The following is a 51724-nucleotide window of genomic DNA, read 5'->3' on the forward strand; positions in this document are numbered from 1 at the left end:
TTGGGCAATTATCTACTTTTTTGCTTTGGGAATTATCTCGGTTATTTTAGGTCAAGATGTTAGTTGGGATTTACGCAATTATCATTTTTATAATCCCTATATGTTATTGACAGGAAGGTTTAAGTATGATGTCCTACCCGCACAGATACAAACTTTTTTTAATCCCCTAGTTGATGTTCCCTTTTTCGTCGCTATTTATTATCTGAAATTGCCTCCGATTGTCGTGGGTTTTTTAATGGGAGGTTTCCATGGATTAAATCAGTGGTTAGTTCACCTAATCACCTATCATTCCCTCGATAAAGTTTCCGAAAGATACAAGATAACCTTAAGCATAGCGGCAGCGATTACCAGTATTTTTGGGGCAGCCTATATCTCGGAGTTAGGAACCAGTATTGGTGATAATACCACCAGTGTTTTCGTTCTGGGAGGATTATTTTTTATAGTTAGTAGTTTCGGGAAAAATCTGCCAATTACCTCTAAAAATATTCTTTTAGCTGGACTCTTATTAGGATTGGCAACGGGGTTAAAATTAACCAATGCTTTATATAGTATCAGCTTTTTGATAGCCATTAATTTTTTACCCAATTCTTGGTCAGAAAAGTTACGCAATTTAATTCTATCAATTATCTCAATGGCCGTGGGGGTTAGTCTCACTGCTGGTTATTGGATAATCTTAATGTGGACAAAGTTTGCTAATCCTCTTTTTCCCTTCTATAATAAAATTTTTCAATCTCCTTATATCGAAACCGACTACAATTTTAAAGGGATACAATATTTGCCTAAAGATATCTGGCAATGGTTGTTTTATCCTGTTTATTTTATCCAGAGACAAACTCTTGTCTCTGAGGTTCCTTTCCAAGATAGCCGATTAGCCATCACCTATTTATTGATAATTTTACTAATAGTAGTGATTATTTTTCGTGCTATTTATAAGCGCCATCTATCTTCTGAATCTGACTTAACATACAGTGCAGTTTTAGGGTTTTTACTGCCTTTTTCTCTGACCGCTTACTCTATTTGGTTAGTGGGATTTTCTATCTATCGTTATCTGATGCCATTAGAATTAATCACTCCCACTTTAATTATTTTGATTGTTGCCTATCTTTATCCTCGAAAGAAACCATTATTAATCATAAATCTGCTAATATTTTCCCTAATTGTCACTACGGTTAAACCGATGGATTGGTGGAGAATGGGATGGTCAGATAATTATTTTGGTATCGATAGTCAAGCATTAAAACCCTACGAAAATTCCACGATTGTTATCTGGGGAGATGAAGGAACATCTTTTATCGTTCCTTATTTTCCCGCTTCGACTCGTTTTGTGAGACTCAAAGGCAATACTGGAGTCAGTGAGGGAACTTTAATGCGAAAAAATGCCGAGACATTTATTGCTAATACTCCCCCAGAATCTCTCTACATTCTCCAGACAGACTTTAATAAAAAATCTCCTGATATAGTGGAGGATTTAGCCAAGGAAAATCTCGTTATTGACTTCCAAAGTTGTCAACCCTTTCCCACCAAAATCGAAAATTTTAATCTCTGTCGTCTTCAGAAGAAGTAATTCTCACGGGAAAGCTATTCTCTAACCATTGTTAATTACCAGTGACTCCTACCTTTTATCAGTAATGATTTATCTATTGACGGTTAACTACAATTGCGGGGAATTAATTAAGCGTTTAATTGCTTCCCTCAACGATAACTTATCCGCTACTCTCATCATTGTTAACAATTCCCCTGAAGATAAAAATATCCAATCTTTAGCAGCGGAAAGGGTCAAGATTATTGAAGCGGGGGAAAATTTAGGATTTGGGAAAGGATGTAATCTAGGACTTGATTGGATTTATCAACAAGACAGAGAAGCTATCGTTTGGTTAGTTAATCCCGACGCTTACTTATTACCGGACTCTCTGGAGAAAGCAAGCAAATTTTTTCAGCAATATCCCGAAGTTGCCATCGCTGGTACAGAAATTTACGAACCGGATGGTAAAATCTGGTTTGGTTGGGGAAAATTCAATGCCAAAATCGGCACAATTAACGTGGTAGAGGAATCCTTAGACTATGGAGATAAACCCTATCTTATTCCTGACTGGGTGACGGGATGCAGTTTATTAATTAACTTCTCTAATTTTTCCACTTGTCCCCATTTTGATCCCGATTACTTTCTCTACTACGAAGACTTTGATTTTTCCCGAAGATACGCAAACCAAAGCTATTTAGTTGTTGTTACCAATCAGATTAAAATCATTCATGAACCATCTTCTATTACCCGTCGCTATGGTTATCTAAGACTAACTCATAATATCTATAGTTATCTTCTCAGTCTCGAAAAACATACGACTTTAACTATTCTTGTTTATCGCTTGCTGCGGATGAGTTTTATGTCTTTACTGATCCTTCCCATTAAACCCAAATTCTCCCTAGCTAAGTTAGAAGGAATTCAACTCTATTGTCAAAGAATTATCACTAAACTGCGTCTAGGTTGAAACCCTTATTTTTGCCGCTTCAGGCAGCAGGTATTATTCTTACTAAATCCTGTGTAAAAGCTATAGGAGAGCGGGGAGCGGGGAGTAGTGGTGATGGTGAGCTATCTTGCTGATTTAGTCTGACAGGTCTAATGACCCGAAAAATAAGGAAGAGTGAGCGATTCATGTTAATTTTTATCTCAAATGTTGGGGTGAAGACCGGAAGTGCTTAGCGCGACGGGATGAAACCCCGACCAATATAAAAGAGCGAAGCACGACTAAAATCTTGACAATCTCTGCTGTATAGGTTAACTTAAAATAAGTTGTTTGAGGTCGATAAACAATGATTATCTTAGAAATGAAAGCAGTGGTCAAACCAAGTCAGTCTTCTGCCATAAGTAGGTGGGTGGAATTAAATATAAGATGAACGTAGGTTGGGTTGAAGCATGAAACCCAACGCCCGATTATGTTACGCTACCGCTAACCCATCCTACAAATAATTGTGCCTCCCTACTTAGATGAAGCTATTCGTACAGTACAATTCATCAGAAACAAAGCATTAAGGCTTTGGATGGATGCCAAGAGAGAAGACAAAATCGATTGTTGGATACGTCCTGTCAGATTAAGGAAACTCGATGAACCAAGAATCCCTCGCTTTTAGTGACGGGATTGTCAATCCCCATCCCGACACCGCCCCCCTTAACCTTACCTGTGCCGTAGTCACGGTGAGCGATACTCGTACCCCAGAGACGGATAGGAGTGGCCAAATAATTCAAGAGTTACTAACTCGATCGGGTCATGATATCGGCCTATACTTAATTATCCCCGATCAACCCTTACAAATTCAAGCAATCTTACCAGAGATTAGCAATCAAAATCAGATAAAAGTCTTAATTCTCAATGGGGGTACGGGTATTGCTCCCAGAGACAATACCTATGATGCTTTAGTACCTTTATTAAGGATTACTTTGCCCGGTTTTGGCGAATTATTTCGTTATCTCAGCTATCAGGAAATTGGCTCCCGTGCCATGGCATCAAGGGCAATAGCTGGGGTTTATCAAAACTTATTAGTCTTTTCTCTCCCTGGTTCCACTAATGCCGTTAGATTAGCCCTAGAAAAACTGATTCTTCCCGAAATTTTACATCTGGTTAAACAGATGAATGGATAATTTATTGGGATTTGATCTGGGCTGAAATTTCTTGAAAACATACATCCCAAAAATAGCCAGCTAGATTCACAGCACTTAACAGTTTAGGAATTCCTTCACTTAGACTAGCAAAACCTTGATTTTTAAGCTGGAGAAAATCGATAGCGATCGCAAAAGTTAAAAGTGCTAAAGAGATGATTAAAATTTGGTAAGAAGTTTGTCTTATTTGCCGCCAAAATGCTAAACCATAAATCAGAATTGCGAGGCCATAAACAGAGATAGTCAAAAATTTGGGAATATTAAAATAGAGGAGAATGATATGAATTCTGAAGATTTCATTGATGGCAAAAAGTCCCGTTATTATGCCAGAAACAAGTAAAAAATGGCGAGAATTACTAAAACTTGTCTCCCCAGACAATAAAGCATAACTAAAAAGGCAAACAATCGGAGGTAAACAACAAAGCAATTGAAAAGAATGGGTTAATAAACCAGCGAGCGGAGTTGGGGGAGTAGCGGGGGGATAAAACAAAAGACTAGAGGGTAATTCTGCCCGATCAACCCCAGCAATCAAAGCTAAAATCAAGAGGAGAACGACAAGATTTATTTTCAGAAAATGCTGTTCTCGTGAGGACATAAGTATAACAGTTGATAATTGTGGCTATTAATCACGGTATAATTCAGAGAGTGCCGCTTTCTACCGATCTACATACCGAAGTGCCAAGCATTTCCCTCATTGTGTTAAGGACAATTTTCTCGGTTTTCTATGCTCGCTCAAAAAGAACTTTTGTGTTTATTACAATTGGCTAGTCCCATTTTACCCGTGGGGGCCTATAGTTATTCCGAAGGGCTAGAAACCCTCGTCGAAAAGGGGATTATCTCCAATAGTGCCAGCTTAAATGATTGGTTAGAGCGATCGCTTGGTCAAGGCTCGGTTCGCTTAGAAACGGCTGTTTTGGTAAGGGTATATCGTTGTTTTTGTCAAGAGGATTTTACAAAACTTAATTATTGGGATAATTGGTTATCGGCAACGCGGGAAACAGCCGAATTAAGACAGCAAAGCTGGCAAATGGGGCGATCGCTGTTAAACTTATTGCGGGAGTTAGCACCGGCCAGAGATAATCTACCAGAACAGGCTAATTATGCCACCGCTTTTGCGATCGGGGCAAGTCATTGGCAAATTGGCCAAGAATTAGCGGTTTTAGGCTATTTACACAGTTGGGCAAGTAATTTAATCAATGCAGGATTGCGTTTAATTCCCCTTGGACAAACCCTAGGACAATCGCTTCTGATCGGTTTACAGCCCAGTTTATTAACAGCAACAGCAGATATTATCAGTTTAGCCGATGAAAACCTGAGCAGTTGGAGTTGGGGGCTAAGTTTTGCCAGTATGAACCACGAAACCCAGTATAGTCGTCTATTTCGCAGTTAGAAATTTAGGGAGAAGAGCAGGAGAATGACGTAAAAACCGAATAAGGTATAGTAAGATAAAAAAAAATCTTAGGTCCTAGTTCTCGCTTTCTGAGTGACTAAGGGTTTTAAGGAAAGATGCGAACACTCTACCTAGCCACAGTGTGCCAATGTTTAGTCAATCAGAAAAAATTCCCGTTTCGGTGTTAATTCCCGCCAAAAACGAGGAATCTAACCTTCCCGCCTGTTTAGAGAGTGTTGCTAGGGCTGATGAAGTGTTTGTCGTCGATTCCCAAAGTAGCGATCGCTCGATCGAAATATCTACCAACTATGGGGCTAATGTAGTCCAATTTTATTTTAATGGTCGTTGGCCGAAAAAGAAAAACTGGTCCCTCGATAATCTGCCTTTTCGCAATGAATGGGTATTAATCGTCGATTGTGATGAGAGAATCACCCCCGAACTATGGGACGAAATCGCCACCGTGATCCAAGATCCCGACTATAACGGTTATTATCTCAATCGTCGTGTCTTCTTCCTCGGACAGTGGATCCGTTATGGCGGCAAGTATCCCGACTGGAATCTGCGCTTATTTAAACATAAGTCGGGCAGATACGAGAATTTAAACACGGAAGATATCCCTAACACGGGAGATAACGAAGTTCATGAACACGTTATCCTTGATGGCAAGGTGGGATATCTGAAAAATGATATGCTGCACATCGATTTCCGCGATATCTATCATTGGTTAGAAAGACATAATCGTTATTCCAACTGGGAAGCGCGGGTTTATTACAATATTCTCACGGGTAATGACGAAAGTGGCACGATCGGAGCGCACCTGTTCGGTGATGCGGTGCAGAGAAAACGTTTTTTAAAGAAAATTTGGGTAAAATTGCCCTTTAAACCGCTGCTGCGCTTTATTCTCTTTTATTTTATCCGTCTCGGTTTCCTGGATGGCAAAGCTGGTTATATCTACGGTCGTCTTTTGAGTCAGTACGAATACCAAATAGGGGTTAAATTGTACGAATTACGGCAATTTGGCGGTAAATTAAACGTTAATGCCCAGGCTAATCCCCCGGTTAAACCCTCGGAACCTCAACCGGTAGAAATGATTAAATAAGTCCTATGTCCCCAGAAATCCGCACCGATGAGGAAGCGTGGCTAGATCTGCGTACCTACGATCAATCTTGGTTTGATCGCGGTCGTTCTAATCCAATTATCCTACTTTGGTGGTTAGTACAGGGGATTCTTTTCCCCCTTAGTTTGCACCAGATGGATAGCTTTCGCTGCGCTGTTTTGCGTCTATTCGGGGCTAAAATCGGCCTTGGGGTGAAAATTCGCCCGACGGCAAGGGTTTCTTATCCTTGGAAAGTGGCGATCGGCGATTATACTTGGATCGGCGATGATGTGGTGATTTATAGTTTAGATAACGTTACTATCGGCAGTCATTGTGTGATTTCTCAAAAATGCTATCTCTGCACTGGCAGTCACGATCCCTGCGATCGCTCTTTCAGCTTAAAAACCACTCCCATCCTCATTGGTAATGGTACTTGGATCGCGGCCGATTGTTTCCTGGCTCCGGGGGTAAAAATTGGCTCTAATGTTGTTATTGGGGCAAGAAGTAGCGTATTTGCCGATATTCCCGCTCAAAAAGTCGCTTGGGGCAGTCCCTGTCGTCCTCAATACGATAGAAAGATGAATTCTTATAGCAGTTAGGGCTGGCTCAATAAATCTAAAAACCTTGTTGGGTAAGACTTTTAGACTTTTTGGAAACCAAAAAGTACCAGATCTGGGAGTGATCGGGTGGAAAATTCCGGGACTTTTTCCCTGAAAATTAGGTAATTGACCCCCTCAAAATCCCTAAAACCCTACACCCTACACCCCACAACCGTTCGGACCTCGGCGTGAGCTTTTGTCAAACGCTGATCTCACGGCCGAAGCCTGCCCCCAGGAAAAACTTTTTGCCGCAAACCCTATTTATTGTAGGGGCGTAAGGCTTGCGCTCAGACTAAATCTGGTTTTATTGGCTACTCCTGATCTATTCGTCTTGAGCTAAAGCGATTATGCCATCTGATTTGTAAATTTTTGTGAAGATTTATGGTTTATCTTGAATAACTGAGGAAACTAGCTCAAATAACTGGTAAAACCAAAAATAACCCTTTTTTGAGCTATTTATCATCAATTAATCTTAAATTAAGTCTAAAAAGACTATTTTTGGCAATTAAAGCCTAAGCTTGTTGATCTTCTGCATAACTTCTCCTCTAAGTCACGATATAGAGAAGTAAGGTGATCAAAAACAGCCTATGACTAGCTTAAGACAGAAGCGAACGAGAAAAATCAGTAAACCCCTGCTCTTTGGGTTATGGGGTGCGGGAGGGTGCTTAATTGCTTCTCTTTTTGGTGAAATTTTCCTTCATTTTGCCTTACCCCCTGCTATTACCCCTGTCACTCCCTCTATTCCTAAAGTAGATATACTCTTTGTTTTAGATGTCACTGCAAGTATGAATGAGGAGATAAATGGCGTAAAAGAAGGAATTCAGCAGTTTTCCCAAGAATTAAGCAGCCAAAAGCTAGATGCAAAAATCGGATTAATTGCCTTTGGCGATCGCTTATATGGGGAAGAAAGCCAGATTTTAAGCTTTCCCGACGGAGTTTTTACCGCAGATCCGACCTTATTTAGGCAAAAAGTGGCGGAAATTCAACAAGTTAATGGCGGAGATGATCCAGAAAGCAGTTTAGATGCTTTAAATTTAGCAGCAAATCAGCCTTTTCGCTCAGATTCTACTAAAGTTATCCTTCTGATCACGGATGCTCCTCCTCAAGTTCCTGATTTAACGATGAAATCTTTAGATGAGGTTAATCAAAGTTTAAAGACTCATAACATTAACCAGCTTCACTTAGTTATACAACCCAGTGATCAAGCTATTTATCGTCAATTACAGGCAAATAACCCCGGAGAAGTCTTTTTATTGGGTGAAACCGCATCGGGAAGACAAGGATTTTCAAAAATCTTACCCTTACTGGGTGAAACCATTGCTCAAACCACTTTACAAAGTTTACAAAGTAATCAAAATTATGCCACAGAAGATCGAGAGCGATTATTGATGGTGACATCGGTTTGGACGGGAATTTTAGCGATTGGTATTGCTTTAGCCTTAATAATGGGGCAAAATGCCTATTTGCGTCGTCGTCTTTTAGGGATAGCCGAAGGTTTTCAAGGCACATTTGGCAGTGTCATCGCTGGAATTATTGCCGGAGCAGTCGGACAGTTAATTTTTACCCCGATTTCTAGTCTTTCCTTCCTTATTCTTTTAGGGAGAATTGTGGGATGGATGTTATTAGGTGGATTGCTCGGTGGGGGAATGTCCTTTTTTGTTCCTAATTTAAGGAGGATTCGCGGCGTACAAGGTGGCACAATTGGAGGGGGAATGGGAGCAGCAGGTTTTTTATTACTGTCGCCTTTAATCGGGGAAATCGGTGGTAGATTATTAGGCGGAGTGATTTTAGGCTTTTTTATTGGTTTAATGATCGCTTTACTCGAACAATTAAGTCGTAAAGCCTATTTACTGATTCATTGGCATGAAAAGGAAACCACTACTCTTTCTTTAGGGGATACTCCTATTATTTTAGGAAGTCATCAAAATGCTCATATTCCCCTCAGTAAAGCCGAAGGATTTTATCCAGAAACCGCCAAAATTTTTCAACAGGGAGAGGAGATTATTATGGAATATAATGCTGATTATGCTCAAGCAAAAGGAATGAAAAAACTCATTCATCCCTTAAAGAATGGGGACACTCGTAAGTTTGGAGAAATTCGTCTGGAAGTCCAATCAAAAGACATTATCTCTTCTTCTTAATCAACGTCTCTATCTAGAAATCTTCTCTCTGAATCTGTCTAATCGCTAAATTCTCTTAAGACGATATTTAATCGGGATTGAGAAAGATTAAAATTAATTAAATTTCTTTGTAAAATAACAATTCTATGTTAAAATAGCTATAGTAAACTTATTTTTCCCTGTATTAATTTTATGGTAGCTGCTGTATGGTTGAATATACCCTATCATTACACACCCAAAGTTCCCCACCGGCAGGTTATCAGTATCCTTTAGATTTACACCCCCATTATGAGGATAATCCTCAAGAAATTTTTACCCCAGAAATTCGTCAACAGTTACAAGATACCTTACAACAACAAAGTTTATGTGCCATTCGAGAGCATCACCTTAACCAAATCATTAACGCTTGGATAGAAGATATTCAAGAAGGTTATCGCTACACCAGTATTAGACTGAATTTACCCTCACTTTTTGAAACCAATCTCGAAAACTTTCAAGATAATGGTAATCAAGAATTTCCTGAGTTATTTGATCCAGAATTAACAGGAATTGAGCCAACTTTTGGAATGTTACCGTCTTTAGAGGATATTTACACCCCTTAGCAACTTTACTCTTTTGGAGAAAAAACAAATGTTAACCGTATCTTTAACCCCTCATCGAGATTTTTTACCTGCTGACACTCCAGACCAGCGACTCTTTTTAATGATGAAAATTAAACCCCAAGCAGAAGCAGCTCAAAGTCGGCCCTCTACCACCTTTGCTTTTCTGATTGATACCAGTGGCTCTATGTATGAAAATGTGGGGGGAATGACCAAACTAGAAGTAGTGATTCAATCCCTGAAAAAACTATTACATTCAGGTCGTTTAACTCAAGAAGATCGCATTGCTTTAGTTCGTTTTGATGACCAAGCTTCTACTTTAATTAATTTAACTCCTGCCACCCAAATTCAAACAATTGAATCGGCTATTGATCAACTAACTAAATTTAGTGGAGGAACTGTTTTAAGTAGAGGAATGGATCAGGTGTTAGGGATTATTGGTAATCAGGGGATGACTTCCCGTAGAGCGTTAATATTTACCGATGGTCAAACCATAGGCGAAGAAGATTGCCGTCAATTGGCCAATGATTTTGCTCAGTGTAATATTCCAATTACGGCCCTAGGGGTTGGCGATTATAATGAGCAGCTATTAGATGATATTAGTAACAATACAGGTGGACAATTTGGCCATGTTGTTCCTCAAAAAGACTTACCCCATCAAATTTTAATTACTGACTTTCCTAGTTATATTATTCAAGCTTATCAACAAGCGCAAAATGAGGTAATTAATAATATTAAATTAGACATTCAAACGGTCAAAGGGGTAAAATTAGCTAAAATCACCCGTGTTTATCCAGATCAAGCCGAATATCCGCTCTTAAATCCCCCTTATCCCATCGGTAATGCGGCAGCAGGAGATGACACCATTTACATTTTAGAATTTACCATTGATAGTCGTACCAGTTCTAGGGCAAGAATCGCACAAATTGGCTTAACTTATGATATTCCTGGCTTAAATCGCCGCGGAGAGCAACCGCCTCTTAATGTTGTAGTACAATTTTTAGCAGGTCAGGGAACTGTTGCACAAGTGAATCAAGAAGTTATGGGGTATGTGCAACAGCGCAATATTGCCCAATTAGCCTCAGATGCGACCAAAATTGCTGATAAAGACCCAAATAAAGCAGAACAACTCCTAGAAACGGCTCGACGCTTAACCGTAAAAATAGGGAATGATGATATGTTAGCATCCCTTAACCAAGCCAGTGATGAACTGCGAAAAACTCGTAAAATTTCCTCTAATACCCGTAAAACCGTCAAAATGGGGTCAAGAGGTAAAACCATCAAAATGGAGGGAGATATCGATGAACAATCATCTCTAGATGAAACTATTCGTAATATCACAGGAACTTAGGCTGATTCAAGCACAAACTTGAAAGAAATGCTTTAAAGTTCATTTTTGCCGTTATTTTGAGGTAATGCCGACTTTATCTTCAAATGTCTTGAACTCTTTTCTAACCTTGTTAATCTGTCAAATATCGTCATTTTTAAGGAGAATCAACCATGTCTATCGAATGTCCCACCTGTGGCTATGAAGGAAATCCCCCAGACGCTGAATTTTGCGAAACCTGTGGTGCAGAATTAGGAAATACTCCCCCCGTCACTCCTACTTCATCTCCTTCTTCCTCATTTACTCCTCCTACACAAGTAATACCGACCCCTCAACCTCTCACTCCTCCTACACAAGTAATACCGACCCCTCAAGTAATGACAGCACCGATGCAGGTGACATCTCCTTCTCCCATAGGTGCAATGGCCACTGCGCGTTTAATTCCTCTGTTTAATGCACCCACTGCCGAATTTAAAATTTATAATAGCGCAGTGATTGGTATTTTTACACCGGGGAATCCAGTAGAAATTGATTTAGATTCATGTGCTAATAGTGATAAAGTGTCCCAACATCATGCTGAGATTACCTATGAGAATGGGGTTTGGATGATTAAAGATAATTCGACTAATGGGACTTATATTAAAACATTGGGACAGGCAAAATTTGGCGCAAGAATTATGTCACCAACTCCCATTAATTCAGGGGATACGATTGCTTTTGCTAATCTTGTCTTTCAATTTCAAACTCCTTAATAGGTGAGGGATAAAATGGGGGCGATTTCTTTCGCCCTTACTGAAAAGATTGAGGGTAAATATTAGAAAAATAGAAGAACGAGCCTAAGTGCTTGTAACTGTTCATCAATTGACTTGCACGTTATTAATAATGTTAAATTATCAGACATAAAAGCTTATGGAAACCCTTATTGTTGCCGAACAAACTCATTTTCAACTTGGTAATTATCAGCTTAAGGTCATTGCTTACTTAGGATGTTTTACGCCTAATATATATTCTTTTAAAGTGAGTTTTCAGGCTGAAAAAAATCCTGATCTTAACGAGAGTGAATCAGAACTTAATCGAGCAGAAACTATTGAAAATTTTCCCGAAAAAAATGATTCTTTGGAACAATTTGGACTCTTAAGAGTTGGTTCATTAGATAGTGGTTTGCTAAGAGAGCTAACCCTTAGGGAGTCTTTAAATAATTATGGTTTAATTGCGCCATTAATTGCTAAAGAACAAAGAGAATCAGTGAGCGTTAATCATAACACAAAAGCTGGTGTAATATCCTCTGACAGTGCAGGATTATCCTCCCAAGAAAATTTAGATCAAACAACTTCTTCAGAAAATTTATTGAGTTCTGTAGAACAAACAACAGAAAACAATAGCAACCCCGAAGATAATTTAGATTCAGGAGTTAAAAGCATAACTGATCAGGAAAATGATAGTTTAAGGGATTTATCTCTTAAAAACGAGGATTTTGAACATCAAAAAAATGATCAAAATTCCCCCATTTCTAATGATACCCAAGACAGCTTAAACTCTGATTCTGATACCTTGAAAGAAGAAGACTCGGAAGATAATTATAATTACTTACCCGATGAAATTTATGAAGATGAACCCATCGAACCCTCAGAACAAATTTTATTACTTACGGATTTTCCTAACTTGGAAGCTTCCTTAGAACAATTATTGCAAAATTACGCCCATCAAGAACAATCTTTGAATGCACAAAGTTTAAATCTCGTTATTCAACTTTGTCAATGTTGTTCTTATTTAGCCGAAAAAAACTGGAATATGATTAATTTAGTTCCCTTGTTAATTGAATTTCAAGACCGCTTAAAATTGTATGATTTAACCCAAATTTTTCCCACTGGCGAACAGCCAAATTTTGGGTTAAGTGGAGGATATTGTGCGCCAGAATTAGCTACTGGTTCTGCCATTAACTCCTTAATGAGTAGTTACACAATCGGTGCATTACTTTATCAAATTATTCATCAAAAAGTTCCCAATTTTGAACATAACTTAGACCTTCAACCTGCTCCGATTCCTCGTTTCTTTCAAATACTAAAAAAGGTTCTTTCACCTCTCCCCGAAAGACGATTAAAGTTAACAGGATTGCGACAAGGATTGTTAGATGCGCGTCGGGATTTTTTTCAAGATCAAATTATTTGGGAAACTGCTAGTAAATCTACTGTAGGACTATCCTTAGAGCGTCTAGAAAATGAGGATAATTTTGGTATTAGATACGAACAAGTTAATGATCAAGAAACTCTTATTATCGGAATGGTTGCTGATGGAATGGGAGGAATGGCTAAAGGTGAAATTGCCAGTAAAATCGCTATAGAAACCTTTTTAAAAGAACCAATTCCCCTTGATTTTAAATGTTCAGAAACACGCAATAATTGGTTAATGGATACCTGTGCAAAAGCTCATCAAGCTATCTCTAAAGAAGCTGAGAATGGAGGGACAACGCTAAGTCTTATTTTAGCTCTCAATGAACAATTAATGATCGCTCATGTGGGAGATAGCCGTATTTATTTATTAAGACAGGGAAAAATTAAGCAATTAAGTCAAGATCATTCTTTAGTTGGTGTCTTGGTAAATAATGGGGAAATTACTGAAGAAGAAGCCGAAAATCATCCTGACAGAAATGTACTGCTTAAATGTTTAGGATCAAAAGAATCCTTAAGAGAGGGTCATATTCAAAATTTAATGGTCACGACTCAGCAGTTAGTTTTATCCTTAGAGGATCAAGATATTTTGCTCCTTTGTTCCGATGGAGTGTGGGATTTAGTTTCTAAAAAAGAATTACAAGACATTTTTAGTAATTCTCATGTTTCTTTACAAGAAACTGTTAATTTAACCCTGAGAAAAGTCCTAAAAAAAGGAGCTTCTGACAATGCGACTCTCTTAGCTTTAAAATGTATAATTAAGTCAGGTAATTAGTCCTTTTTATTGAAGGTTAGATTATGCTTTGTTCCACCTGTCTCGCTGAAAATCCCGACCACGTTACCGAATGTATCACCTGTGGCGCACCTTTAGATGATTGGGAAGATACAGATGACAATCCCACTATGGTTTCCTCCTCTCTTTTGCATTTACAAGCAGGGAGTTTATTGAAAAATGGTGACTATGAAATTCAATCTTTATTAGGACAAGGAGGGTTTGGGATTACTTACAAAGGAATTTATAAAGCTAATAATTCTCAGCTAGAGGTTGCTATCAAAGAATTATGGCCAGAACAAGCTGCTAGACAAAAAACAACAGTGTTATGGTCTCCAACCATAACACAACAACAACAAAGAGAACAAATTCAAGCCTTTTTTGCTGAAGCTTATAATCAATATCAATGTAAACATCCTAACATTGCTCAAGTTTATGATTGGTTTGAAGAAAACAATACTGCTTATATTATTATGCAGTTTATCTCTGGAAAATCTCTCTTTAAAATTCTTAAAGAAGCAGGAATTTTAGACGAAAATAAAGTTAAAAAATATTTTTTACAAATTGCAGAAGCTTTAAAAGTTGTCCACTTACAAAACTTTCAACATCGGGATATAAAACCAGAAAATATATTAATTGATGGTCAGGATAACGCCATATTAATTGACTTTGGTGCGGCCAGAGAGTTTATTGCGGGACAAACCAAAGAAATGACCCGAATTGTTACTCCGGGTTATGCACCTTTTGAGCAGTATAGCTTGACAAGTAAACGTTATCCTGCGACAGATTTTTATGCTTTTTGTGCATCAATCTATGAACTTTTAACCGGACAATTACCCGTTGATGCGGTTCAAAGAAGTACACCACCAGATTCCTTAATTCCACCTCGTCAACTCAATCCTAATATTAGCGAATTGATGGAACAAGTGATTTTAATTGGCCTGAAAATGAACGTTAAAGAACGTTTTCAAATAGCCGATGATCTGATTGATGCACTCAATGGTAATTTAATTTCTCCCTCACAAAAAGAAGCAAAAAGTTTAGTTAAAGCGGGAAAATTATCAGAAGCTTCCCGTGCTTATCAACGTTGTTTAAGGGAAGACTCCAATAATAAAAACACTGCTCTTGAATATGCTTTATTATCTATTTATTTGAATGATGCACAGGCAGAAACTGCCGCACAAACTGCAATTCAATTAAACCCTAATGATGGCAGAGGATATGGTATTTTAGGGTTAGTTAATTGTCGTCAAGGTAATTGGTTAGAAGCGGTAAAAAACCTGCAAAAAGCTGTTAATTTATGTCCAGATCAAGTATGGATTTTAGCTAATTACGCTTGGTCTTTAGGAAAAACCAATAATTGGGGACAAGCAGAAGTATTTGTTAAAAAAGCCTTAGAAATTGATGAAAATTGCTCTTTTGCTTTAGGAATTCAAGCATGGATTCTCTTTCAACAAGACAAATATAAGCCACAACGAGTTGATGAACCTGCGGTGATTCCCAGTGCTACTAAAGCCATTTATCAAGCAAGTTTAAACCAAAATCAAGAAATTCAGCGATGGGTTTACCCTTATTTGATTACTGCTTTATCAAGAGTTACCCATAAAATTACAGGAAGTAGTCTTAATAACCACATTGAGAAATGTTTACAGCAAAATCCTGATCATTCCTTTGTTTTAGGGTATAAAGGATGGCAAAAAGTTAATTTAGGGCAATTAGTAGAAGCAATCGCCTATTTTCAGCAAGCAAGTCAATATCCTAACCCCCAAGCATGGGTTTTAATTAATACAGCGATCGCTCATGAGTACGCAAATAATATCACAGAGGCGGCGCAAATGTATGAAATTTGTATTCAGAAAATTGCTCAATTCCCCTTTCTTCATTATCGCCTAGGGACAATATTAGGGAGAAATCAGCAGTGGGAACAAGCAAAACAACAACTAGAACAAGCAATTGCTTTAGATAGCGACTACGCAGAAGCCTATCATAATTTAGGTTGGGTTTTGTTTCATCGGAGAAAACCTGACGGAGAAATTCAAGATGTTCAAGGGGTATTAGGTGCATATAAAAAGGCGTTCTATTGTTATAGACAACAAAATCGTTCAGATTTGGCTCAATCATTGGAAAATTTGTTTAAAGATGCGGGAATTCCTTTTTAATTAGGACTTAAGGTAATAAGTGGTGTGCAAAATTAATTTCCTACTCGAGACAGGGGACGGGAGACAGTTATCAGTTATCAGATTTGAGCTTTAAGTGACAGTATGGCTCTTCTGGTTTCCGTGTGCCAACGAGAGCTATACTGATAGTTTCTTCCTCGGCTCGACGACTCCACTGAGCATCGCCGAACGTCCGAACGTCAAATAGTCCTAAAAGTCTCGCTCAGTAAGCATTTCACGATTCCATAAGCAAAAATTATCATACAAAGTCGAGAGGATCCGAATACTATATGTCATTAAATCTTAGCAAACAAGATTTTATCCATTAAAAATCGTTAACAATTAATTGACATCAGAAACTTTTACTTGTACTCTTGGAGTTAGGTCTTATACGGCTGTTCCTCTTCCTCTATCCATCTGGTACAGACAACTCCTTGTTGGATAAATCTTTCCACCTATGAGATGTACCAGACTAAGCCTGAATCCGCCGTAAATTCTCTAAAATCATTTTCAATTAATCGTGAGAGATTAAACTAATAACGGCAATCTACTTGATCCGTTTTTTCGTTCCCTAACCTTACTGAATGTCTCTCAAGAACTTTTTTAAATGATTATTTTTTGTTGTCTAAAATTTGACTTAATGATTTTATGAAAATCGATGAGGAACCGTTCAACAATAAATTCTCTGATTGTGTCTTTATCAAACTTCATACAAAACCACAATCGAATAAATTACCGTTATTTTTTTCCAAGAAAAAAACTTTTGAACTACAGCTAACTTATAGATTTGGAGAGCATTGTCATGTTGATAGTGTAACTAACACTGATGTGACTTTCGCCATAACCGAGGGTACATTAGTTTTAGAGTGTAGAAATGTAACTTTTCCCGAAGAAGAGCGAGGCTTTCCTAGACCTTTTTCCGTTCAATATACTATCCATAAAACAGAGGAACTCATTCATACGAAAAAAAGATATTGGAATTTCGATGTTAAAACATTATTAACTAAACCATTAGAGATTCTTTTTAAATGGAATCAAGAAAGAACTCGAAGTAATAAAGATGGTTTTACTTTTCAGTATTCCGGTTATCAAGCTTATGCTGAAGGAACAGAAGAAAGACCAGTAGTTCGTTTCGTGTCTGAATCGCTCATCAGTTCTTTTTTGCAAGGAGATGACAAAAAAGCAAAAATAGGAATGGCCAAAATTTCTTCTGAACCTTGGGAAATTAAGTTTTATTTTAAAATTAATCATGATTTTATAAAAATCACAAAATTCAAAGGTAAAAACTTAAAGGAGCTTGGTTTTACTGAGCGGTTTAAATTAAATTCGGTTCGCCAAAATTTGTTAAAAGAAATAGGAGACACCCTCAGTCATGGCAGAATTTCCTCAAACTAAAAATCTTAATGATTTTTTAGCCACCAGTAACGGACTCGATCCTCAAACCGTTTTTGTTGAGAATGATTTGACAATGTTTAACTCAGAAGATGGTCAATTATCAGGGTTTAATCTTAGTTATGCTCGTTTAGATGAAACTAATCTCAAAAGAGCAAATCTGAGTGATGTTAATTTAACGGGAGCAAATTTAACTAATGCTGATTTAAGTAACGCTAATCTAACAGGTGCTAATTTGACAAGTGCCAATTTTCAAGATGCTGATTTAACAGGAGCAGACTTAACGAATGCTAACTTAACTAATGTCAATTTCATGGGTGCAAATCTTCAAGACACGAATTTAACACAAGCTCTCCTTAAAAATGTTAACTTTGAGAATGCTAAAAGCTTGACTTCAAATTTACAATCAGAAAGAACCGTTTCTAAAACTGCCATTTCTGACAGCCAAATGGAGAAATTAGTTCGAGAGTTTCTTTCTCATACCCCCGATACACCAGCAGGTAAAAGAGCGACTTATAAACTATTACAAACCATTCAACAATTACCTAAGTTAGTCCGTAGCTATCAACCATTACGAGGATATTGTTATCAAGATTTTGAAGAAATTTTAAATGACACATTGTTAAAAATCTTGAAGGAAATTAGTAGTTTTAAACCAGAAACAACTAACTATGTCAACAGCTTAACCCATTGGATCAACTATCAACTAAGGCTGTATTATAAACCGAAAGATAGATTAAGAGAAGCCCGTCGGCATAACATCTTCTCCCTAGACCGATATATTAGTGATAAGGAGAATACAACCTTTCTTGATTTACTGGAGGATAATCACTCTGAGGCAACTCTTAACACCATCGATAGTCTTATCGAACAAGCACAACAGCAACGACGACAACGTTTGGGACTGGAAGTTTGGCAGTATCTTCAAGAAGATCCGAAAAATCGACTTAAAAACTGCTATTCAACCAAATGTTCTGAGTGTAACTGTCATTGGCTGTTACAGAAACGCGAACTCAGTGATCCCCCTGTCCCTTGGCAGGCGATCGCCGATGATTTAGGGATTCCCTATGGTACGATCACAGCACACTGGCATAAAAAGTGTAAACCTTTATTAAGCCAAATCGCTCAAGAAATTGAGCAAAAACTGCAAGAGGAAATTTAATTTATTATGACCACTCACAATCCTATGAATGACTCAACCGCATCCGGACAATTATCTTGGCAAGAACCCGAAGGATTACCTTTGCTAAGAATTCCCATTAGCAAAGAAGCTCAACAAATTGCGCTTGTTTTTGCATCTGAACAAAGAAATGTTAAGAAAGGCAAACAAGTTTTTTTGAATACCTTATCAGTTATCGCCGCTCATAAATGTCTGAAAATGTTCGAGTTTGAATCTTATTTAGAAAGTGGAGATTGTTGGAATAAGTTTAAAAGGTTGTCGTTGTCATCTAATGACGCTGATTTATTAATTCCGGATTTTGGTAGAATTGAATGTTTTCCCATTTTACCTAAACAGGAATCAATTGAAATTGAAGAGCATTTATTAGAAACCAGAGTCGGCTGTGTTGGTGTCAAATTTCATGAACATTTTAATTATGTTGAAATGTTAGGATTTAAGCATTTTGACAAAGCCTTCAAATCTCAACAGGACAATACTAGGACTTTTGATGTTAGAGATTTTCAACCTTTTGAGGATATTTTTAATTATCTTAAAGCTTGTCCGCCTTCATCAATTGGGAAGGGAACTGAATGGAAAACGTTTGAAGAATTAGGACGTAAAAAAATTATATTTGGTGGTGGTACTTCTTTAGATATTAAAAAACGTCTTTCCTTACGAGGTAAAGTCATTGAAATTGGAGAAAATACTAAAATTATATTAGGAGCAGCAGTCGAATTTCTGAATAATGATACTCAAAGCATTTTATTTGAGATATATAACTACATCAAAGAAAGCAAATTACCAAAAAATTTAACCATAACAGTTTTGAGTAATCAAGGTGTTGTTAGCACTTTAAATCAACTTCATATAGGAGACAATTTCAGCTTTGAAATGAGATTCAAAAATCTAACTATAGGGACAATTTTTACCTTAATTTTCTCTCTCAATGATGTCCAAATTGCTAACCGTTTTATTGTTGAACCATGACTAATCAAAAAATTAAACTAGAAATCATTGAACTTCCTCAACAAATCGAGGAAGTTGAAACTGCTTTCTTGATAGGAAAAGTGAACTATATTACTAAGAGTGAGAGTCAAAACTTGAGTCAAGAAAACGCCAATGTATTTATCTTTGATAAGTTTCCGCAGCTCATCTCTCAAATTCGAGAACATCAGACAGCTATGAGTAGCTGTGATGGTCAATTTGCAGATGTAGAACCACCAAGATTAATTGAGCAATCAGGAATTGAATCCATTAAAAAAACTTTTGATATTTCTCGTGGATATTATGAGCATTTTTTTGATAGAAACAATCGCATTTATGAAGGACATCATGGTATAATTTGTCCTTTTGGAAAGGCTTGTAAGTCTAAAGATGTTGGGCAACCTCATCAAAATACACCTTGTATAGACACAAAAGAGGAAACGTGGCAGTGTCCTATCCCTAGAGAAGATAAAACTTTTAAGCCGTCAGAAACCCATAGTCAATCTTTAAAAAAGCTATCACAATACCTAAATGGAAAACTAAACACTGGTCATCTAAATCTTGTATTTGAAATTGCTGATGATCATGACCTATCGGCTATTGATTTTAAAAGAATTGTTTATTTAGTTAAACAGCAAAATCATCGTATCAGCTTTGCTCAAAAATTGATAGCTGAAGAAGATAACAATTCTCATAAGTTCTCCCTTAGTTATGATAATTCTTTTAATATATTGGTTGTTTATCTCAATAATTTATATTATCCTAGAAATGAAGACATGGATAATTTAGAAGATGAAGATACTGATAAAAGACTTAAAATTATTCAACAAAGTGAGAAAGAAGGAAGTAATTTTATTGAAAGCAGTAAAGGACAATGGGATATTTTTAAAAAAAACAATAGAGGAATTAGTATCCAGTATCTTGAATATCCTAATAGGGAGAAATTGTCCAGATATTTAAGAGAAAACTCTTATCAAATGGTATTTATAGAAGGACATGGTTGTAATGAAAATGGTCGTATAGAATTAACGCCAACAATTTCTGATGAAATGACTCAGATGAACGTCACTATTAAGGAGGAAATAGATGAAGATTTTTTTGTTGAGTGTCTTAACGAAATAGAAGATGTACAAGTTATTTGCTTATTAATGTGTCGCTCTGAACAACTAGCTAGACAATTAATGACAAGGGGAACAAAAGTAGAATTGATAATTTCTTTTAATCATTTGCTTGAGGTGTCGATGTTTTCTAAGTTAGAAAAATCACTTCATGATAGTATTACTCGCATTAAAGATGAACCTTTTAAAATATCTTGGAATTTAATTTTTGAAAGAATGTTGTCTCATCTAAAAACTAACTCTGATGTAGGTAGCATTTCGCTAGATTCAGTACGAATCTATCAACGTCACGCAATTCCTCCTTTTTTTAAATGTAAAACCCAAATTATTACACCACCACAATCATCAACTCCTCCTCGGAGGAATTTTTGTCGGCAAAACTGGCTGTTTCCACTTTTGCTTGTAGTTTCATTAGCAGTATTAGGATTAGTTATGTGGTCAAAACTTAATCCTCCTGAAGAAACTAAGACTTCTCCTGAAGAAACTAAGACTCCTACTAAAGAAATTAATACTCCTAAAGTTTTAAGACAGAGTAATATTTATGGTGAACAAGCTGGTGGTTTTCTTCTTAGCAAGAAAAAAAATGATAATAACAATTATAGTTATTATGCGGTTGCTGCTGTCAGTAAAAATTTAGAAAATGGCAAAGAGATAAAAATTGCTAATTATGATCAAGATAAAATTCCAGCAACCATCGTGGATGAATTAGAAGATAAGCTACAACCTAATAATCAAAATTGGAAATTGGTAATTGTTTCTTTTAAATTAACAAAAGAAATTGAAATGCCTAAATTTTCATTAGAATCAATAGCTGTTGATGGTGACTCTTTAGAGATTCGGGGATATGAACCAAAAGGTAAAGGTAAACGCAATCTAAATTATAGAAAGATTGACATTAAGACCAACGATGAAAGCAGTGAAAATACGCCGTTTGGTTATGAATCATCAGAAATTATACAGAATGAATTTATTGGTAGTCCTATCGTCAATAAGAGCGGTTGTGTAATAGGATTACACATAGAAGAAAATACCCAAACAAAAGAACAGTTAGATTATCGAGGACAACTGATTTCTAATATTCAAAAAAGTCTTAAACACAGCGAAAATCGAGAGTTAAGGGAAGTTGCCGACAATATGCAAAGCTGTAGTCTTTAATTTGAGGGGAAGATGTTAGAGACTCCTTTTCTTTATCGTCATCGACAGCAGATTTTATGCCGCTCTCTGGGGGGATTACCCTCTCTTGAGTTAAACTTGGGGTAATTTCCTAGGTTTGAGAACCTTTGGGTGTGGTCAGTGGCAAAAGATAACGATCGTCTTCAGGAAGGGTTGTCTCATCTAAAATTTGTTGATATAGTCAAGTTTATCCCCTTTTTTAGCCTTAAACTCATATCCTACCCTGTTTTTTTCGGAAACAAATCCCGATAAGACTTGAGGACTACTATTGAGGACAAGTGAACTAACATTTTCTTATTTTAAGAGAATCGATGAATGACGGGGACATTGGCTTAAATCTTGAGTTAATGAGAGATTTTTACATCTTGAGAGTAAAATTAGCTAAATAAAACTTAAATATCTTAATTTTTGCGGCTTAATCACGAGTTGAAAAAAATTCCTTGCATAAACTCCCGACACAATGACGATAAAGAAATAAGGAAATCAATCTGTCCGATTTCTGATTAACTCTCAACCTCGTACCTATTCAAGACAAAGGATGATTCAAATGGTTACTCCTACTGATGCTCAAAAAATGATTCAACACTTCCAAGAATATTTCACGATTTATGAAGCTGTTTTACCTTATTTGGGGAGTGAAACTAATAAAAAATTAATCATAGAGCAAAAAAGAGATTGGATGCGTAAATTAAGACAAACAGAATTTCCTGTTGCTTTTTTAGGGTCTTATTCTGCGGGAAAATCAACGATGATTAACGCTATTTTAGGACGGGAAATTTTACCTGCAACCAATCAACCGACCACTGCTTTTCCCACCCTGATTAAAAAAGGTCAAGCTGAAAAAGCAGTGATTTACTTTATGGATGAGCAAGCAAGACTAGAACTTTGGGATAGTTTTGTTAGTGATATTGAGAAAAAAATTGGTCAAAATTTACAAAGACAAGAGGCAATCGGTAAACATTTTATGCGGATTAAAGAAGCCGTTCAAACCTACCAACAAGACACAGAAGTAGCTATTGATCAACAAGCTTTAATCAAGCTTCAAGCACTTTTAAGTAATTGGGGAAATGACGCTTATAAAGGCATTAAAGAAGTGACTTTATCAGAACTCAGAAATTATGTTGAAGGATATGTAGGAGCGATTTATGTTGATAAAATTGAAGTATTTTTAGAGAATCTAAATCTAGGAGATGATATTGTTTTAGTAGATTTACCCGGACTGAGTGTGGATAATAAAAGTCACGAGGAATTTACTAAATCTTATATCAAAGAAAAAGCCAAAGCTTTTGTGGTTTGTAGTCCTCATGATAAGGTTCTTCAAGGTAAAGAAATTGAGTTTCTCTCGAAGATTAATCAACAGAATCCTACTATTATTGAACGAGCTTTCTGGGTAATTAATAAGTGGGATGCTGCTAATAGTAAACTAGAACAAACTCAATCTTTAGACTCTTTTAAAGCACAGGCTAAAGCTTATAGTTTTAGTATTAATGCAGAGCGTCAGTTTCAAACGTCTGCTTTTAATTACCTACTCTTAAAATTGGTATCTGAAGGAACTATTGATGAGAGTCCAAACCTAAAAGAAGGATTAGGAAATTTAATCAAATCTGGAATAATTAAGGAGGAAAAAGAGTTAAATAAAACCACGGCAAACTCGCTTCTAACCCATCCCGACATCATCACTTTTTCTCAATTTATTGATTCCTTATTTAACTATTTGAATCAAGGTGCAAAAGACGAGTTTATCGATGATGCGAAAAAGGAATTATTGCAAATTATTCGCATTTTAGATGGATGTCTTAAACCCCTTGACGATTCTTATAGTGAAAGCACGAATCCTGAAGAGGAAACAAAATCTGTTGAGATTAATAAAAAGCTGCGCTCATTAATTGAACAACTTAAGCAAAAAGCCACAGAGTTTTCTAAAGAGATTCGGACTACACAACAATCCTCTTTTTGGCAAGAATCTGATACTCAAGCAATTAATCAAGAATTGTCGAAAAAAATTCAAGACATTAATCGGTTGGATTTGCTAAACGAAATCTCAACAGGAGTAGATATGGATTATAACTTAGCCGAATTACCCTATATTTTGGATAAGAAAGTTGAGTTAACATTGTTAATGAGAAAACGGTTAATCTCAGTCATTGATAGTTTTTTTATTCAACGACTCAGTAAGTTATTAACTGCGTTAGAAATCATTAATCCTGAATATTTACCTGAAGAAATGATGGAGAAATTAGAAGATAAATTATGTGAGCGAGATATTTCTATGAGATTAAGCGGTTTAGCTGATGCTTTGTTCTATCAATATGGGAGTGAATTACAAAGGATTGGACTGAATCTCAAAGATTGTCAAGAGCAAGAATTATCCGAATCTGATAAACTTTTAAGGACTAAAATAAGATCGGATAAGCTTAAAGAAATAGAGAAAGTTCTGCAAATGTATCAAACAGAACTGGAAGAATTCATCGAAACTATCGTCATACCCTTGAATCAAAATATTCGTCGCACCCTCGAAAATCATACAAAAGATTTAGAGAAAGATTTACTAGAATTATTTGATAACTATCAAGATGAAATAACCAAAAAAATTGCACGGAATATTAATCTTGATGGGTTAATTATTGAGGAGTTAACTAAACAAAAGACTATCACCGATAGTTATGTCAAACTGGTTAACTTAAAGCGTGCTATCCTTGAGAATCCAGAGAAATAATCTGAGGTTAATTAAAACCTAGGACGCAAACTTAATATTATAGGGCGCAACCCTTGCGCCTCTACTAGGAATTCTGTTAGATTAATAGGGGAAAGTGAAAAATGTTAGAAATTAGGAGATGGACTATGGGATTGAGTTGAGTTAACATTAAGAGAAGAAGGATTTAAACTTTGTTCTGATGGGTTAATTGTGGCATTTTTAAGCTCATTGAGATTCTGAAAACGAGGCGCACAATTATCGCCTTGATTGGGTGTCCAAGTTTGATTATACTCTTGATGGCCTAGTGCTTTATGAGTTAAAACATCTTTGGTATAATGACTATAAGTTCCATATTCTGGAGAAACAGAATCCGGTGTTCCTGCGCCAGGTCCTTGGGTGATTAAATGACCTGATTTGTCATAAGTACATTGTTGTCCGACCTGCATTTTTCCTAAGACTGAATGTTGATAAGTCGTTGCTTCAGTAGAACGAAAAGCAGATTCAGCACCAGGATGATAAGTTTCTACGAAAAACTGTGATTGTTCAAACTTGGGTGATTGTTGTGCTTCTGTTTTAGTACAGGGACACTTATCTAAAACCTCGCGCCATCCGGGGTCTTGATTGAGTTTTTCAGCGTAAGCACGAGCTTCTTTTTGATTCATATTTTTACTTGGATTAACACCCTTATCTTATTATAAGACATTTAATAACAGAATTGATTAAATACAACAGTAAATATTAATTAATGATGAGGAGAAGGAGAGGAAGAAGTCTGAGAAGTTGGACTAGAGTTAGGGGTATTATTCGGTTGAGAAGTGGGAGTATTTGTTTTAAGGTCTTGTAAATTTTCAAAGCGAGTAGATGGGGTTTGAGAGGAAGAAGGAGAAATATGAGACGCATCTGCTCGTTTAGCAACTGGATTTCCTTTAGCATCTAAGTAATAACTTTGTTTTCCAGTCGCATTGGGGTTATGAATATGATAGTGATCTTTTCCTTTCCATCCCGGTTGTCCTTCTCTGGCTGGGTGAAAAGAAACCTTTAAGTTTCCATCGGGATGTTCGAGTTCTCTTTGTCCTAACTGCGCTTGTTTTGGATGGGTTACATCTTTCCAACCTTGTTGAACTAATTCTTGAGGATCTTTGGGTAATTGATTAGGATTGAGTTGATTTTGAGCAGGTTGAGACGAAGGAGTTTGTTGGGGATTTTGTGGTTTAGGAGAAGATATTTTTTGGGTTGATTTAGAGATAATTCGTCCGAATATTCTACCTATTAAAATAGTCATAATTGTTCCTGGAATAACTGTTGAGTAGTTGGGGGTAAAAATCTATAAGATATACCCACCTATCGGCACCCCCTTAACAAGGAGAGATCCCCCCGCCTATCGGCACCCCCCTTATCAAGGAGGGCAGGAGGGATCGAACCCAAAATCTATCTTCAATTTAATTATAACCAGCTAATTAAGGGGAATCCATTTAATATCAAACGCTAAAAAATTGAGAACAAAAACGGTTTTAATTTTCTCGGGATAATCCACAACTTCTAATAAGATTTCGATTTGTTCGTTAAGGGAATCGAGTGAAGGAGAAACCGCAATATTTAAAATGACTCCGTTACACTGTTCTCCCCATTGAATCTGATTAATATCTGGGTCACTGATGAGGTTTTTTACACCAAAAAAGTATAAGTAACCTATTATATTTTCAGGTTCAGGTAATTCAATGGTGAGAATTAATTGTTGTTCAATGGGGAAATATTGATAGTTATCTATCCCACTATCATGAAGATAAAAATGTTCTAAGAATGTTTGTATTTTCATTAGTTAAGCTGAATAAAGGTGAAATGGAGGCAAGGTAGAGGTTTTGTGGCTTTTCTGGCGAAACAGGTGCAAAATTTTGAGAGAATCGTCGTTTAAAACCTTGCGTCTTCATCGGCCCGCGTCCTGTAGGGGCGAAGCATTCGGATAGAAAATCTACGGTTTCACCGATAGGTTATTGCCCGAATGCTTCGCCCCTACTTTTTGCCGCAAACCCTAAGTAGTTAGGTGTTAAAAACTATCAGATACCCCCCCTTATTAAGGGGTAATTAAGGAGGGATTAAGGAGAAATTAAGTAAGAATAGAACTCAAAGTCTATCTTCAATTTAATTATAACCAACTACTTAACTCTCCTTTTTGCTGGGGTTTTTTAAGGTAAAAGCTTATGCTGGAGTAAGCGTTAAGACAGATTTTACCCGATTTAATTTTAGGAAAATTAAATCCTCTTGATTAAGGGGAACTTTGACCACTTGTCCCCCTTTCTTCATCTTCGATTTTCTTTCTCCACCACCAATAAAAACAAAACCAAACTATTCCAGAAATCAGGAGTAATCCTGCACTTATTACCCATATTGAAAAAGAAGCAGTGCGTCCGAAATTAACTCCACGATATTCGATGAAACTAGATTTCTCGCATTGGTTTTTCTTTTCAATATCCGATTGTTTACATTCAGTTGCTTCTGAGCTAATATTGTCTGCCGTTACGCTCGTTTTATAGAGTCTTCCTCTTTGAGGGTTAGGATGAGTATAGGTAACTTCATATTCTCCTAAAATAGCGTCTAAAAAGAGGCGTAAACTACTAGCGATTTCTTCCGAGTTTCCAGAAATAGCAAACAGTCCATTAGGGGTGGTGATTTTACTAATTTGTTCTAATCCATCAACATCAAGATATTCATTTGATGGTATTTTACCTGATGGTATTTTACCATTATCTTTTGAGGGTGGACGGTTGATTTCACTCCATTGCGAAGTTCCAAACTTTTTTTGTAATTGTTCAGCATTTAAACCATAACCTAATGTATGAATAGTGATTTGAGGATTATCCGCTAACTTTCCTTTAATTTCCTCTAATTTTGTTTTTTGTAGTTGTCTAGCTTTTTTCTCATCCCGACTATCATATTGAGTATCAAACCCATCGCTTAAAAGAATAACTGCTAAACGAGGTTTCGGTTCAATGGGTTCACTTTTTTTCTCATCAAAAGGATAAAATTTATTCTTTAATTCATCCGTTGGAGGATTTGTGAAAAATTCAACGGCTTTTCCTAATGTATGATAAATATTAGTTGCAGCACGAGGAGTTTGTTTCTGAAGATTTGTAATAGCAGCCGTTGTCTTGCTATCACTAACACTATATAACTTGTTAAGGTCTTCTAGGTTTTCAATGGGTTTATAATCAAAACCATAACCAAAAGGAATAATCGCAACATTAGTGTTTCCTCCTCTTTTTTTCGCTTCTTCAATAAAGGTAGTTAAAGCAGAAAGCGCAGCATCTAATTTTCTTTTCCCTTCAGGAACTGCATTATTACAAACTCCCTTACTGTCTAAATCGGTTGAACAGTTCATGCTTCCACTCATATCTAAAAGAACTAAGATATAAGCAGGAGGGGGTTCAGCTTCTAGGGGGTTTTTAAACTTAAAAGGTATATCAGAATAACCTTTATCAGTATCAGAAGGTGCAACTAACTTATCGTTAGTCATATCTGTTACTTGTAATTTAAAATCTTTCTTTTTGAGATCCATAATAGGAATGGTTTTCTCTTTCCCATATTTATCTTTTACCTTGTCGGTTACTTTAAGGCGTAAAGTGACTTTATTTTGTTCTTCTCGATAGCTAATAATGTCTGTTGTTTTTGCTTGAACCATATCAGAAATTAATAAAATTCCAGACGTAACAATCATTAAACTGGTAAAATCAATCAACTTTCGGGACAGGGTAGTAATTTTAAACATTGTTGTCTCAATCCTTAGTTAGTAGATAGTAATTCGATGCTCTGTTCATGGGGGGTTATGCTATCAAGAAATTAACTTCTAAGTAGGGAGGTACAATCATTTGTAGGATGGGTTAGCGGTAGCGTAACCCATGCGGGCGTTGGGTTTCATACTTCAACCCAACCTACGTTCATCTTATATTTAATTCCACCCACCTACTTATCGAAGTGTCTCAACTGATTTAAAACAATTATAACCATTAGTTACCGAGGCTTTTTATTGATGTCTGAAGACTCAATCAGGTTAACTATAACAGTAGGTTAAGCATCGGGATCTAGGAAGCGGTTATAATAAACAAATCGGTACATTTTAGGTTGATAATCATCTGTTCCATTGGTGATAAAAGTGATTAGGGTATTATGTTTTAGGCTAATTTCTCTTTTGACAGGAATAGGATTACCATTACGTTGAATTTGAATATTCCCAGAACTTTTAGGATTGGGAATCAGTGTTGCATCTTGTTTAGTAACAAGAATTTCCCCCAGATAAGGTTCTGTATCAGGAAGATAAATATCAGAGCCAATTATCTCATCATTTGAGATTTTTTTAAAATCAATTCCTCCAATGGTAATCTTGATAGACGATTTTTCTGGTAACTCAATAGATAACCCTTCTTCGATTCTATTACCATATTCATCTGAGACAAAACGAAGGTCAAGATTCTCTTTAGCTTTCCCTGAAATAACGGGAATCGATCCCTCATAATCATAATAAACAAAGCGATATTTTTGATTATTGTTTTCAAAAACAATTAAATCATTGTGTTTAACAGACACGGGAGCAGCACTGTTTAAAGAAATACCTTTAATCTCAAATTGATGAAACATATCTTTTTTGGGGAAGAATTCTGTTCCTTCATTAGTAACTAAAAAATGACCAATATAGAGAGGTAATCCCTCAATATAAATATCTGAACCAATTTGTTGACCATTTTGTTTTCTCGGTTCACTCCCTCCTAATTTAATGGTTTTACCCTCTTTAATTCTATCTTTAGGAAAAGGAATTAACACAGACTGATTATCTGGCTTAACCCATAAAATATTAAACCCTTTTTTCAGAATTTGATCTGGAACGTAATTATCAATTGGTTCAGGAGGAGCATTAGTATCTTGTTGATATTCCCTATATTCAAAGCCTTTTCCAGCCCTTAAAGCTGTGTGAAAACTAGGAGAAGTGGTGAAAGTTAAAACCCCTCCTAAAAGACCACCTAAAATGCAAAAGCCTAAGGGATCTTCTATTTGCTGAAATAAGTCTGTCACCTGATTAGATGAGCCTCTTACTACTTCAAATATTATAGCTGCAGCAAGACCAGCTATCACAGCAAAAATGGGACTTAAAATCAGTCGTTTTCGGTAACGTTTTTTATCCCCTGCGGAGGTACTAAAAAAAGGCCATACTAACCCTTCAATTAATCCCACTATTCCCCCTAAAAATAACCATCCTAAGACTCTAATCGGTTTTTCATCTAACTTGAATTGAGGCAGATAAAATAGTTGTAAGAGGAGAGCGATCGCTAATCCTACCCCAAAACCAATGGGAATCGCTCGAAAAAGAAGAGCTTTCTTAGAGCGTTTGAGATTACGAGAGAAACGAGTTGGATTTGTGATAAAAAGCTCATTGAGAACCATTCCCACCGCTAAACAAACCGAAACCAACGGAAAAACGATAATTTCTTCCCACTGTCTCACTTGACTGATGACTCCAACCACTGGAAGATCACTGATCCCTTCTAAGAGGATAAAGGCCAATTGGCTCAAAAACCAGCCCAACAGGGCAGAAATCATACCAGCGCAAAAGCAAAGGATGGGTCTTAGGATGATTAACATAGGGGTAGGATGGGTAACTCCTCAAGGGATGGTCAGGATTCTTCTATAAGGTATATCGTAGCGGGGGGATAGATTTATGCAGAGTTTTTTGACATTGAGCAAAATTAGGATTAATTGGATGATAATTCTTGGTTATACTCGAAAATAAGCTTTAATACTAAATCCGGTTATTAAAGACTGATTATTTATCTCTCCTGTTGCCTTTTGCATGAGTGCCTGTCCTGATATGTAGCCTATACCCAGCGGATTTAGTATAATTGCGCCATTTTCGACGTACACTTCGGCCGCCGTCAGTAATTACTATATAATCACCCTGGAGGGAAAACGAGTTTTGTAAAGTTTTGTAACAATTTAGGTCAAGATGGCATAAGAGGTCAGGGGTGGATCGATAGAGAAATATACGCTATCACTATATAAGGAGGAACCCTAGCTATGACTCAGTTAAGACAAGGAGGTGATTAATTTTGGGAGGAGTGATCTATATTGGCGATCGCCGAGCGGGAAAAACCCATTTAGCGATGGAGTTAGTTAATCCTAATCATCAATTTGTCATGGTGGACTCTGTAGCGTATCAAAAAATTCCTAAAGGGGATAAAGGAATGGCAACTCTTGATGACAAAAGCATTCATGATCGCTATTTTGAGGTTAAAGTTCATCTTCCCAATGGAGAAAAAACCATTATGACCAATTGGTTAGATACCCCGGGAGAAATTTGGCGACCCAGTTGGCAGTCTCAAAATCCCAATGAATGGCAAAATTTTATTGACCATCTTCAAGATGCGGAAGGAATTTTATTAATTCTTGCACCTTATCGAGAAATTCTTGATCCTCATCTTCCTGAATACCATGAATTTGTCACCCGAAAACAGTGGATCAATCGTTTTGACCGATGGGTTAAATTTTTTAAACAATATTGCTCACGGATTGAACATTTACTATTATGTTTAAATAAAGCAGACTTATTCTGTGGCAACCTGAAAGAAGAGTCCCAAAAACTCGCCTATGACCCCCATTATCAACGGATGACTTGGGAACAAAAAGATAGGTATGTTTATCATCGCTATTTTAACCCGATTCATTCTTATATCAATGAGTTAAATAGGAATATAGATGACTTATCTATCAGGTGTTTTATCACCACCATTGACAATCGAGAATTACTAGAACTTCCTTGGATTTACTTAGGAAGTTATTTAGCTAAATAACACTATTAATTTTTAGGAGAATCTATTATGAATGGCGGTAACATTGCGATTGTCGGCCCAAGAAAATCGGGGAAAACAACCTATTTAGCGGGTCTAGCTTATCATAGTCATCACGAGGATCAACAAGGCATTAGATATACTATAACCATCCAAAATGAAGACACCAGAAATTTAAAAGAAGACGCTGAACGAATTCTGTTACCGCAAAAAGATTTTAAAGGAACAAAAAAAAGAGATAAGACAGTGTTTCAGCTTCCTTATTTTAGTTTTTTTATTGATTATAAGCCCAGTCGCTTTAAAGCTAGTCAAAGAATCACAATTGCCACCAGAGATTACTCAGGAGAGCTTTTTGATGATTTGGAAAAATCTAGTTTTTTAAGTAATGAAGACGAAGAATTTGTTAAGGATTTTTTTACTAATAAAATTGGGTGTATTGTGTTGTTAACAAGTTGGGAGTTAGGAGCGGATAACAAATATCATAATATGTTAAAGAATTTTTTAGAAATTATGGATAGAAACAATGTCGATAGTAATTATAAAATAGCGGTAGTAATGACTAAATGTGAAAGGGGAGAAATTTGGACAGGAAGATTTGAACCTGAACGAGATTTATTCGACGTACATCTCAAAAAAACCAAAGATTTGTTAAGACAAAAATTAGAGCCTAATACCCTTAAGTTTTTTGCTCTATCTACTTTTGGAATCTTATCACAGACCGATCCTCGTCCTAATCGATTAGACCGAATTGTCAAAGGAGAACCAGCTTCTGTTTTAAGGCAACCTGAAGGCTGGAAACCCTATAATTTAATTGAACCGCTTTTATGGATTGCTCAAACTTCTAAATCAACAACAAAATGAACTCCTTAACATGGCTAAAACAAAAGGTTAATTCTCAGACTTCGGATCTGACTGTTGAAAGTGCGGATATTCGGGTTATTGGCGACCGCCGTTCAGGAAAAACGGTTTATATGGCCTCTCTCGCTTATTGGCCAAATGCAAATCCTAATAGTCCAGTTCAAACCGTTACTCCCATTGGGGATTTACTAGCCAGTCAAGAATTAATCAAATATGCTCAAGATGTTTTAGAGCAAGGATTAGAATTAAAAGGAACGCCATTAAAGCCTAATGTTGTGGAAGTTAAAGACTACGGTTTACAGATATTGCTAAAAGATCGGTTTAAACTCTCAAAACTTGGCTCTCCATCGGTAAAGTTAACCGTAAATTGTAAAGATTATGGCGGAGAATTTTTTCAAGATTTAATCAGGAAATCTAATAATTCTTTACTAATGGATTATTTAGATGATTGTATTAGATCAACGGGTATTTTATTCTTAGTAGATGGGACAGCTTATGCCAAAGATCAGGAATATGCTAACAGTTTAGAACTTTTTTTTGCAGCTTTGGATCAAGCCGATTTACAGCATAAACAGAGAAGAATCGCCTTATCTATCAGTAAATGCGAATTGTCTCAATTATGGACAGGACGACATAATCCTAGGGTGTTAATGGATAGTCTTTTTCCGAAGATGATGGGAAAATTAGAAACGTGGCAAAGTCGAAAATTAGGTTTTGTTGACTATTTTGCCCTTTCATCTTTTGGTACACTAGGAAAAGAATATCCTCAACCGAATACCATTTTAAAACAACGAGATAGAGGAGGAACAACTTCAGTTATTAAAGAACCGAGAAAGTGGCGACCGTTTGGTTTAGTTTCACCGATTTATTGGCTCTGTACAGGTCAACGTCATAAAGCATTAGATGAGGATTAAAACCATGAGTATTATTGACATTCACGAGTTCAGCACAGGAATTAATGTTCAAGGAACACCTGATAATTGGTGGTCTGTGGGTTTTTCAGGGGGATATATGAATTCAACTCTCACTTCTATTCCTAAAGCTGTTCAACAAGACATTGCGGCTGATTTATTTTACCTGTCAGAATTTGCCGTCCAAAAAGAACCAGCAATCATTGGTCGAGAGGTTAAATTAGGTCAAGAGGAATGGTCAGTTTTAGCTGTTATTACCCATGCAAATGATGAGAGTGACAGAGGAATTTCTGTCTTCCGTTATTTTTTAACACAAGGATTGGGAAAACTTAATGATTTATTAGATTGGTATCGTTTAGTTGTTAAAAGACCTTGTTTTGATCCGTTTGACAAAAAAACAGTGGGAAATAAACACAGCTATGATACTATTCAGAGTGAAAACACAAATCTTTTACATCTCCTTGATAATCCCGAAGAACTGAGCAAAAATATTCTTGTTCACTCAACAACTACCACAAAAACAGGAAAAAGGATTCCCATTAAAGCGATTCACCAATTAGCTGAAAAAAAAGCCAAAGAATTAAAGCAATTAGTCTCGTGGGCCTATGATGTAGAAGGGTTGAAAAAAACTCATGATTTTCTCATTATTTATCCTGCTGCGGCAACAACTCCTCCTGCATTACCACCTAGTAACAGTAATCCTGATCTAGTTGCTAATCTTTCAAATACAAATGCTCCTAATGGTGTCCATCAATCTGTAACACCACCAAGTTCTCCTGTTACTCCTCCTCATAGTCCCTGTCTCTCCGATGCTGATAGATACTTACAAGAATCCCTTAGTAAAAAGGATGCACCTCCTCCCAGAGTAGAAGGACAAGAAGAAATCTCCAATATTATTAGAAGTTGGATTAATAACAATCCTCCTACTTTAAAGGATGTTCAAACTATCGAGAATGCCTTTAAAGATACAACATTGTATGATGATCAATTTTGGACTAAATCTATTTTAGAGCCACTTGATCTTAAGGGTGCAATGGATGATAAAAACTATCCCCCTATTTATGTTTATCTTTATCTCTTATATGGATTAATTATTCCTGAGAAACTTCCAGATTTTCTAAGATGGATTGAAAAAGTACCTAAAAAACAAAAGAAAATCGTTTATGGATGGATTGAAAAACTCAGTTCAGGAATTGAATCACAATTAAATAGTATTTTTCCCAATGGCTACACAGAAAAGGCAATTTTAAAAAGAGTAAAAGAAGGCGTTGGAGTCTTAATTGATCAAAATAATCCTTCAAAGGATTTGAAATCGCTAATTTTTAAAAGAGTAAAAGAAGGCGTTAGAGTCTTAATTGGTCAAAATAATCCTTCAGGAGATTTACAATCGACACTTTTGCCTGATGAGCTAAAAAAACTATATTCTTTGCTCAGTCAGTTAAGCACACTTGAACCCAATCCTCTTAATTTTAATCGCTCTGAAACAAGTAGAGTGAGAAAATGGTTTTTAACTGAAGCACAAGGATTATGGCCTTCATGTTACGAACAATACCTTGCCCTTGTTCGGGAGGATGGAGAAACTTTTAAACAGAACCTGTGGCAAGATATTAAACAGATTGCCAGAAATTATAAAACTGCTAAAGCAAAGTTAGATGAAGATATCAAACAGAAAACGGGTTCTAGTAATTCTATGACTTCCCCAGTAGATATAAAAAATGCTTTAAAAGAAAGAAGTTATGAGCTTACCTATGCTTCTGAAAATTTAACCGTTCTTAATCAAAAAGACTTGCAAGACATAAAAGATTATTTTATTAATTTAATCTGGTATGATGGTGTAAAAAGTGAGTCTCTATCGTTATATGAGAGTAACAAACCGTTATTGAAGGATTTAGCCAAGGTATTTGGGGCAATGATCAAGTACAAAGAAGATCACAAAATCAATACAGATACTAACAATGATTATACTCCACTAGCGGTTATTACTCAAATCTTAGAACATGATGTTCCTACTGATTTATGGAAAAAGTGTGGTTTTATAGTCAATTTAGGAAAAAAAGAAAAAGACAAAATAGCGTTAACTCCTCAAAATGTTGATGTTACCATTATTTCTCTTAAAAGAAAACCCCTTTGGTTTGAACCTTTTATCCCATATATTATCCCTTTATTAATAACCCTTTTATTACTATTACAAGGGGCTTCACTGGTTTTTATCTTCGCTTTAAAGCAGCAAATAGAATCTGCAAATCAGGAACTACAATTAATGACTGAATTAACTCTACCAGATGGGTTGGACAAAATAGTTAATGATCTGGCTCAGGATCAAAAGATTGATAAAACAAAAAGTAAAAAGGCAATTATTAAACTTTTTAAGTTACAAAAAAGCTTATCTAAGCAAAAAGAAATAAACTGGAAACAGTTAATTGAAGATTATCAAACAGGAAAAAAAATAAAACCAACAGGTATTGTAGGAATAAAATCAGATAGTCAGACTAGAGAGGCTATAATCAAGGATATTAAAGTAAGTCTAGGGCTATCAACTCCTTCCTCTCCATCGCCTTCTCTATCACCTTCTGTATCTCCATCCCCCTCTGTATCCCCATCACCCACTGTAGATACGAATTGGCAAACTAATGTCAAATCCTTAAACGCTATAGTTGAAGATAACGCTCATGATGATTCAGAAAAAGGAAAAAGAAAAGGGCTTATTGTTAAAATCTTAGATTTTCCAAAAGATACTCCTTATGAGGATATAATCAAACAGGAAAACTCCCAACAGTTAAAAGAAAAAATTAAAGCTTTTCAGAAACAACAGTTTCATGAATGGAACACTTATGATGGTCTGATATCAGAAGGTGGTGATACATATAAAAAACTCAATTCACTGGTATCTTCGAGACCATCTAATCCCCCATCATCTCAACCTGAAATAGATGGTCCAGGTCCCTAAGTGGGTGTTGTGCTATCCTCTTATGAAAAACTAGATATACTGTAGGGACGCAAGTGTTGTGCGTCCTATCAATTAGCGTTTGATTGAGGAAAATTAAAGTCTATCTGCACTTAATCTTATTATCAATTAGACGGGAGAAAATCAATTCAAATTCGGTATTCAGCAAAAAGAACCATCAAAGTTATATATGATATTTCCCAATCTCATGAGGTACAGTCAATTGATTAAAAAGTTAATTATGTATAGCTTTTACTTCCGACTTCCCACCTCATAATTCTGACTTCTGCTATAATAATTTTAACTATCTTCAAATAGCTTAATCTTATGACTTCCTATCAAACTCAGATAACCCTTGATAACTCTCAGCAAATCCTTCTCTCTAATTTACCCTTCAAAGAAGGAACAAAGCTGAACATTAATATTGAGGTTGTTGAAGAAGATATAGCTGGATCTTCTTCCGATTTTGAAACGCTTTTAGAAAATACTCAAGGAATATGGACAAAAGGAGATGGGTTAGAATATCAACAGAAAATTCGAGAGGAATGGTCATGAAAAAACTGATAGATTCTTGTATTCTGATTGACCATTTTAACGGAGTTTCAGCAGCAACCAGCTATCTTAAAAAACATAAAAACGATGCTTCTATTTCTATCATTACTAAAGCAGAAGTCTTGATTGGATTTGAGGATGAAACCACCTTTCATCAAGCTCAACAAATTTTATCCTACTTTCACCTAATAGAATTAGATCAAACTACCATCGATTTAGTTATCCAACTTCGTCGTGAACAAATCAGGAAAAAGTTGAACAAACTCCCCCATCAAAAGATCATACAATGGAAATTACCCGACGCAATTCAAGCAGCGATCACCCTTCATTATAACCTTAAATTAGTCACTCACAATACTAAAGATTTCGACTTAACTCAACATCCCTTTGTTGAAGTTCCCTATACAGTTTAACCTAGTTTTTAGGATAGTAAAGTATCGTTCTAACATTAACTCATTTTGTGTCATGACTTGATCCTCATTAACTTTCTTTAGTCTGTCCCATTTATCGAAGTTAAATGCGATCTCTGATCCAGCTTCGCCTAAATTTTATCTCAACTATAATAAAATTGTATTATTTAACCGCTCCCCTGCATAACTTCCCCCCTATCCTACGATAAAAGAATGGATAGAGACTCATTTTAGTGCGATCGCTATTATTAGTACATAAACACTAAGCAATAATCCTTACTTTTGACAAAAAATCATGAGTATTATTGAGATTCACGAATTTAGTACAGGAGTTAAAGTACAATCTTCACAAGTTGGTACACAAGTTTTGTGGTGGGTGGAAGATTACACCGAAGAAGACTTTATGAATTGTACCTTAGAGCCGATTCCCGATGTGGTTTATCAAGCCATTGATGAGGAATTATTAAAAATTCCTTGCTTTCCTAAAAGTTTAAACCCTCAAAAATTTGTTATAATCGGTCGAGAAGTTAAAAATAAAAAAGAGGCTTGGTCAATCATTGCTGTTATTAGTAAAGGGAAAGATCGCAACAGAGAAGAAGTATTATTATATCGTTATTTTATAGCGCAAGGATTAGGAAAATTAACGGATTTATTGGCATGGTTTAATACTAATAACAAGCCAACTTTCGACCCTTTTGATCAAAAATATATCGGACAACCCCACTTGTATGATGATTCTAATACCCGTCATAATGATGCTTTAACACGGGAGCAATTTAAACCATTATTAGAAGAAAAAAATCCTTGTTTAGTGATTCCTCATGATCTAACCTGTACGGTTATTATGATCAATCAACTGGCAGAAAGAAGAAAAAATAAAAACAAATTAACCGCCTGGGCTTATCAGATTGAAGAAATTTATAAACCCCAAACCTTTCAAGCGATTTATCCTCTAAACTCTGATGCTGAAAATTATCTTAGGAAAAAAGTTTCTCAAAAGTTTAAACCCAAACTTTTTAATAATTTATTAGGTTTTATTAGTAAATTTTATCAACTAATGACCCATCCTATTAAAGTACCGCTTCTTCTTTGTGTGGGTATCTTTTTCGTTGGTGGAACTCTGATTTCTTTCCCAGCTTGTTTTGTTTTATTTGCGGGTTTTTCCTGGTCTATTGTATTTATTATTGGCATCTTAATCATGTTTTCGCTAGGCTTTTACTTAGGAGGTAGTTCCTAAATAAAATAAGAGATATTGTCAACTTTATTCCCTTGCAAAACTAAACCTCTTGCACAATTAATTTTTGATGGTTCAAAAACGGCAAAAATAAGGATTAAATGGCATAAAATCTGTCAAGAGATCATGGAATTGATTATTATTCATTCTTAATTCTCCTGACTACTGACTACTGACTACTGGCTACTTACTCCTAACAACAATTTTTGATTTTTACAAGAGGTCTATTAATAATCCGCCAAAAGTGAGAGCATAAAAACGGATGTGGTGTCATAATGTGTTGTTTTCCTGATTGTCTGAAGATTGAACGCGAAAGGGAGGCGCGACATAATCGGAAGGTAAATAATTTTCGGGAATGGTTGTTGTATTTCCATCTCGTAGGGAGGTGTAACTGGGAGAGAGAATCTCAATCCCAGCTTCATTACACTTGTCTTGAATATTTTGATGGAGTTCTGAATAAATTATTACCATCAAATTGGGTTGGTTAGTGTAAGCGTTTAATTGATAACTGATGTAAAAATTATCTAGGCTAGTTTGCAGGACAAAAGGTGCGGGTTCTTTGAGAATATGCTCAGTTTCTAGAGCAGCTTCAATTAAGGTTGTGTGGGCTTTTCGCCAGGGCAGATCATACCCTAGGGTAATCGTTGTCTGAATAATTAGATTTCTGTTTAATTCCCGCGAGGAGATACTAAAGTTAATCACATTACTACTTAATAAAGATGAGTTAGGAATAGTGATGATTTTATTAGTGGGAGTGCAAATGCGAATAACTAGGAAGTTTTTTTCAATTAGATCGCCAATTACATCTCCTATTTGAATGTGATCTCCGATGCGAAAAGCACGGGTATAAATAAGAATAATTCCCCCAATAACATTGGCGATCGCTGAAGTTGAACCAAGGGATAAAAGAAGACCGAGAAAAACAGAAATGCCTTGAAAAGCTGGAGAATTAAAACCGGGCAAGTAGGGAAAAGCCACTATTGCTGCTATGGCAATAATTATGACTAATAGGATATTGTAAGTAGGTTTAGCCCAATCAGTATAAAAACCCGGAATAATCAGATTTCCTCTTTCTATTGCCGTAAAAAAGGGCTTGATCAGCCGGATTAAGTAGTAAGTTATAAAAATGATTATGGCAATAACAAAGGCATTGGGAAGATATTTGCCAATGGAGTATAAAACCAGTTCTAATGATTGAGAAAAATAACCTAAAATACTGTCGCCAAAAACTCTTGTCCAGGGAAATAAACGAAGTACAAATGTAGCATAATTAAATAGTAATAAAAACAGAACAAAGAAGCGAATTATGCGAAGAACTCGCAACCAAAAGAAGCTGATTTTAGAGGAAGATATGATCTCAACATTCCCGATTTGAATGCCCGGTGTCAAGGATTCAATCAAACGTCTAATGAAGGGAAATAGTTTTCCTGAAATTTTGATAACTGCAAAGCTAATAATCAAGAAAGCAAAGGTGGCTATAACCGTATAAATGATGTTCTTAAGTAGTTGTTCTGGTTTTCGATCTTGGCGATATTGAGTGATAGCGACCTGAATTTTTTGTAAAGCTTGTTGAGCTAAAACCTTCGGCGTTGAACGATAGGCTTTTGCATCTTGCTCCGTCACCGTTAGAATTACTTCTTGATCTACACTTAAATACAGTGAGTTATCATCAGGAATCTTCTCAATTGTCAGGTTCTCCACAGGAATAGAATCATTTTGAGCAATTCTTTCAATTCTCCGGGTAATAGTGTTAGCTCTCTCCTCCGCCGAAAATGAAGAAACTCCCCGCCGGATAAAAAAGAGGGGTTTTCCATCTAACATAACTGGAAAGCCGTCAATTTTATTTTCCGGTTGTGTCGGATTTTGAGCTATTCCCAAAAGAGGGGAGCTTAGAGTCAGTAGTAAAACTACGATAAATATTACCAAAGTATGCCCAGTTTTTTTCATCCATCTTCTAGCTCTAGATGGTATAGTTGGCATTAAAGATATTTGATTCATATCGAAAAATGGTACAAATTGCATAGGATTAAGTCAGATTTTTATCTGTGTAGTAGGGTAAGGTTCAGCCATTACTGTCTTCGATAAGATACAGGTGTACTAAACTAAGACAGGAGGGAAGTTTTCACATCTGAAAGCTATTCTTGCAACATTTCGGGAATCATTAAATAACTACCTCCTAAAAACAAAAGTGAACCCGATAAAAAGGAGAAATTTGTTCCCCATTCCTGACAGCAAATAATTGTTCCTTGTCCGAAAAAGCCGAAAATACTGCCACTCAAAAAGCCAAGAGAACCGCCTAAATTTAACACCACGATCCACCATTCTATTTCGTTAAAATGCCAAGACCAATAACTATGAGAAACTTCGACAACAGCCAAATAACTAGCGGTGCAGAAATGAAGGGAAGCAAGGGTACTAGGAATCCAAATTAACAGATCATCACTCTGCCAACTTAAACCCTGTACCATGGCAAAAAAACAATTAATATTGAATAGACAAGCTCCGATAAATTGAATAAAAGTTCCCCAATATTCAAGGCGATCGGGTTGCCAAGCAAACCATTTAATTTTAATTAGTTTGGGGACGGGATGGGAGACAGTACCGATTTTTTCCTCCAGTATTTCTGCATCCCGAATCAGAGTAACATCTAGATTTAAATTAATAGCTTCTAAAAAGGCGGCATAGGAACCAAAAGTAAAACAAACTGAACCGATAAAATTAATGACAGAAATTCTCTCTAAGCGGGGATGGGGGAACATCATCGGAATTGCCCCGACGACGAATAAAATTGAACCAAGAGTAAAAATAAAACCGATCCACCAGGTTAAATTATCTAATTGCCAAGTCCAGTATTTAAACGGCTTTAACTTAGAAGAAATTAAGTCAGAAGTGCTAGATTTAATTTCACTGCTATGGCGTTTACGAAAGCGCCGGGATGACCAAATATGAAAATTTCCTTGGGCAGTTCGGTGAATAATTCGTGTGGAAAAATTGGCAACACCAAAACTTTGTAAGGGTTGCCAATTTTTGGGAAATTTAAGCGAGTTTTTCCTCAACATCTGTTAGTGATGGAAATGGGAACCAGATAATTTTGACTGATAATTAGACTGAGATTTAAAGAAGGCGATCGCTGAATGAATATCCCGCAACAACAGAGCCGCCATGTCGCGACTAAATCCCTCCTTGATCACCACGCGCTGCACGGTTAAATCTTGGCGATTTTTCGGCATTGTATAGGCAGGAACTAACCAACCCCGCTCGCGCAATTTATCAGCTAAATCGAATAAACTATAATTAGCTTGATCGCTAATTGTCTCCTTTAATTTCCAAGCAAAAACCGGAATAGTGCTGCCATCGGTAATTAATTCAAACGGTCCGATCTTAGCGATTTCCCCCGATAAATACAAGGCCGTATCTCGACAGGCTTGATGAATTTGTCGATAACCCTCCTTACCCAGTCGTAAAAAATTATAGTATTGAGCGACTACTTGATTACCAGGACGAGAAAAATTCAGAGCAAAATTAGGCAGATCACCGCCTAAATAATTACAATGAAAGATTAATTCTTCTGGTAATTCTTGCCGATCTCGCCAGATAATCCAACCAACACCGGGATAGACTAAACCGTATTTATGCCCAGAAGCATTAATCGATTTAACCCATTTGAGGCGAAAATCCCAGACTAAATCGGGATCGAGAAAAGGGGCAATAAAACCACCACTAGCACCATCGACGTGCAGGGGAACTTGCCAGCCGGTTTCTCTGTTCAATTTTTCCAGGGCATCATTAATTTCTTGGACGGGTTCGTAACTACCATCAAAGGTACTACCCATAATGGCAATTACCCCGATCGTATTCTCATCAATTAGTTTAATTGCTTCCGTCGCATTGAGATGAAAACGATTCCCTTCCATCGGCACAAAACGCGGTTCTACCTCCCAATAACGACAGAATTTTTCCCAACAAACCTGCACATTAATGCCCATGACTAAATTAGGTTTGTCGGTGGGTTTACCCTCTTTTTGTCGGCGTTTGCGCCACTGCCATTTTAAAGCCATGCCTCCCAACATCGCCGCTTCACTGGAACCAATGGTAGAACAACCGGTTGCCGCTTCGTTTTCGGGAGCATTCCAGAGTCTAGCGATCATATTCACACAACGCAGTTCAATTTCGGCGGTTTGTGGGTATTCATCCTTGTCGATCATGTTTTTATCGAAGGTTTCCGCCATTAATTGTTTGGCTTCCGGTTCCATCCAAGTGGTGACAAAAGTAGCCAGATTCAGGCGGGAATTACCATCAAGGGCGAGTTCATCGCGGATTAAATTGTACGCCGCCGCCGGCGGCATTTCCCCCTCGGGAATCTCGTATTTAGGTACAGCGGAAGTCAGGGCGCGGGAAGCATAGGTGGGGGTAATTAGTGCTTCTTCCGGACTGAGGCGATCGAGATTAATTTTCTGATGAACCATGACTTCCTTAATAAAATATCTTTTTTGCTTAGAGTAAATTACCGATCATGCCAAAAATAATAGCAATAATCGAGACGGATAAAAAATAGGAAAGCATCCCGTGGGTTGCTACCAGCCGCCGCATTGCCGTACTATTAATACTTGTATCAGAGGTTTGATAACAAGCCGCCATACAAAAACCTTGATAGAGAAATTCCGTCCAATTAGGTTGATCGCAATCGGGAAAAACTAGGCCTTTACCATCGTGATAGTAGCGTACTGCATATTCTTGGCTGTAGATCAATTGTATGGCTAACCAAGCACTAATAATACCCAGAAAACCACAGGCAAAATGAACGATGGCGTGTTCGGAAGCGATCAGATAAATTAATAGTCCGAAACTGCCGATCGTATAAAATAGGGATTCCAGAAATGCCCCCCGATGATTGGGAGGTTTTAATAGTTCTAGCTGCCAGGGGGCAAGGCAAGAAATTCTGTAAGCTAGTAACATAATTGCCACTATCAAAGCGAAAAGAAAAGCTAAAACCAGTCGCAGAGTAATAGTCACCGGCAGCATTAAGACCATCAGAGCGACAATTATTTGACAGAGCCAGCGAATTTGAGTATAGCTGGGTTTTCTAGCGTTTTTTTTGACCATAGATCAAAGCAGAATTATCCCTAACTATTCTCTCATAAAAATCTGCGGGGTAAATTAGGCGAGCGCTGCTTGTAATTCCGGGCAACTGTACCAACTCCAAGGCCCGTCTAAAACTGGTTTGATATTCAGTTCTTCACGCCATTGATCTAAGGGTTTTTCTAATCCTTCTTCCCACTTGATTGGGAATAGAGGTTGGGCCTGGCGACCGATGGTAATTCCCCGAGAAATTAAATCGAATTTGTAACCGAGAGTTTTATTTAAATCGGCATCACTTTCTACCTGACTTAACAGAGTATCACTGGTAAAAAAAGTCATCAGTAAAGAGAGGATATCGATGAGGAGAAAAGTAGGATAACGAGTTTGAGCGACCGTGACAGAAATTACTCCCAATTCTCCAAGAGTATCTAAACTAAACCCGGTGAGAATGTGATGGATATCGTGGGTTTTATCAATGCGAAAACCAATATAGTCGGCATCGGAATCAAATTGCTCGCGTTGGGGATAAAATTGCGGATCATAGCCCAAAGTGTGCATAATTGTGCCGTAAGTCCAACCGAGAGAACCTTTCGGCATTTTTAACATTGCTTCGAGATCGTAGGGTTTGCCGATGTATCTTTCTTGCACTAATTGAGCGGAAGCTGGTTCTTGCAGAACTGCTTTTACACATAACTCCATCGGGCGACTATTGACCAATCGGCGCTCGATTTCCCAGACATTAGCCGTTTCTTGGCCCGCACCAGCCGCTAGATCGACAAATTCCAGAAATCGATGCAAATTTTCGGGTGTGGCTAATTGATTGATGTATCTGTAACTCATGGAATTCTCCTCATCGGTAGATAAATTTACAGGCGGTTTAGAACAATTGTATTAATAGCGCAGGGGGCCACCGTAACCACCGTATAAACCGACCCCGCGGGTCCCGGCCCCCACCCCGTAAAAGCCAGGACCGACACCACCACCAACACCAATCCAATCGATAAATAGGGAAGTTGCCCCGCCGGCCTTGGGTAGAGTCCCTTCGATTAGCTTGTAGCTATAAATCAAGTCCTTGCCATCGATGACGGGATTGCTAATCTCGACGACAATTATAGTATTGTCTTGACGGCCAGGTTCATAGACCGAGAGGGTAGCATTGGGGGGATCGTTGGCAAAATTATCTTTTCCCGCCCTGGCTGTCCACTCGTCCATGTAGGCGGCCATGGTCAGATTACCAGCAATCCGGTTTGGGCGATCGGAAAAGTATAATGTCTGTTTGTTGACGTTCACCAGGCGAATTGTTTTTGCGACGGGATCTACCTTAAGATCTTCTGCCGTTTGCACGAACATTAACTGCACTTTTTCTTGAGCAGGAGTAGTCTGGGCTACAGAAATATTGGGCATCCCCCAGCTATTGATTGCCATGGCCGCTACTCCCAGAAAAAGTGTATAACGAAAACGCTTCAGGGATTTGGTCAATTGCTCAGAATTTCTCATGATTGCTCTCCTTAATACCCAGTTTAAATATACAACAGCTTATTTGATATTTCCAGTAATTTTCTTAGCTAACTATTTAGACTAATTAGCAATTGGCTATGATGGTAGTTTCGGAACGATCTGATCGACAAAAATATTAACCAAACCTGTCACCATAAATTGTACTCCGATCGCCGCTACAAATAGGCCCATAACTCGCTGAGTAATACTCAAGCCAATATCTCCTAAAAGTCTTTGTAACCATTGGCCAGCCGCGAGGATGAGAAAGACTAAAAAACTGACTAAAATTGTCATCAAAATCAGTTCAATGCCCGTACCACTACCTAGCCTTGATTCGGCTTCACTGGCATAAAGAATAACGTTAGCAATAACCCCAAGACCCACTAATAAAGGCATAGCCATAGGAATAACAATCTGCCGATAAACTGACTTAGCTTCGCTGAGATAATCCCCGCCTTGCTCATTAATTAAAAGCTCTTTTGTCCCTGCCCCAGAACCGTTAACAATGTTGATACCGATAATCAACAAAAGCACGCCACCAGCTAGGCGAAAAGAGTCTAAGGTGACGCCAAAGAATTTTAGCATTGCCGTTCCGATAAACATAAAAATCAATAACAAACACAAGACAGTTAACGAGACAAATAGAGCCACGAGTCGTTGTACTTCTTTACGTTCGCGAGCGGTGTAACTAATAAAAATCGGCAGCATTCCCAGAGGATTTAAGAGGGCGAATAAAGTGATGGCAAAGTTTCTCAAAAAAGACCATTCCATAGGACAAAGTTGCTAATTTAAGCTCAATTTTTTTGCTTTTAACCGAGGGATAGTCTAGATAAAGCTACCAGTATCGCAAGTCCCCTTTTCTACTGCCTGGCCATGATAATTTTCAGACGTTCCTCCGGGTCGATCAGGTGGTCATGATTGTCCGTACCCAGATCCAATTGAACCCAGCCGATCTTGCCGGTGAAACGACTGGTTTTCGAGGTATATTCCGCCGCCACGGGGGTACCAGATTCGTAGCCGATATCCGTGGTTTCGTCGGCGGAGAAAATAAAAGCCTGAGTTCGTTCTACCCGACCCGTACCCACTGGTTGACCGTCGTAGTAGAGGGTGACATTTCCCCCCCGTCCTAAACCACCACCATCGTAGGCAAACTCCATCCGTACCTGATGCTTGCCAGCCGGGATCGTCTCCGTCGCCTCGGTGACAAAACTTTCAATCCCCAGCACGTTATAGACGAACTTGGCTTTTCCATCGTGGCTATAGACACTCCAACCACCGAAGCGGCCGCCTTGGGCGATAATCACCCCGTCCGCGCCTTCCGGGGGAATTTCCAGTTCCGCCGTTACCGAGAAGGATTTATTTTTGATGTTGATGACGCTATTTTCGGACAAACGCCCCATTCCGGCGAAAAATAATTGCGAGTTCCCCCCGGCGAGGGTGGGTCGCCCAGCGGTGGCGGGATCGATCCGTTCCACTTGGCGATCATCTAGGGGCAGTACATTATATTTAACCGCCTCGATCAGAAATTGTCGCTGTAGTTCGTGCAGTTTCTCTGGCATTTCCCGGCAGAGATCCCGAGCTTGCGTCCAATCCGTACTGCCGTCGTATAGTTCCCAGATATCATCGTCGAAAGGAACCATCGTCTGTCCAGTCATCACCCACGGGGTGCGGTGCTTGGTAATCGCGCTCCAACCCTTGTAATAGATGCCCCGATTGCCAAACATCTCGAAATACTGCACATCATGACGTTCGGGGGCGGCTGCGTCGTTAAAGGTATAAACCATACTCGTACCCTCGTAGGGACTTTGTAGGACACCGTTAACCATCGTCGGTTCGGGAATGCCTACCACTTCCAACACCGTCGGGGCCACATCAATAACGTGACAGAATTGGTGACGAATCCCACCTTTTTCCTGGATGAGTTTGGGGTAACGAACAATCGTACCGTTGCGGGTGCCGCCCCAGTGGGAAGCGACCTGTTTCGTCCACTTATAGGGGCTACTCATCGCCCAGGCCCAACCGACCGCGTAGTGATTATAGGAATCGGGCGCACCGAAGTCATCTAGTTTCGAGAGGAGAAATTCCGGGGTTTCCAGACCCGCTAACCCGTTAAAGTTGGCCATCTCGTTAAACGCGCCCTGAAGCGTTCCCTCGGCGGAGGCACCGTTATCACCGACGATGACGTAAATTAGCGTATCGTCGAGGATTTCTAGCTTTTCTAAGGCTTGAATCACTCGTCCCACCTGATCATCGGTATGTTCCAGAAAGGCGGCGTACACCTCCATCTGGCGCTCTAATACCGGCTTCAGGCGCTCGTCCATGTCATCCCATGGGGGAATTTCGGCGTGACGGGGGGTGAGTTCGGCATTTTGGGGAATTACGCCCAGTTCTTTCTGTCGGGCAAAGGTGATCTCACGCTGGCGATCCCAACCGTGAGCGAATTGGCCTCGATACTTGTCGATCCACTCCTTCGGGACGTGGTGGGGGGCGTGGGTTGCGCCGGGGGCGAAGTAGGCAAAGAAAGGCTTATTGGGGGCGAGAGCTTTTTGTTGACTAATCCAAGCGATCGCTCGATCGGCCAGATCCTCGGTCAGGTGATAGCCTTCCTCCGGAGTTTTCGGCGGTTCGATCGGGGTTGTTCCCTCGTACAGTGCCGGCTCCCACTGGTTATTTTCGCCACCGATAAAGCCGTAGAAATACTCGAATCCACCCCCGCCGGAGGGCCAAGCGTCAAAGGGACCGATCGGGCTGGTTTGCCAAACGGGTACTTCGTGGCACTTACCGAACTGCGCCGTGGAATAGCCGTTCAGCTTCAGGGTCAAGGCGAGGGGGGCTTTGGTGTTGGGACGAACGGAACTTTGTCCGGGGGCGGAGGTGGCGGTTTCGGTGATGTTGCCCATGCCGACCGAGTGATGATTCCTTCCAGAGAGCAAAGCCGCACGACTGGGAGAACAGAGGGCAGTGGTATGAAAACGGGTGTATTTTAACCCAGCCGCCGCTAATCGCTCGAAAGTGGGGGTATTGCAGGGACCACCGAAGGCACTGGCGGCTCCAAAACCCACGTCATCGAGCAGCACGATCAGCACGTTGGGTGCACCGGCCGGCGGTCGGATATCTCGAATCGGGGGATAGTGGGTGTCGGGATTCTTGGCGTCGTAGGTGGTTAGACCGAAGGGGGTCAAGTCGGGTATCGGTAGAATTTGGCGTTGGATCGGTTTGTCTTGGGTCATCTTGAGGGCTCCTTTTAAATTTGCGATCGAGAGGTGAAAATCGGAAAAATCGGCTATTTCATTACCTTGATCTCCCCCGGCCGCCAAGACTGGTTAAACCAAGGCTCTAGGGGACCGTAGAGTCGGAGGATAGTATTCCAGCCCGTGCCAGGGACCGTCTGTATCCAGTTCTTTTCCTTACCCGCCGGAGCTTTCGGTCCGAAATAGACATCTACTGAACCGTCGGGGTTGCTGAGAAGTCCTTTCGTCTGACTGCTAACGCTGGGAAAGCGTTGATCGGTCTGGATCATCGATCGCGTCTGGTTGCTGTAAAGGATAACTGACCAGAAATCTTTAACGGGAACGTTCGGGGGTAGGTGCAGGCGATAACTCTTGCCACCGTCGAGAGGGTTTCCTTGAGCATCGCGGGCTGTCCATGCGTATTGGGAACCCCGTCCCACCATTTTCTCTTCCATTGCAGGAGTAACACCCGTCGCCATGAAGTAGTAATAGATATAGGCATCGAGGTTGAGAACACTGGGCTGGGCCTGGAACTGGTAGCCACCGATAAAAGGTAATTCCCAATGGCTGTTAGCGTAGTAGTAAGCGTTTTTGTCCCGCATATGGAAGGCGATCGCCCGGGCTGTGGCATCCCCGACAGCGGCCGCTTCGGTGAGGATTTTTTTCATCCGCGCATCCGGCGCGAAGGGCTTGCCTTTTTCAATGCCGATCGCCGCATAGTATCCTAGTCGAATCTGATCGAGGGATTCGCTCGGTTCTTCCTGCACGGCTTGATTAAGGAATTCCCAAAACCGATAATCCGCCGGGGCGACTGTGTTGAAAGGTTTGCCGGACATATCGACGAAATTTAACGGTGTTGGATTGTTGGTATCCGTCAAGGGATAGATTTTCGTGAATTTTTTCACCAACTCTACCCCCGGTTTCGGATCTCCGTTGACCAGGAAACTCCGCCAAGGAACCCAGAGATTAAAAGTCGGCGATCGCACTACGGTATATCCCGATGGCACTTCTCCCGTATACCCCGGCGGTAATAACAGGTACTTGCCCCCTTCCCCCTTATCCGGCCCAGTAATCCCCACATCGATCACCCAACGGAACCAGAGATCGTTAATCGTCCCCAATACCTTCGGGGGAACTTCCAAGACGATCGGCCCGTTTTTCAGGTCGATCCACGCCCAACTGTAAACGGTATTATCGTTGGCGGTGAGAAAGATCGATCGCGAGTCTAGCAGCTCCTCGAAAATCGGCACGACGGTATTGACGGGTCCCAAGGTGCGGATTGCGTTGCGGTTAGCAACCTGATTAACCGCCGGAATGGCCAGTAGATAGGCTTGAACGGCGCGCTGGAAATCGAGGTGATCGAATAGTTTATCGGCGGTGGCTTTGTCGGGAAAACCATCGAAGAAATTTAACCGGCCGAGACGGGTTTCTACTCTAGCGGGGGAGGCGATCCCAGGTGGTAGGGGAGTGGAGAATTGGAATCGGGGATCGGCGGGAGAACCGCTCAGGGATTGTCCGATACTCGGATAGGCGGCGATGAGCGAACTGACAGTTACGAAGACGAGAACGACCGCAACTAAGGGCGCTCGTTCGGTAAGCCGGAAAAAGCGTGCCGCTATGCGGATACCTGCGGGATCGAGTAGTTTTTTGAGGTTTCTCAACATGGTTAACCGGTTACGTTAAAAATCGCTTAGATTTCGGGACAGAAATAACGGGGAAAGGAAGCGGATTTCCAGAGATTTCTGCTTCTGCGATCGCCGAAAATCACTGGACGCTGTAACCCCGTCCCTCCATACAGGCTGTCCAGGCTTGATAGTAGGTTTGTAATCGCTGGTTTTCCTCTTGGGTCGCTTCGACTTGCGCTTGCTCGGCCTGCTGTTGTTCTTCTCGTTCTCGGAACAGTCCCGCCAAAGCCCCGACTCCCGCCCCGATCGCTGCACCTTCCCCGGTATTCCCAGCGATCGCTCCTCCGACCGTTCCTAATAAAGCGCCTGTGGCACTTGAGCGAAGCAATTGTCCCTGTTGCGAGGATTGGGCGGCAGTGGCGGGGGATATCTGATCCGGCTGACTGGGATCGACTCCGGTTTGCTGTTTTGCCCAAGAATAACAAGCGTAATGGTCTTGCTGTTGTTGTTCTTGGCTTTGTCCTTGACTGGGATAGGCGAAGGGTTCGGCCACTTGAGCCAAACTGACATCGGTATGGAAAAGAATACTTCCTAATACCATCACGCTCAGGGTTTCGATCGATCTTTTCATGAGATACTCCGATCAACTGAATCGATAATTAATTGTTAAAAACGAGAGAAAAACTCGATAAATTTAGACAGATTACCGAGAGGATTAAATCGTTCCCGAAAAGTCAAGTGATCAACTGTCCCGGGCCCGCTACCAGCAAGACAATTAACTGTTCTCCCAACCTCAACACTACTCGTTCACCTCGGAAGCGGGAACCTGTACGGAGAAGTCGCCGCACTGGAGGGTCAGTTTTCCGGGGTTGTTAAACTGATTGCCGCGCACCAATTGCGGATCCGCCGGACGCGTCTGACCGGGATTGGTATTCTGACAGATAATCGTCGTGATTTTCGGGTCTTGGTTAGGAGTGATAAAAGCCGCACCCACATAAGCTTTTAGCTGATTGCTGACGGTTGAGCGAGCGGGGATAACGTAGCTATAGGCGGCCTCGGAAGTGGTGCGAATGGCATAATCAAAGGTTTTCGGCAAAGTAACCCCGAAATCATCTTGAACATTGTCAACTTTCGCTCGAAAATTACCGTTATTCTGATAATAGGTGCGCTGTCCCTCGGTCATCTTGGCGACGGCTTGCAAAGCGGCGTTCTGATCTTGAGCGATCGAATTACCTGTTTGACTTAGAGTCAGATTCCCTGTAGCGAGGAGAGCGAGAGAACTAAAAAGGAAAGCGAGGGAAAAATGTCGGTTAGGTTTTCTCATGGGATATTCAAGGCTAATAAATCTTTAAAAAGGTGCGGTCACGACCCGATAGTAAACCCCTTTAGCACCGTAGGCGGGACTTAACCAAGCCGTACCGCAGCGGTAATAAGTGCTTGTACCAACTGGGTTATAAACGCATCCCCCTGGGAGGTTAGTATAGATCGCTCCGAGGGCGTAGGCACTGCCCGCCGCAAATCCTGCATTGTAGGATTCCGCTTGATTGGCAGTGGCAGCCGTTGCGCCGAGGGCGACTCCCGTGGTGGCCGCCGCTCCAGCCGCGGCCCAACCACCGCAGTTATAACAGCCCGCACCGTAGTAACTATTGACAACGGTGGGCGGATGATAGGTGGCGTAGGTGCCGCCGTAGTAGGTGCCGTGATAGCCATAAACTGAGGTTCCGTAGGGGGTAGTACCGCTCCAAGAACCGTCCCCACCGGAGGCCGAGCCACCCCGATAGCCGTTGACATCCCAAGAACCATCGTCCCCGGAGGCAGTGGTGCCACGGAATCCCGTCCCACTCCAAGAACCGTCACCACCGGAGGCCGAGCCACCCCGATAGCCGGAGGCACTCCAAGAACCATCGTCCCCGGAGGCGGTACCGCGAAAACCGGAGGCACTCCAAGAACCTCCCCGGGCATGGAACCAAGCGGCGGCCGGTGAGGAAGCAAGCAGTATAGTGGTTAGAAAACCCTTGACATCCTCACCGCCGTAAACGGACGGTGATTCCCAAACCTCACGATTTGGGTTTCTGCTTCTTTCCCTTGCGGGGTTCCGCACCTGCCTTAACAGATTTACTCTGTTCTGGTCTTATGGTCGCTCTACAGACTGAC

At 39.0% G+C, this 51724-nt stretch carries 42 protein-coding genes and 1 pseudogene; 24 read left to right on the forward strand and 19 right to left on the reverse strand.

The annotated features are described in order from the left end of the window. From O9324_RS06760 to O9324_RS06770, 3 genes are all read left to right on the forward strand, one after another. A partial coding sequence (locus tag O9324_RS06760; RefSeq protein WP_288139783.1) for a glycosyltransferase 87 family protein occupies positions 1-1564 on the forward strand: 1564 nt, incomplete at its 5' end. Between the two features lie 64 nt (positions 1565-1628). Next, entirely contained in the window at positions 1629-2486 is an 858-nt protein-coding gene (locus tag O9324_RS06765; RefSeq protein WP_288139784.1) for a glycosyltransferase, read from the forward strand. Between the two features lie 614 nt (positions 2487-3100). Next, a complete protein-coding gene (locus O9324_RS06770; RefSeq protein ID WP_288139785.1) occupies positions 3101-3634 on the forward strand; it encodes a MogA/MoaB family molybdenum cofactor biosynthesis protein in 534 nt (177 codons plus the stop codon). Position 3635: 1 nt separating this feature from the next. Here the strand turns inward: O9324_RS06770 and O9324_RS06775 are convergent, their stop codons facing one another. Continuing rightward, positions 3636-4247, reverse strand: coding sequence for a DUF8692 domain-containing protein (locus O9324_RS06775; protein ID WP_288139786.1), 612 nt, complete (start codon positions 4245-4247; stop codon positions 3636-3638). A 129-nt stretch (positions 4248-4376) separates the two neighbouring features. Between O9324_RS06775 and O9324_RS06780 the strand changes: the two genes are divergently transcribed. From O9324_RS06780 to O9324_RS06845, 14 genes are all read left to right on the forward strand, one after another. Further along, entirely contained in the window at positions 4377-5042 is a 666-nt protein-coding gene (locus tag O9324_RS06780) for an urease accessory protein UreF (RefSeq protein ID WP_002764714.1), read from the forward strand. A 148-nt stretch (positions 5043-5190) separates the two neighbouring features. After that, entirely contained in the window at positions 5191-6141 is a 951-nt protein-coding gene (locus O9324_RS06785; protein ID WP_287627494.1) for a glycosyltransferase family 2 protein, read from the forward strand. 5 nt (positions 6142-6146) lie between these two features. Beyond that, positions 6147-6737 carry a hormogonium polysaccharide biosynthesis acetyltransferase HpsU gene (gene hpsU / locus O9324_RS06790; protein WP_002764717.1) on the forward strand — a complete coding sequence of 197 codons (591 nt, stop codon included), beginning with the start codon at positions 6147-6149 and terminating at the stop codon, positions 6735-6737. A 587-nt stretch (positions 6738-7324) separates the two neighbouring features. Then, on the forward strand, positions 7325-8878 hold the full coding sequence (locus O9324_RS06795) for a vWA domain-containing protein (RefSeq protein ID WP_288139787.1): 1554 nt from the start codon (positions 7325-7327) through the stop codon (positions 8876-8878). A gap of 185 nt (positions 8879-9063) precedes the next feature. After that, on the forward strand, positions 9064-9459 hold the full coding sequence (locus O9324_RS06800; RefSeq protein WP_288139788.1) for a hypothetical protein: 396 nt from the start codon (positions 9064-9066) through the stop codon (positions 9457-9459). Between the two features lie 28 nt (positions 9460-9487). Continuing rightward, positions 9488-10807, forward strand: coding sequence for a vWA domain-containing protein (locus O9324_RS06805; protein WP_288139789.1), 1320 nt, complete (start codon positions 9488-9490; stop codon positions 10805-10807). Positions 10808-10956: 149 nt separating this feature from the next. After that, positions 10957-11535, forward strand: coding sequence for a double zinc ribbon and FHA domain-containing protein (locus O9324_RS06810; protein ID WP_288139790.1), 579 nt, complete (start codon positions 10957-10959; stop codon positions 11533-11535). Positions 11536-11692: 157 nt separating this feature from the next. Further along, a complete protein-coding gene (locus O9324_RS06815; RefSeq protein WP_288139791.1) occupies positions 11693-13726 on the forward strand; it encodes a PP2C family protein-serine/threonine phosphatase in 2034 nt (677 codons plus the stop codon). A 23-nt stretch (positions 13727-13749) separates the two neighbouring features. After that, the gene (locus tag O9324_RS06820; RefSeq protein WP_288139792.1) at positions 13750-15882 is read left to right on the forward strand and encodes a serine/threonine-protein kinase; all 2133 of its coding nucleotides are present in this window, start codon (positions 13750-13752) and stop codon (positions 15880-15882) included. A gap of 645 nt (positions 15883-16527) precedes the next feature. Continuing rightward, a complete protein-coding gene (locus O9324_RS06825) occupies positions 16528-17274 on the forward strand; it encodes a hypothetical protein (RefSeq protein ID WP_288139793.1) in 747 nt (248 codons plus the stop codon). Beyond that, complete coding sequence (locus O9324_RS06830) at positions 17252-18433, forward strand: pentapeptide repeat-containing protein (protein WP_288139794.1); 1182 nt, start codon at positions 17252-17254, stop codon at positions 18431-18433. The genes O9324_RS06825 and O9324_RS06830 overlap by 23 nt, the downstream gene beginning before the upstream one ends. A gap of 6 nt (positions 18434-18439) precedes the next feature. Then, positions 18440-19417 carry a DUF1822 family protein gene (locus tag O9324_RS06835; RefSeq protein ID WP_288139795.1) on the forward strand — a complete coding sequence of 326 codons (978 nt, stop codon included), beginning with the start codon at positions 18440-18442 and terminating at the stop codon, positions 19415-19417. Next, positions 19414-21687: a hypothetical protein gene (locus tag O9324_RS06840; protein WP_288139796.1), complete on the forward strand. Its 2274-nt coding sequence runs from the start codon at positions 19414-19416 to the stop codon at positions 21685-21687. Before O9324_RS06835 ends, O9324_RS06840 begins: the two co-directional genes overlap by 4 nt. A gap of 565 nt (positions 21688-22252) precedes the next feature. Continuing rightward, entirely contained in the window at positions 22253-24421 is a 2169-nt protein-coding gene (locus tag O9324_RS06845) for a dynamin family protein (protein WP_288139797.1), read from the forward strand. Between the two features lie 104 nt (positions 24422-24525). On the opposite strand, the gene O9324_RS06850 is transcribed toward O9324_RS06845, so the two are convergent. From O9324_RS06850 to O9324_RS06870, 5 genes are all read right to left on the reverse strand, one after another. Further along, on the reverse strand, positions 24526-25062 hold the full coding sequence (locus O9324_RS06850) for a hypothetical protein (RefSeq protein WP_288139798.1): 537 nt from the start codon (positions 25060-25062) through the stop codon (positions 24526-24528). 80 nt (positions 25063-25142) lie between these two features. Next, positions 25143-25682 carry a hypothetical protein gene (locus O9324_RS06855; protein ID WP_288139799.1) on the reverse strand — a complete coding sequence of 180 codons (540 nt, stop codon included), beginning with the start codon at positions 25680-25682 and terminating at the stop codon, positions 25143-25145. 171 nt (positions 25683-25853) lie between these two features. Continuing rightward, on the reverse strand, positions 25854-26216 hold the full coding sequence (locus tag O9324_RS06860) for a hypothetical protein (protein ID WP_288139800.1): 363 nt from the start codon (positions 26214-26216) through the stop codon (positions 25854-25856). A 447-nt stretch (positions 26217-26663) separates the two neighbouring features. After that, complete coding sequence (locus O9324_RS06865; protein WP_288139801.1) at positions 26664-28163, reverse strand: vWA domain-containing protein; 1500 nt, start codon at positions 28161-28163, stop codon at positions 26664-26666. Positions 28164-28462: 299 nt separating this feature from the next. Then, a complete protein-coding gene (locus tag O9324_RS06870; RefSeq protein ID WP_288139802.1) occupies positions 28463-29620 on the reverse strand; it encodes a hypothetical protein in 1158 nt (385 codons plus the stop codon). Positions 29621-30501: 881 nt separating this feature from the next. Between O9324_RS06870 and O9324_RS06875 the strand changes: the two genes are divergently transcribed. From O9324_RS06875 to O9324_RS06905, 7 genes are all read left to right on the forward strand, one after another. Then, complete coding sequence (locus O9324_RS06875; protein WP_288139816.1) at positions 30502-31233, forward strand: hypothetical protein; 732 nt, start codon at positions 30502-30504, stop codon at positions 31231-31233. A gap of 27 nt (positions 31234-31260) precedes the next feature. After that, the gene (locus O9324_RS06880; RefSeq protein ID WP_288139803.1) at positions 31261-32091 is read left to right on the forward strand and encodes a P-loop NTPase family protein; all 831 of its coding nucleotides are present in this window, start codon (positions 31261-31263) and stop codon (positions 32089-32091) included. Beyond that, positions 32088-33002 carry a hypothetical protein gene (locus tag O9324_RS06885; protein ID WP_288139804.1) on the forward strand — a complete coding sequence of 305 codons (915 nt, stop codon included), beginning with the start codon at positions 32088-32090 and terminating at the stop codon, positions 33000-33002. The genes O9324_RS06880 and O9324_RS06885 overlap by 4 nt, the downstream gene beginning before the upstream one ends. Before the next feature lie 4 nt (positions 33003-33006). Continuing rightward, entirely contained in the window at positions 33007-35946 is a 2940-nt protein-coding gene (locus tag O9324_RS06890) for a hypothetical protein (protein WP_288139805.1), read from the forward strand. A 324-nt stretch (positions 35947-36270) separates the two neighbouring features. Further along, on the forward strand, positions 36271-36498 hold the full coding sequence (locus O9324_RS06895; protein ID WP_287666794.1) for a hypothetical protein: 228 nt from the start codon (positions 36271-36273) through the stop codon (positions 36496-36498). Beyond that, complete coding sequence (locus tag O9324_RS06900; protein WP_288139806.1) at positions 36495-36908, forward strand: PIN domain-containing protein; 414 nt, start codon at positions 36495-36497, stop codon at positions 36906-36908. Before O9324_RS06895 ends, O9324_RS06900 begins: the two co-directional genes overlap by 4 nt. A gap of 292 nt (positions 36909-37200) precedes the next feature. After that, positions 37201-38142: a hypothetical protein gene (locus O9324_RS06905; RefSeq protein WP_288139807.1), complete on the forward strand. Its 942-nt coding sequence runs from the start codon at positions 37201-37203 to the stop codon at positions 38140-38142. Positions 38143-38409: 267 nt separating this feature from the next. On the opposite strand, the gene O9324_RS06910 is transcribed toward O9324_RS06905, so the two are convergent. From O9324_RS06910 to O9324_RS06965, 13 genes and pseudogenes are all read right to left on the reverse strand, one after another. Then, a complete protein-coding gene (locus O9324_RS06910; RefSeq protein WP_288139808.1) occupies positions 38410-40161 on the reverse strand; it encodes a mechanosensitive ion channel family protein in 1752 nt (583 codons plus the stop codon). Between the two features lie 113 nt (positions 40162-40274). After that, positions 40275-41198: a hypothetical protein gene (locus O9324_RS06915; protein WP_288139809.1), complete on the reverse strand. Its 924-nt coding sequence runs from the start codon at positions 41196-41198 to the stop codon at positions 40275-40277. A 3-nt stretch (positions 41199-41201) separates the two neighbouring features. Continuing rightward, positions 41202-42605: a glutamate decarboxylase gene (gad, locus tag O9324_RS06920; RefSeq protein ID WP_002764724.1), complete on the reverse strand. Its 1404-nt coding sequence runs from the start codon at positions 42603-42605 to the stop codon at positions 41202-41204. 28 nt (positions 42606-42633) lie between these two features. Further along, positions 42634-43242 carry a DUF1345 domain-containing protein gene (locus O9324_RS06925; protein ID WP_002764725.1) on the reverse strand — a complete coding sequence of 203 codons (609 nt, stop codon included), beginning with the start codon at positions 43240-43242 and terminating at the stop codon, positions 42634-42636. A 54-nt stretch (positions 43243-43296) separates the two neighbouring features. Beyond that, a complete protein-coding gene (locus O9324_RS06930) occupies positions 43297-44058 on the reverse strand; it encodes a Coq4 family protein (RefSeq protein WP_288139810.1) in 762 nt (253 codons plus the stop codon). 51 nt (positions 44059-44109) lie between these two features. After that, positions 44110-44715, reverse strand: a complete 606-nt coding sequence (locus O9324_RS06935; RefSeq protein WP_002764731.1) for a hypothetical protein — start codon at positions 44713-44715, stop codon at positions 44110-44112. Positions 44716-44811: 96 nt separating this feature from the next. Next, complete coding sequence (locus tag O9324_RS06940; protein ID WP_288139811.1) at positions 44812-45486, reverse strand: MarC family protein; 675 nt, start codon at positions 45484-45486, stop codon at positions 44812-44814. Between the two features lie 89 nt (positions 45487-45575). After that, positions 45576-47945 (reverse strand): arylsulfatase, encoded by a 2370-nt coding sequence (locus tag O9324_RS06945; RefSeq protein ID WP_288139812.1) that lies wholly within the window; start codon positions 47943-47945, stop codon positions 45576-45578. 53 nt (positions 47946-47998) lie between these two features. Continuing rightward, positions 47999-48781, reverse strand: a complete 783-nt coding sequence (locus O9324_RS27450; protein WP_502846572.1) for a DUF1214 domain-containing protein — start codon at positions 48779-48781, stop codon at positions 47999-48001. 54 nt (positions 48782-48835) lie between these two features. Next, a pseudogene (locus O9324_RS27455) lies at positions 48836-49609 on the reverse strand (DUF1254 domain-containing protein); the annotation flags it as partial. A gap of 100 nt (positions 49610-49709) precedes the next feature. Then, entirely contained in the window at positions 49710-50201 is a 492-nt protein-coding gene (locus O9324_RS06955) for a glycine zipper family protein (RefSeq protein WP_288139814.1), read from the reverse strand. Positions 50202-50369: 168 nt separating this feature from the next. Further along, positions 50370-50894, reverse strand: a complete 525-nt coding sequence (locus tag O9324_RS06960; protein WP_287629481.1) for a type IV pilin-like G/H family protein — start codon at positions 50892-50894, stop codon at positions 50370-50372. A 24-nt stretch (positions 50895-50918) separates the two neighbouring features. Further along, positions 50919-51671, reverse strand: coding sequence for an RNA-binding protein (locus tag O9324_RS06965; protein ID WP_288139815.1), 753 nt, complete (start codon positions 51669-51671; stop codon positions 50919-50921). Positions 51672-51724: the final 53 nt, after the last annotated feature.

The sequence above is a fragment of the Microcystis sp. LE19-84.1B genome (genome assembly GCF_027531875.1).
Taxonomy (GTDB): Bacteria; Cyanobacteriota; Cyanobacteriia; order Cyanobacteriales; family Microcystaceae; genus Microcystis; species Microcystis panniformis.

What these genes read in the sequence shown, in the direction of transcription:
- O9324_RS06765 (WP_288139784.1), top strand. Translation starts at nt 1,629, where the DNA reads ATGATTTATCTATTGACGGTTAACTACAATTGCGGGGAATTAATTAAG.
- O9324_RS06770 (WP_288139785.1), top strand. Translation starts at nt 3,101, where the DNA reads ATGAACCAAGAATCCCTCGCTTTTAGTGACGGGATTGTCAATCCCCAT.
- O9324_RS06775 (WP_288139786.1), bottom strand. Translation starts at nt 4,247, where the DNA reads ATGTCCTCACGAGAACAGCATTTTCTGAAAATAAATCTTGTCGTTCTC.
- O9324_RS06780 (WP_002764714.1), top strand. Translation starts at nt 4,377, where the DNA reads ATGCTCGCTCAAAAAGAACTTTTGTGTTTATTACAATTGGCTAGTCCC.
- O9324_RS06785 (WP_287627494.1), top strand. Translation starts at nt 5,191, where the DNA reads ATGTTTAGTCAATCAGAAAAAATTCCCGTTTCGGTGTTAATTCCCGCC.
- hpsU (WP_002764717.1), top strand. Translation starts at nt 6,147, where the DNA reads ATGTCCCCAGAAATCCGCACCGATGAGGAAGCGTGGCTAGATCTGCGT.
- O9324_RS06795 (WP_288139787.1), top strand. Translation starts at nt 7,325, where the DNA reads ATGACTAGCTTAAGACAGAAGCGAACGAGAAAAATCAGTAAACCCCTG.
- O9324_RS06800 (WP_288139788.1), top strand. Translation starts at nt 9,064, where the DNA reads ATGGTTGAATATACCCTATCATTACACACCCAAAGTTCCCCACCGGCA.
- O9324_RS06805 (WP_288139789.1), top strand. Translation starts at nt 9,488, where the DNA reads ATGTTAACCGTATCTTTAACCCCTCATCGAGATTTTTTACCTGCTGAC.
- O9324_RS06810 (WP_288139790.1), top strand. Translation starts at nt 10,957, where the DNA reads ATGTCTATCGAATGTCCCACCTGTGGCTATGAAGGAAATCCCCCAGAC.
- O9324_RS06815 (WP_288139791.1), top strand. Translation starts at nt 11,693, where the DNA reads ATGGAAACCCTTATTGTTGCCGAACAAACTCATTTTCAACTTGGTAAT.
- O9324_RS06820 (WP_288139792.1), top strand. Translation starts at nt 13,750, where the DNA reads ATGCTTTGTTCCACCTGTCTCGCTGAAAATCCCGACCACGTTACCGAA.
- O9324_RS06825 (WP_288139793.1), top strand. Translation starts at nt 16,528, where the DNA reads ATGAAAATCGATGAGGAACCGTTCAACAATAAATTCTCTGATTGTGTC.
- O9324_RS06830 (WP_288139794.1), top strand. Translation starts at nt 17,252, where the DNA reads ATGGCAGAATTTCCTCAAACTAAAAATCTTAATGATTTTTTAGCCACC.
- O9324_RS06835 (WP_288139795.1), top strand. Translation starts at nt 18,440, where the DNA reads ATGACCACTCACAATCCTATGAATGACTCAACCGCATCCGGACAATTA.
- O9324_RS06840 (WP_288139796.1), top strand. Translation starts at nt 19,414, where the DNA reads ATGACTAATCAAAAAATTAAACTAGAAATCATTGAACTTCCTCAACAA.
- O9324_RS06845 (WP_288139797.1), top strand. Translation starts at nt 22,253, where the DNA reads ATGGTTACTCCTACTGATGCTCAAAAAATGATTCAACACTTCCAAGAA.
- O9324_RS06850 (WP_288139798.1), bottom strand. Translation starts at nt 25,062, where the DNA reads ATGAATCAAAAAGAAGCTCGTGCTTACGCTGAAAAACTCAATCAAGAC.
- O9324_RS06855 (WP_288139799.1), bottom strand. Translation starts at nt 25,682, where the DNA reads ATGACTATTTTAATAGGTAGAATATTCGGACGAATTATCTCTAAATCA.
- O9324_RS06860 (WP_288139800.1), bottom strand. Translation starts at nt 26,216, where the DNA reads ATGAAAATACAAACATTCTTAGAACATTTTTATCTTCATGATAGTGGG.
- O9324_RS06865 (WP_288139801.1), bottom strand. Translation starts at nt 28,163, where the DNA reads ATGTTTAAAATTACTACCCTGTCCCGAAAGTTGATTGATTTTACCAGT.
- O9324_RS06880 (WP_288139803.1), top strand. Translation starts at nt 31,261, where the DNA reads ATGAATGGCGGTAACATTGCGATTGTCGGCCCAAGAAAATCGGGGAAA.
- O9324_RS06885 (WP_288139804.1), top strand. Translation starts at nt 32,088, where the DNA reads ATGAACTCCTTAACATGGCTAAAACAAAAGGTTAATTCTCAGACTTCG.
- O9324_RS06890 (WP_288139805.1), top strand. Translation starts at nt 33,007, where the DNA reads ATGAGTATTATTGACATTCACGAGTTCAGCACAGGAATTAATGTTCAA.
- O9324_RS06895 (WP_287666794.1), top strand. Translation starts at nt 36,271, where the DNA reads ATGACTTCCTATCAAACTCAGATAACCCTTGATAACTCTCAGCAAATC.
- O9324_RS06900 (WP_288139806.1), top strand. Translation starts at nt 36,495, where the DNA reads ATGAAAAAACTGATAGATTCTTGTATTCTGATTGACCATTTTAACGGA.
- O9324_RS06905 (WP_288139807.1), top strand. Translation starts at nt 37,201, where the DNA reads ATGAGTATTATTGAGATTCACGAATTTAGTACAGGAGTTAAAGTACAA.
- O9324_RS06910 (WP_288139808.1), bottom strand. Translation starts at nt 40,161, where the DNA reads ATGCAATTTGTACCATTTTTCGATATGAATCAAATATCTTTAATGCCA.
- O9324_RS06915 (WP_288139809.1), bottom strand. Translation starts at nt 41,198, where the DNA reads ATGTTGAGGAAAAACTCGCTTAAATTTCCCAAAAATTGGCAACCCTTA.
- gad (WP_002764724.1), bottom strand. Translation starts at nt 42,605, where the DNA reads ATGGTTCATCAGAAAATTAATCTCGATCGCCTCAGTCCGGAAGAAGCA.
- O9324_RS06925 (WP_002764725.1), bottom strand. Translation starts at nt 43,242, where the DNA reads ATGGTCAAAAAAAACGCTAGAAAACCCAGCTATACTCAAATTCGCTGG.
- O9324_RS06930 (WP_288139810.1), bottom strand. Translation starts at nt 44,058, where the DNA reads ATGAGTTACAGATACATCAATCAATTAGCCACACCCGAAAATTTGCAT.
- O9324_RS06935 (WP_002764731.1), bottom strand. Translation starts at nt 44,715, where the DNA reads ATGAGAAATTCTGAGCAATTGACCAAATCCCTGAAGCGTTTTCGTTAT.
- O9324_RS06940 (WP_288139811.1), bottom strand. Translation starts at nt 45,486, where the DNA reads ATGGAATGGTCTTTTTTGAGAAACTTTGCCATCACTTTATTCGCCCTC.
- O9324_RS06945 (WP_288139812.1), bottom strand. Translation starts at nt 47,945, where the DNA reads ATGACCCAAGACAAACCGATCCAACGCCAAATTCTACCGATACCCGAC.
- O9324_RS27450 (WP_502846572.1), bottom strand. Translation starts at nt 48,781, where the DNA reads ATGTCCGGCAAACCTTTCAACACAGTCGCCCCGGCGGATTATCGGTTT.
- O9324_RS06955 (WP_288139814.1), bottom strand. Translation starts at nt 50,201, where the DNA reads ATGAAAAGATCGATCGAAACCCTGAGCGTGATGGTATTAGGAAGTATT.
- O9324_RS06960 (WP_287629481.1), bottom strand. Translation starts at nt 50,894, where the DNA reads ATGAGAAAACCTAACCGACATTTTTCCCTCGCTTTCCTTTTTAGTTCT.